The sequence below is a fragment of the Microvirga brassicacearum genome, assembly GCF_008757455.1.
In the GTDB taxonomy this organism is placed as follows: Bacteria; Pseudomonadota; Alphaproteobacteria; order Rhizobiales; family Beijerinckiaceae; genus Microvirga; species Microvirga brassicacearum.
Genome location: NZ_VCMV01000006.1, coordinates 113,748 through 171,418, shown reverse-complemented (window position 1 = coordinate 171,418; position 57,671 = coordinate 113,748). Strand labels below are relative to the sequence as shown.

48 protein-coding genes (1 of these 48 only partly in view) are annotated in these 57,671 nt (G+C 62.9%); 32 read left to right on the top strand and 16 right to left on the bottom strand.

Translation table 11 applies throughout. From position 1 onward, the window contains the following. Nucleotides 1-741, bottom strand: partial view of a Gfo/Idh/MocA family protein gene (locus FEZ63_RS05490; RefSeq protein ID WP_150942629.1) — the 5' portion only. 159 nt of this gene lie to the left of the window's left edge; only the first 741 of its 900 coding nucleotides appear in the window; the start codon lies at nucleotides 739-741; its stop codon lies beyond the left edge, outside the window. Between the two features lie 180 nt (nucleotides 742-921). Between FEZ63_RS05490 and FEZ63_RS05485 the strand changes: the two genes are divergently transcribed. Then, the gene (locus FEZ63_RS05485) at nucleotides 922-2,463 is read left to right on the top strand and encodes a serine hydrolase (protein ID WP_162419671.1); all 1,542 of its coding nucleotides are present in this window, start codon (nucleotides 922-924) and stop codon (nucleotides 2,461-2,463) included. Nucleotides 2,464-2,477: 14 nt separating this feature from the next. Further along, on the top strand, nucleotides 2,478-2,819 hold the full coding sequence (locus tag FEZ63_RS05480) for a hypothetical protein (protein WP_150942627.1): 342 nt from the start codon (nucleotides 2,478-2,480) through the stop codon (nucleotides 2,817-2,819). 3 nt (nucleotides 2,820-2,822) lie between these two features. Here the strand turns inward: FEZ63_RS05480 and FEZ63_RS05475 are convergent, their stop codons facing one another. Beyond that, entirely contained in the window at nucleotides 2,823-3,584 is a 762-nt protein-coding gene (locus FEZ63_RS05475) for a sulfite exporter TauE/SafE family protein (RefSeq protein ID WP_150942626.1), read from the bottom strand. 223 nt (nucleotides 3,585-3,807) lie between these two features. On the opposite strand from FEZ63_RS05475, the gene FEZ63_RS05470 reads away from it, so the two are divergent. From FEZ63_RS05470 to FEZ63_RS05410, 13 genes are all read left to right on the top strand, one after another. Further along, the gene (locus tag FEZ63_RS05470) at nucleotides 3,808-5,007 is read left to right on the top strand and encodes a fumarylacetoacetate hydrolase family protein (protein WP_150942625.1); all 1,200 of its coding nucleotides are present in this window, start codon (nucleotides 3,808-3,810) and stop codon (nucleotides 5,005-5,007) included. Nucleotides 5,008-5,009: 2 nt separating this feature from the next. Continuing rightward, a complete protein-coding gene (locus FEZ63_RS05465) occupies nucleotides 5,010-6,461 on the top strand; it encodes an aldehyde dehydrogenase family protein (RefSeq protein WP_150942624.1) in 1,452 nt (483 codons plus the stop codon). Between the two features lie 537 nt (nucleotides 6,462-6,998). Then, the gene (locus tag FEZ63_RS05460; RefSeq protein ID WP_150942623.1) at nucleotides 6,999-8,576 is read left to right on the top strand and encodes an ABC transporter substrate-binding protein; all 1,578 of its coding nucleotides are present in this window, start codon (nucleotides 6,999-7,001) and stop codon (nucleotides 8,574-8,576) included. Nucleotides 8,577-8,644: 68 nt separating this feature from the next. After that, nucleotides 8,645-9,622, top strand: a complete 978-nt coding sequence (locus tag FEZ63_RS05455; protein ID WP_150942622.1) for an ABC transporter permease — start codon at nucleotides 8,645-8,647, stop codon at nucleotides 9,620-9,622. An 8-nt stretch (nucleotides 9,623-9,630) separates the two neighbouring features. Next, the gene (locus FEZ63_RS05450) at nucleotides 9,631-10,470 is read left to right on the top strand and encodes an ABC transporter permease (protein WP_150942680.1); all 840 of its coding nucleotides are present in this window, start codon (nucleotides 9,631-9,633) and stop codon (nucleotides 10,468-10,470) included. A 1-nt stretch (nucleotide 10,471) separates the two neighbouring features. After that, the gene (locus tag FEZ63_RS05445) at nucleotides 10,472-12,103 is read left to right on the top strand and encodes an ABC transporter ATP-binding protein (RefSeq protein ID WP_150942621.1); all 1,632 of its coding nucleotides are present in this window, start codon (nucleotides 10,472-10,474) and stop codon (nucleotides 12,101-12,103) included. A 22-nt stretch (nucleotides 12,104-12,125) separates the two neighbouring features. Next, a complete protein-coding gene (locus FEZ63_RS05440) occupies nucleotides 12,126-13,823 on the top strand; it encodes a thiamine pyrophosphate-binding protein (protein ID WP_150942620.1) in 1,698 nt (565 codons plus the stop codon). A gap of 30 nt (nucleotides 13,824-13,853) precedes the next feature. After that, the gene (locus FEZ63_RS05435) at nucleotides 13,854-14,918 is read left to right on the top strand and encodes a histone deacetylase family protein (protein ID WP_150942619.1); all 1,065 of its coding nucleotides are present in this window, start codon (nucleotides 13,854-13,856) and stop codon (nucleotides 14,916-14,918) included. A 33-nt stretch (nucleotides 14,919-14,951) separates the two neighbouring features. Further along, a complete protein-coding gene (locus FEZ63_RS05430) occupies nucleotides 14,952-16,382 on the top strand; it encodes an aldehyde dehydrogenase family protein (protein WP_150942618.1) in 1,431 nt (476 codons plus the stop codon). A 100-nt stretch (nucleotides 16,383-16,482) separates the two neighbouring features. Continuing rightward, the gene (locus tag FEZ63_RS05425) at nucleotides 16,483-17,154 is read left to right on the top strand and encodes a GntR family transcriptional regulator (RefSeq protein ID WP_150942617.1); all 672 of its coding nucleotides are present in this window, start codon (nucleotides 16,483-16,485) and stop codon (nucleotides 17,152-17,154) included. A 41-nt stretch (nucleotides 17,155-17,195) separates the two neighbouring features. Next, complete coding sequence (locus tag FEZ63_RS05420) at nucleotides 17,196-18,440, top strand: Zn-dependent hydrolase (protein ID WP_150942616.1); 1,245 nt, start codon at nucleotides 17,196-17,198, stop codon at nucleotides 18,438-18,440. 210 nt (nucleotides 18,441-18,650) lie between these two features. Beyond that, entirely contained in the window at nucleotides 18,651-19,706 is a 1,056-nt protein-coding gene (locus tag FEZ63_RS05415) for a phosphotransferase (RefSeq protein ID WP_162419670.1), read from the top strand. Nucleotides 19,707-19,711: 5 nt separating this feature from the next. Continuing rightward, nucleotides 19,712-21,037 carry an aspartate aminotransferase family protein gene (locus FEZ63_RS05410; protein ID WP_150942614.1) on the top strand — a complete coding sequence of 442 codons (1,326 nt, stop codon included), beginning with the start codon at nucleotides 19,712-19,714 and terminating at the stop codon, nucleotides 21,035-21,037. A 30-nt stretch (nucleotides 21,038-21,067) separates the two neighbouring features. Here FEZ63_RS05410 and FEZ63_RS05405 read toward each other — a convergent pair whose 3' ends face one another. The 4 genes from FEZ63_RS05405 to FEZ63_RS05390 all read right to left on the bottom strand — a co-directional run bounded on the left by FEZ63_RS05405 (nucleotide 21,068) and on the right by FEZ63_RS05390 (nucleotide 23,718). Beyond that, nucleotides 21,068-21,391 (bottom strand): cupin domain-containing protein, encoded by a 324-nt coding sequence (locus tag FEZ63_RS05405; RefSeq protein WP_150942613.1) that lies wholly within the window; start codon nucleotides 21,389-21,391, stop codon nucleotides 21,068-21,070. 82 nt (nucleotides 21,392-21,473) lie between these two features. After that, nucleotides 21,474-22,391 carry a DMT family transporter gene (locus FEZ63_RS05400; RefSeq protein WP_201274094.1) on the bottom strand — a complete coding sequence of 306 codons (918 nt, stop codon included), beginning with the start codon at nucleotides 22,389-22,391 and terminating at the stop codon, nucleotides 21,474-21,476. Then, entirely contained in the window at nucleotides 22,388-22,897 is a 510-nt protein-coding gene (locus FEZ63_RS05395; RefSeq protein ID WP_201274093.1) for a GNAT family N-acetyltransferase, read from the bottom strand. Before FEZ63_RS05395 ends, FEZ63_RS05400 begins: the two co-directional genes overlap by 4 nt. Continuing rightward, nucleotides 22,897-23,718, bottom strand: a complete 822-nt coding sequence (locus tag FEZ63_RS05390; protein WP_201274092.1) for an IclR family transcriptional regulator — start codon at nucleotides 23,716-23,718, stop codon at nucleotides 22,897-22,899. The genes FEZ63_RS05395 and FEZ63_RS05390 overlap by 1 nt, the downstream gene beginning before the upstream one ends. A 140-nt stretch (nucleotides 23,719-23,858) precedes the next feature. Here FEZ63_RS05390 and FEZ63_RS05385 point away from each other — a divergent pair, with 140 nt between their 5' ends. From FEZ63_RS05385 to FEZ63_RS05340, 10 genes are all read left to right on the top strand, one after another. Beyond that, nucleotides 23,859-25,142, top strand: a complete 1,284-nt coding sequence (locus tag FEZ63_RS05385; RefSeq protein ID WP_150942610.1) for an ArgE/DapE family deacylase — start codon at nucleotides 23,859-23,861, stop codon at nucleotides 25,140-25,142. Between the two features lie 41 nt (nucleotides 25,143-25,183). Continuing rightward, nucleotides 25,184-26,089: a LysR substrate-binding domain-containing protein gene (locus FEZ63_RS05380; RefSeq protein ID WP_150942609.1), complete on the top strand. Its 906-nt coding sequence runs from the start codon at nucleotides 25,184-25,186 to the stop codon at nucleotides 26,087-26,089. Nucleotides 26,090-26,189: 100 nt separating this feature from the next. Next, nucleotides 26,190-27,467, top strand: a complete 1,278-nt coding sequence (gene gabT / locus FEZ63_RS05375; RefSeq protein ID WP_150942608.1) for a 4-aminobutyrate--2-oxoglutarate transaminase — start codon at nucleotides 26,190-26,192, stop codon at nucleotides 27,465-27,467. A 263-nt stretch (nucleotides 27,468-27,730) separates the two neighbouring features. Further along, nucleotides 27,731-28,978, top strand: coding sequence for an ABC transporter substrate-binding protein (locus tag FEZ63_RS05370; RefSeq protein WP_162419669.1), 1,248 nt, complete (start codon nucleotides 27,731-27,733; stop codon nucleotides 28,976-28,978). A 91-nt stretch (nucleotides 28,979-29,069) separates the two neighbouring features. Next, nucleotides 29,070-29,810, top strand: coding sequence for an ABC transporter ATP-binding protein (locus FEZ63_RS05365; protein ID WP_150942606.1), 741 nt, complete (start codon nucleotides 29,070-29,072; stop codon nucleotides 29,808-29,810). Continuing rightward, a complete protein-coding gene (locus FEZ63_RS05360; protein ID WP_150942605.1) occupies nucleotides 29,797-30,507 on the top strand; it encodes an ABC transporter ATP-binding protein in 711 nt (236 codons plus the stop codon). Before FEZ63_RS05365 ends, FEZ63_RS05360 begins: the two co-directional genes overlap by 14 nt. Before the next feature lie 29 nt (nucleotides 30,508-30,536). Next, nucleotides 30,537-31,421 (top strand): branched-chain amino acid ABC transporter permease, encoded by an 885-nt coding sequence (locus FEZ63_RS05355; RefSeq protein ID WP_150942604.1) that lies wholly within the window; start codon nucleotides 30,537-30,539, stop codon nucleotides 31,419-31,421. Between the two features lie 4 nt (nucleotides 31,422-31,425). Then, nucleotides 31,426-32,427, top strand: a complete 1,002-nt coding sequence (locus FEZ63_RS05350; RefSeq protein ID WP_150942603.1) for a branched-chain amino acid ABC transporter permease — start codon at nucleotides 31,426-31,428, stop codon at nucleotides 32,425-32,427. Nucleotides 32,428-32,508: 81 nt separating this feature from the next. Next, nucleotides 32,509-33,789 carry an ArgE/DapE family deacylase gene (locus tag FEZ63_RS05345; RefSeq protein WP_150942602.1) on the top strand — a complete coding sequence of 427 codons (1,281 nt, stop codon included), beginning with the start codon at nucleotides 32,509-32,511 and terminating at the stop codon, nucleotides 33,787-33,789. Continuing rightward, nucleotides 33,786-35,180 carry an amidase gene (locus FEZ63_RS05340; RefSeq protein WP_150942601.1) on the top strand — a complete coding sequence of 465 codons (1,395 nt, stop codon included), beginning with the start codon at nucleotides 33,786-33,788 and terminating at the stop codon, nucleotides 35,178-35,180. Before FEZ63_RS05345 ends, FEZ63_RS05340 begins: the two co-directional genes overlap by 4 nt. A 30-nt stretch (nucleotides 35,181-35,210) precedes the next feature. Here the strand turns inward: FEZ63_RS05340 and FEZ63_RS05335 are convergent, their stop codons facing one another. From FEZ63_RS05335 to FEZ63_RS05325, 3 genes are all read right to left on the bottom strand, one after another. Continuing rightward, complete coding sequence (locus tag FEZ63_RS05335) at nucleotides 35,211-36,014, bottom strand: sensor histidine kinase (protein WP_150942600.1); 804 nt, start codon at nucleotides 36,012-36,014, stop codon at nucleotides 35,211-35,213. A gap of 234 nt (nucleotides 36,015-36,248) precedes the next feature. Next, complete coding sequence (locus FEZ63_RS05330) at nucleotides 36,249-37,346, bottom strand: helix-turn-helix transcriptional regulator (RefSeq protein ID WP_150942599.1); 1,098 nt, start codon at nucleotides 37,344-37,346, stop codon at nucleotides 36,249-36,251. Nucleotides 37,347-37,480: 134 nt separating this feature from the next. Next, nucleotides 37,481-38,557 (bottom strand): response regulator, encoded by a 1,077-nt coding sequence (locus FEZ63_RS05325; protein ID WP_162419668.1) that lies wholly within the window; start codon nucleotides 38,555-38,557, stop codon nucleotides 37,481-37,483. Nucleotides 38,558-38,987: 430 nt separating this feature from the next. On the opposite strand from FEZ63_RS05325, the gene FEZ63_RS05320 reads away from it, so the two are divergent. From FEZ63_RS05320 to FEZ63_RS05305, 4 genes are all read left to right on the top strand, one after another. Then, nucleotides 38,988-39,206, top strand: coding sequence for a hypothetical protein (locus FEZ63_RS05320; protein ID WP_150942597.1), 219 nt, complete (start codon nucleotides 38,988-38,990; stop codon nucleotides 39,204-39,206). A gap of 81 nt (nucleotides 39,207-39,287) precedes the next feature. After that, nucleotides 39,288-39,797: a putative pterin-binding protein gene (locus tag FEZ63_RS05315; RefSeq protein WP_201274091.1), complete on the top strand. Its 510-nt coding sequence runs from the start codon at nucleotides 39,288-39,290 to the stop codon at nucleotides 39,795-39,797. Beyond that, complete coding sequence (locus FEZ63_RS05310; RefSeq protein ID WP_150942596.1) at nucleotides 39,794-41,137, top strand: sensor histidine kinase; 1,344 nt, start codon at nucleotides 39,794-39,796, stop codon at nucleotides 41,135-41,137. The genes FEZ63_RS05315 and FEZ63_RS05310 overlap by 4 nt, the downstream gene beginning before the upstream one ends. A 155-nt stretch (nucleotides 41,138-41,292) precedes the next feature. Continuing rightward, nucleotides 41,293-43,602 (top strand): calcium-binding protein, encoded by a 2,310-nt coding sequence (locus FEZ63_RS05305; protein ID WP_162419667.1) that lies wholly within the window; start codon nucleotides 41,293-41,295, stop codon nucleotides 43,600-43,602. 51 nt (nucleotides 43,603-43,653) lie between these two features. Here the strand turns inward: FEZ63_RS05305 and FEZ63_RS05300 are convergent, their stop codons facing one another. After that, the gene (locus FEZ63_RS05300) at nucleotides 43,654-44,238 is read right to left on the bottom strand and encodes a carboxymuconolactone decarboxylase family protein (RefSeq protein WP_150942594.1); all 585 of its coding nucleotides are present in this window, start codon (nucleotides 44,236-44,238) and stop codon (nucleotides 43,654-43,656) included. 299 nt (nucleotides 44,239-44,537) lie between these two features. On the opposite strand from FEZ63_RS05300, the gene FEZ63_RS05295 reads away from it, so the two are divergent. Then, nucleotides 44,538-45,704, top strand: coding sequence for an efflux RND transporter periplasmic adaptor subunit (locus FEZ63_RS05295; protein ID WP_244622650.1), 1,167 nt, complete (start codon nucleotides 44,538-44,540; stop codon nucleotides 45,702-45,704). Next, nucleotides 45,701-48,853, top strand: coding sequence for an efflux RND transporter permease subunit (locus tag FEZ63_RS05290; RefSeq protein WP_150942593.1), 3,153 nt, complete (start codon nucleotides 45,701-45,703; stop codon nucleotides 48,851-48,853). The genes FEZ63_RS05295 and FEZ63_RS05290 overlap by 4 nt, the downstream gene beginning before the upstream one ends. A 92-nt stretch (nucleotides 48,854-48,945) precedes the next feature. Here FEZ63_RS05290 and gyrB read toward each other — a convergent pair whose 3' ends face one another. Together gyrB and FEZ63_RS05280 are read right to left on the bottom strand one after the other, a co-directional pair. Continuing rightward, nucleotides 48,946-51,372, bottom strand: coding sequence for a DNA topoisomerase (ATP-hydrolyzing) subunit B (gyrB, locus tag FEZ63_RS05285; RefSeq protein WP_150942592.1), 2,427 nt, complete (start codon nucleotides 51,370-51,372; stop codon nucleotides 48,946-48,948). Nucleotides 51,373-51,531: 159 nt separating this feature from the next. Continuing rightward, entirely contained in the window at nucleotides 51,532-52,146 is a 615-nt protein-coding gene (locus FEZ63_RS05280) for a LysE family translocator (RefSeq protein ID WP_150942591.1), read from the bottom strand. Between the two features lie 181 nt (nucleotides 52,147-52,327). On the opposite strand from FEZ63_RS05280, the gene FEZ63_RS05275 reads away from it, so the two are divergent. Beyond that, entirely contained in the window at nucleotides 52,328-52,801 is a 474-nt protein-coding gene (locus FEZ63_RS05275) for a VOC family protein (protein ID WP_150942590.1), read from the top strand. Nucleotides 52,802-52,876: 75 nt separating this feature from the next. On the opposite strand, the gene FEZ63_RS05270 is transcribed toward FEZ63_RS05275, so the two are convergent. The 4 genes from FEZ63_RS05270 to dnaA form a co-directional block, all read right to left on the bottom strand. Further along, a complete protein-coding gene (locus tag FEZ63_RS05270) occupies nucleotides 52,877-53,206 on the bottom strand; it encodes a DHCW motif cupin fold protein (protein ID WP_150942589.1) in 330 nt (109 codons plus the stop codon). 55 nt (nucleotides 53,207-53,261) lie between these two features. After that, nucleotides 53,262-54,419, bottom strand: a complete 1,158-nt coding sequence (gene recF / locus FEZ63_RS05265; RefSeq protein WP_150942588.1) for a DNA replication/repair protein RecF — start codon at nucleotides 54,417-54,419, stop codon at nucleotides 53,262-53,264. A gap of 192 nt (nucleotides 54,420-54,611) precedes the next feature. Then, entirely contained in the window at nucleotides 54,612-55,730 is a 1,119-nt protein-coding gene (gene dnaN, locus FEZ63_RS05260) for a DNA polymerase III subunit beta (RefSeq protein ID WP_150942587.1), read from the bottom strand. Between the two features lie 163 nt (nucleotides 55,731-55,893). Beyond that, complete coding sequence (dnaA, locus tag FEZ63_RS05255; protein ID WP_150942586.1) at nucleotides 55,894-57,393, bottom strand: chromosomal replication initiator protein DnaA; 1,500 nt, start codon at nucleotides 57,391-57,393, stop codon at nucleotides 55,894-55,896. Between the last annotated feature and the right edge of the window lie 278 nt (nucleotides 57,394-57,671).

The window sequence follows — 57,671 nt, the reverse complement described above, 5'->3', positions numbered from 1 at the left end:
AAACCATTCGCTCATGACCGCCGAGCCTTTCGACCCTTTCACCTCGAAACGATTGAGGTCCTCGATCTCGCCTTCGACGGCGCCGTCGATGGTCATCCGGCACGCCGAAAATTGCAGCACGGCCTTCACCCGCGTCTCGGTGCCTTGAGCGCCGCGCTCGACCGTGGCTTCGTGCAACCGTCCCGGCCCAAAGAGGCGAAGCGCGAGGAATACCATGTGGGACATCACCTCCCGGGTGAAGCCGCCCTGTTCGGGTCCCGCGAGCCAACCGCCGGCGCCCTGTTGCCAGCCTCTCGGCCAGGTCCGGAACCGCACCCGCAGATGTGCCGACAATCCCTCCCCGAGCGCGCCCGTCTCGACGAGTTCGCGCAGGCGGATTGCGGCAGGCGCGGTCGCGAACGGAAAATTGACGGCGGCCGGCACACCGGTCCGCGTCACGGCATCAAGGCACGCCTGGGCAGAGAGGAGCGAGGGCGCCAGCGGCTTTTCGCAGAACACGGCCTTGTTGGCGCGCGTGACCGCGTCCACGAGCTGTTCATGGGTCGAGGGCGGCGTGGCGATATAGACGCAATCGACAGCAGGGTTGTCGATCAGTTCCTGGGCGCTTCCCGCGCGTGCCACGTCGACATCGATCTCGCCCGGATCATAGCCGGCGATCACCTGGAAATCCGGACTGGCGCGGAACCCCTCGATGTATCGACGGCCGATGACACCAAGACCAAGGACGCCGATGCCCAACATAGCTGCTCACTTCCTGACACTAGGGAAGGGTCGCTATAGCCGGTTCATCGGACGACTTCCAGAGATGGGGGTCGACGATGACGGACGTTGTTCCTAGGGCCGAGTTCTGTCACCATGCCGTTGCGGAATCGAAAGGTCGGGGCAGACAGCGCCGGCCGGATTTTCGCCGGGAGGTCGTCGATGGCAGGCTTGCGCGCATGGGTCTCGGCGGGTTGCGTGGCCACCTTGATCGGGTTCGGCATCGGGCAGGCCGCCGCGCAACAAGCGGGCGCGATGCAGGATCGGATCGACGAACTGGCCCCGGCTTTCGAGACCTATTTGCAGGCCGGAATGAAGGCCGCGAATGTTCCCGGCGTCGCGGTCGGCATCGTGCACGGCGACAAGCTGGTCTACACGAAAGCCTTCGGGGTCAAGGAGCGGACAAAACCCGACCCGGTGACGCCGGACACGATTTTCCAGATCGGCTCCACCACCAAGGCTTTCCTAAGCGCGACGCTGGCGCAGGCGGTGGATGCGGGCAAGCTCAAATGGGACGATCGGGTGGTCGACCGGATGCCCGAATTCCAGCTTGGCGATCCATGGGTCGGGCGCGATTTCCGCATGCTCGATCTGCCGGCGCAGCGCAGCGGGCTCGGCCCCTATGTGTATGACGGACTTGGCCTGCTCGGCTTCGACCAGCAAACCATGATCCGCGCGCTGGAGGATGCGCCGGCGGTCGGCATCTTCCGCTCGGATTTCGCCTATCTCAACATCCCGCACATGATCGCCGGACGGATTCTGGCCGAGACCTACGGCGTGGCTGCCTGGTCCGACGTGGTGAAAAAGGGCATCCTCGATCCGCTCGGCATGGCCGCCACCTCATGGACGCCGGAGGTGATCGAGACGGCGCCCGACCATGCTGTCGGTCACCGCGCGACCGACACCGATCCGGTGGCGATTCCCTTCCATGCCTCCTTTCCGTACGGCTTCGGGCCGGCCGGCAACCTGAACTCCAATGTGCCGGATGTGTCGCGATGGCTGCGGATGCAGCTCGCACGCGGGATATTCGGCGAGAACGTCATCGTGTCGGAGGCCAATCTCGACGTCACGTGGACGCCACGGGTGGCGATGACCGAGCGCGTGTCCTACGCGGTCGGGTGGGTGGTGACGGCGACGCCGAACGGGCGGATCATCTGGCATAACGGCGGCACTACGGGTTTTGGCGCCCATGTGGGCTTCGTGCCCGATCGCGACATCGGTCTCATCGTGCTGTCGAACCTCGAAAATAACGGATTTCCCGATGCGGTCGCGCAATGGTTCTACGATCGCCTCATGGGCAACCCGCAAGTCGACAATGTGGCGCTGATGCTCACTGCGCTCCACGCCAAGCAGGATCAGGCAAAGCGGGTCGCGAATCAAAAGCCTCTCGGGACGATCCCGCCTTTCGGCCCTTATGCCGGCACCTATGCGTCCCGCGTGTTGGGCGACGCCACGGTGCGAGAGGTGGACGGGAAATTGCAGATGGTTCTCGAGACGTCGGAGGCTGTGCTCGATCTCAAGCCCATCGCGCTCGATACCTTCGAGGCACGCCTGCAGCCTTCCGGCGCCTTCGCGGTCGTGGCGGCGATGACGGGCGATGATGTGCTGACGCCGGTCCGGTTCGAGCGCGACGGGAATGGCGTCATCACGGGACTTCGCTGGACGGCGCCAGCCATGCCGCAACTGTTCGAGCGCCAACGCTGATCCGGAGATTCATCATGACGACACCCCGAGGATTCGCGTTCGCCGCAGTCACGCTGCTTGCTCTTGTGAGTCTTGCCGATGGAAGCGCGTTTGCATCCGGACGATCGGTCCCGGCGACCGGAAGAATACCTCTTGTCCACAAGGTGCAGATGCAAGGCCTGCTTGAGCTGTTCGCCGATGACCAGGACGATTACAGCCACGACCGGCACTACGATTTCGACCGCTACCGCAACTCCACCAGCCGCAAGGAACGCATCCGCGATTATTACCAGATGCAGAAGGATGCGCAGAAAGATTACTGGAAGGCCCAGAAGGAAATGCAGAAGAACGCCATCAAGCGCCAGCGCGGGTGGTGAGGCTCACTTCAGCAGATTCACGATCGAAGGCGCCCCGAGCGAGACGCCGGAGAGAAACAGCAGAACGAACACGATCCGTCGCATCGTGGCGGGCGAGACCGGAGGCGGCCAGCGGCGCGCGGTGTGAGTCGCCGCCATCACGACCGGGATCGCCAGAAGGCCGGTCCAGGCTGACCCGGTCGGCAGATTGCCGGAGAAGCCCACCAGCGAGATGCGGAAGACCGCGTTGAGGGCAAAGATCGTCACAAGGGTCTCGCGGATCATCACGAGCGACATCGGCTGACGGTAGAAATGATAGACGAGCGGCGGCCCGGCGGTGGAAAACATCCCGCCCATCAGGCCCGCGATGCTGCCGAAGAACAGGAACGAGGCCGGGCCCGATTTTTGACGCAACGGCTCCGGCCGCAGCGCCAGTTGCAGGCTCGACACGACAATGATGATGCCGAGAATGAGACGCAGGATGTCGGCACGCGTATCCGCCAGCCATTCGAGCATCGCATAACCGGCAAACAGCATCGGAACGCTTGTGGCCATGACGAGCCGGAAATCGCGCCATGAGACGTCGCGCCAGCCCTTCAGCAGCATCTGAATCGCGTTGACGAAAGTGAGCGCGCTGACGAGCACCGCGGCATCCGGAAGCGAGAGCAGCCCGGTGAGCGCGATTCCGCCCATGGTGATGAGCCCGAAGGCAAATCCCGTCAGGGTCTGGGCATAGGCGGCAACTCCTGCGAGCAAGAGAAAACCCAACAACTCGGCAGGAGACATACGCCAGAAATTCCTCAGGTCGATGACAGCTCGGCGAAGGGCCGAATCGGCGCGGGCGGAACCGGCGGCTCGCCTAAGGGTGGGGCAATCGCCGCCATATGGCCACCCAAAATATCGCCCGCGGTCGGGGAGCCGCATCGGACAACGATCAGGAGAAAGAAGCGGCGGCGCCGTCTTCGAACTGATAAGGATGGCGTCATCGAGGGACCAGTCAGGCCATAAAATGGAAGCACTTTTTGCAAACGAGAGGCTGTCGACGATTCTCCCGGAGGATGGCGTTCGAGGAGCGCTTGCCGGGCGAGTGTGGCGGCCCGGCATCGGGCCCTCCGTGGTGTCGATCCGGGACGAGGGTGTCATGGACATATCGGCGTCGTATTCGACCATGAGTGCGCTGGCCGCGCTCGACGACCCAGCGCGCAGGTTGAAGACCGCGCCCGGCGACAAGATCGGAACGGTCGAGGCGATTCTGGCGAATACGGTGCCGGACCGACGAGACACCGCGAAGCCCTGGTTCCTCGCGCCGGTCGACCTTCAGGTCATCAAGGCGGCGGGCGTCACCTTCGCGGTCTCGATGCTGGAGCGTGTCATCGAGGAGCGGGCGCGGGGCGATGCGGGCGCGGCGGCGGCAATCCGCGCCGAGGTCAACCGTCTCGTCGGCGATGATCTCAGTCGGCTCAAGCCAGGTTCGCGCGAGGCCATGGATCTGAAGGCTGTGCTGGTCGCGCAAGGGGCCTGGAGCCAATATCTTGAGGTCGGCATCGGTCCGGACGCGGAGGTCTTTACCAAGGCTCCGACCCTGTCGGCGATCGGCCCCTGCATGGAGGCCGGCTACCATCCCAAATCCACATGGAACAATCCGGAGCCCGAGGTCGTCATCGTGGTGTCGCCGGAGGGAAAGATCGTGGGCGCGACGCTTGGCAATGACGTCAACCTGCGCGACTTCGAGGGCCGGTCCGCATTGCTTCTCTCCAAGGCCAAGGACAACAATGCGTCCTGCGCCATCGGACCCTTCATCCGGTTCTTCGATGACAGTTTCTCCCTCGACGATGTGCGACAGACTCACGTGACGCTGACGGTGGAAGGCGAGGATGGCTTCCGGCTTGAAGGGTCCTCGTCCATTGCAAAGATCAGTCGCGACCCCGAGGATCTCGTCGCGCAGACCATCGGCCCGAACCATCAATATCCCGATGGGTTCGTGCTTTTCCTTGGCACGATGTTTGCGCCGACGCAGGATCGGGATGAACCTGGCCTGGGATTTACGCATAAACCGGGCGATATCGTCACCATCGCGGCGCCCAAGCTCGGCGCGCTGGTGAATCGCATGAAACAAAGTTCAGACTGCGAGCCCTGGACGTTCGGTCTTGTCGCGTTCATGACCAATCTGGCGCAACGCGGTCTCATCAAAGTCAACTCGGAACAATGATCATGACTCTTCAGGAAAAAAACTTCATCGCCGGCGAATGGATCGCGGCGGCCAACGCTGCACCCGACGTCAATCCTTCGAACACCAACGACGTGGTGGGCGAGTTTGCCCGCGCGGATGCCGCCGATGCGGAGCGCGCTATCGAGGCCGCGCATGCGGCCTTTCCCGCCTGGGCACGCTCCTCGATCCAGCTGCGGCACGACATCCTGAAAAAGGTCGGCGACGAGATCGTCGCGCGCAAGGACGAACTCGGCCGCCTGCTGTCGCGTGAAGAGGGCAAAACCCTGCCCGAGGGCATCGGCGAAGTGATGCGCGCGGGACAGATCTTCCAGTTCTTCGCCGGCGAATGTCTCAGGCTCGCCGGCGACAAGCTCGCATCCGTCCGACCCGGCGTCGATATCGAGATCACGCGCGAGCCCATCGGTGTCGTCGGTCTGATCACGCCGTGGAATTTCCCGATCGCCATTCCGGCCTGGAAGATCGCCCCGGCCTTGGCCTACGGCAATTGCGTGGTGTTCAAGCCGGCCGAGCTCGTGCCGGGATCGGCGCATGCGCTCTCCGACATCATCGCCCGCGCCGGCGTGCCGGCGGGCGTGTTCAACCTCGTCATGGGACGTGGGTCCGTCGTCGGCGAGGTGATGCTCAACAGCCCGCGCATCGCCGCCATCTCATTCACCGGCTCGGTCTCGACCGGACGCAAGGTGGCGCAGGCCTGCATCGCGTCCGATCCGATGAAGAAGATGCAGCTCGAGATGGGCGGCAAGAACCCGCTCGTCGTGCTTGACGATACGGATCTCAAGGTCGCGGTGGAATGCGCCGTCAATGGCGCGTTCTTCTCCACCGGCCAGCGCTGCACGGCCTCGTCGCGGTTCATCGTGACGGAGGGCGTCCACGATCGCTTCGTCGATGCGGTGACGGAACGCATGAAGGGACTGGTTGTGGACGACGCGTTGAAAGCGGGCACGCAGATCGGGCCGGTCGTCGATCAGAACCAGCTCGAGCAGGATCTGCGCTATATCCGCGTGGGTCAGGATGAAGGCGCGAAACTGGCCCACGGTGGCGAACTCCTCAATCGGGAGACGCCGGGTTTCTATCTCGCTCCCGCGTTGTTCGTGGATGTGGACAACCGGATGCAGATTGCGCGCGAGGAGATTTTCGGACCCGTGGCGACCGTCACGCGCGTGCGCAACTACGAAGAGGCGCTGGAGATCGCCAACGACACGCCATTCGGATTGTCCTCCGGCATCTGCACGACCAGCCTGAAATATGCGGGCCATTTCAAGCGCAATAGCGAGGCCGGGATGGTGATGGTGAACCTGCCGACCGCGGGGGTCGATTATCATGTGCCGTTCGGCGGGCGCAAAGGATCATCCTACGGACCGCGCGAACAGGGCCGTTACGCGCAGGAATTCTACACCACCGTCAAGACGGCCTATCTGGCCGACGGCAACTAGTCGCTGCCGCGATCACTGGCGGAGGGTTGATCCTCCGTCAGTGGCCGACGGCCATCGGGTGCATCCACCCCGGCGTCGCCTACGAGGGCGGACCAGATATCCCAGAGCTGAGGCCCGCGAGCGGCGTGACTGTCAGCTCGGAAAGATCTGTCTGCTTTCGGGGGCGCGGATCGATGCCCGCTTGACTCGCAAATTTGATGCATCATAATCCTTTCCAAAGGGAAATTGGGCGCCCTAATAATATTGAGGCGCAAACCCGAACCATCGGCTTGAGAGGAACGTCGTCATGAGCAAGACGCTCATTGAATATCCTGAACAATCCCGAGTTTTGCTAAGTTATATAGTTAGCTAACATTCTAGGATTATTTGGCTTCACGCATTTTTACTGCCAGTCCCCGCTGTCCGATAAGCACGAGCCTGGGGTTGCGGTGAATTTTTACGCCATGAATGCCCGCTCTCCAGGGGCGGACTCTTGTCTGTGACACGACGTTTGAAATCAAGAACAGCAGCAACCAGAGGCTACAGAGGGAAATGATGATGAAAACGAGGCTTAGCTTGTTGGCCGCCGCAGCGGGATTGTTTTGCGCCGGCGCGGTAGGAGCGATCGCGCAGGAGGCGCCGCCCGTCAAAGGCGGCGCGCTCAACATGATCGCCCAGCCCGAGCCGCCGATGCTCATGGTCGGGCTCAACACGCAAGGTCCGACGCTCTATGTGGGCGGCCAGATCTATCAGAGCCTTCTGACCTACGGCACCGACCTGAAGCCGCTTCCGTCGCTCGCCAAGTCCTGGGTCGTGTCCGACGATGGGCTGACCTACACGTTCACGCTGCAGGACAACGTCAAATGGCATGACGGCAAGCCGTTCAGCGCCGACGATGTGGTGTTTACAGCCGACAAGTTCCTGCGCGAGGCGCATCCGCGCTGGCGCCTGATCGCCACCACCTACGTGGACAGCATCACGTCGCCCGCACCCAATCAGGTCGTGTTCAAGCTTAAGAAGCCTTTCTCGGCCTTCCTGCATGCCTTCGAGCTGAGCTCGTTCCCGATCATTCCGAAGCATCTCTACGACGGCACGGATTATCGCACCAATCCGGCCAACCAGACGCCGATCGGCACCGGGCCGTTCAAGCTGAAGGAATGGAAACGCGGCTCCTACATCCATCTCGTCCGCAACGAAGATTACTGGAAGCCCGGCAAGCCTTATCTCGACGAACTCTATTTCCGCATCATCCCCGATTCCGCCTCGCGTGCGGTCGCCTTCGAGAAGGGCACCGTCGACGTGCTGCGCGGCGGTGACGTCGAAGGGTTCGAGGTTCGCCGGCTGATCAAGCTGCCAGAGGTGGAAAACACCACCAGCGGCTGGGAAAACTACGCGCCGCTCGTCTTCATGCAGATGAACCAGCGCAGCATGCCGTTCTCGGACAAGCGCGTGCGGCAAGCGATCATGCATGCGATCGACCGCGAATTCATCGTCAAGAACGTGTTCTTCGGTCTCGGCAAGGTCGCCACCGGCCCGTTCGCGTCAACCACCTTGTACTACACGCCTGACGTTCCGGCCTATCCGTTCGATCTGCCGAAGGCGAAGAAGATCCTGGCGGATGCCGGCATCAAGCCAGCCGACTACACCATCCGCCTGATGCCGCTGCCTTACGGCGCCGCCTGGGACCGCATGTCCGAATACGTGAAGCAGCAGATCGAGCAGCTTGGGTTCAAGGTCGTGATCCAGGGCGTCGATGCCGGCGGCTGGTCGCAGAAACTCGCCGATTTCGATTTCGACCTGACGTTCAACTTCACCTATCAGTATGGCGATCCGGCGCTGGGCGTCGCACGCCACTACCTGTCCAACAACATCATCAAGGGCACGCCCTACGGCAACAACCAGAACTACGTGAATCCGAAGGTCGACGAACTCTTCGGGCTTGCCGCCGGTGCGGTCAGCAAGGATGTCGCCGCCAAGGCCTACACGGAAGCGCAGAAGATCATCGTCGACGAAGTGGCGCTCGGCTGGCTGTATGAGATGCAGAACGTCACGATCAACCGCAAGAAAGTGAAGAACCTCGTGAGAACCGGCATTGGCCTCAACGAGTCCATGGACGAGGTCTGGATCTCCAAGTAAGCGCTGCATGCGACCGGGCCGGCATTTTCGTGCCGGCCCTTCTCACGCTATGCCGCCAGGGGAAAATTTTGAAAACACTGGATTTCCTGTTTCAGCGCTTCGTCAAGGCGATTCTGGTCGTGCTCGGGGTGGTGATTCTCAACTTCGTGCTGATCCATATGGCGCCCGGCGATCCGGCCTCCGTCCTTGCGGGTGAGGCCGGCGCGGGAGACGCAAAGTTCATCGCCCAGCTGCGCGCCCAGTTCGGCCTCGACCAGCCGCTCTACTGGCAGCTCTGGACCTATCTCAAGGGTGTCCTCACGGGTGACCTCGGTTATTCGTATCGCAATCAGGTTCCGGTCATGACCCTGATCCTCGATCGCTTGCCCGCCACCCTTCTGCTGACGGGCTGCGCCTTTGTGTTCTCGCTCGTGCTCGGAATTCTGCTCGGCGTCATTGCGGCCTATCGCCGTGGAAGCATCGCCGACAGCGTGGTGATGACGAGCGCGCTCGTGTTCTACGCCACCCCCCTGTTCTGGATCGCCCTGATGTCGGTCCTGGTTTTCTCGCTGCATCTCGATTGGCTGCCGCCCTTCGACATGGAGAGCATCGGCGCCAACTACACCGGATGGGCGCGGGTTGCGGACATCGCGCACCATCTCGTGCTGCCGACGGTGACGCTCGGGCTCTTCTTCACGGCGGTCTATACCCGTCTGACGCGCGCCTCGATGCTCGAGGTGATGGCGCTCGATTTCGTGAAGACCGCCCGCGCCAAGGGCGTGCCGAAGGCACAGATCATTCGGCGTCATGTGCTCCGCAACGCCATCCTGCCGGTCTTCACCTTCGCCAGCATGCAGGCGGGTCAGCTCGTTGGCGGCGCGGTGCTGACCGAGACGGTCTTTGCCTGGCCGGGCATCGGCCGCCTGATGTTCGACGCCCTGCTGCAGCGCGATTATCCGGTTCTGCTGGGCGTCTTCCTGGTGACGGCAGCGGTCGTGGTCCTCGTCAATCTCATTACGGATCTTCTCTACCGGTTCGTCGACCCACGCATCGAAGCGGCAAGCTGAGGAGCGGCATCATGAATTTTTTCAAGCGATATGCCCGCAATTACGGCGCCCTCATCGGTCTTGCGATCCTGTTTGTCGTGGTGGTGCTGGCCTTCGCCGCGCCGCTTATCTTCCCCGTCAGCCCATGGCAGAGCGTGGGCGACCCCTTGCTGCCGCCATCCGAAGACCCGGCATTTCCTTTTGGGACCGACATGCTTGGGCGGGATATTGCGGCGGGGCTCGCTTATGGAGCGCGGGTATCGCTGCTGATCGGGGTGATCTCGACAGCCGTCGCGGTCGTGATCGGCGTCTCCATCGGCGCGCTCGCCGGCTTCTACGGCGGCCGGGTCGATGACCTTCTGATGCGCTTCACGGAGTTCTTCCAGACGATCCCGGCTTTTGCCATGGCGGTCGTTCTGGTGGCGATCTTCAATCCCACCATCGTGTCGATCACCTTGGCGATCGCGGTCGTATCATGGCCGCCGGTGGCGAGATTGGTCCGTGGTGAGTTCCTGAGCCTGCGTTCGCGCGAATTCGTGCAGGCCGCGGTCGTGATCGGCCAGAGCGGGCCGCGCATCATGTTCACCCAGATCCTTCCCAACGCGATCTCGCCCATCATCGTGACCGCGTCGCTCATGGTGGCGACCGCCATCCTGACGGAGAGCTCGCTCTCGTTCCTCGGCCTTGGCGACCGCAACATGATGAGCTGGGGCTTCATGATCGGCGCGGCGCGCACGATGCTGCGCGAGGCGTGGTGGATGAGCGTGTTTCCGGGTGTCGCCATTCTGCTGACGGTGCTGGCCATCAACCTCATCGGCGAGGGCCTCAATGACGCGATGAACCCGCATCTGCGCGGACGGAAGGGCTGAGATGAACGCGCCACGCACGCCCCTTCTCCGCGTCGAGAATCTGTCGATTCCCCTGCCAACCGGCCTTGACCGCGAATTCGCCGTCGAGAATATCTCCTACGATCTTCATGCCGGTGAGATCCTGTGCATCGTGGGTGAATCCGGATCCGGCAAATCCATGACCGCCAATGCCATCATGGGGCTGCTGCCGGATTACCTGAATCCCTCCGGCGGCAAGATCCTGTTTCGCGGCAAGGACCTGCTCACCATGCGCGAGTCCGATCTTGAGCAGGAGCGCGGCCGCTCCATGGCCATGGTGTTCCAGGAGCCGCTTTCGGCGCTCAACCCCCTGATGAAGGTGCGCGATCAGATCGCCGAGGTGATGGAAGTTCACGGGGAGCGGAACGCCGAGACCCGGGATCGCCGTGTGCTCGATCTGCTCGAATATGTGGGCCTCCCGGACCCGGCGAATTTGCGCGATGCCTATCCGTTCCGTCTGTCCGGCGGGCAGCGGCAAAGGGTCATGATCGCGATGGCGCTGGCGCTCGAACCGGCGCTTCTCATCGCCGACGAACCCACCACCGCGCTCGATGTGACGACGCAGGCCCAGATCCTGGACCTGATCCGCCGCATCCAGAAGGCGAAGGGCATGGGCGTGATGTTCGTGACGCATGATTTCGGCGTCGTCGCCGACATCGCCGATCGCGTCGTCGTCATGGAACGCGGCATCGTCGTCGAGCAGGGGCTTGCCGAGGATGTGCTGAACCGTCCCAAACATCCCTACACCCGGCGCCTGATCGCCGCTGTCCCGCATCGCGAGGCCCATGATGCGAAAGCCGCAGCAGAGGGCGATCTGATTCTTGATGTGCGCAATCTCCGCAAGACTTACCGCAGCGGGGGCGGCTTCTTCTCCAGGCCGCGCGTGGTCAACGCGGTCAATGACATCAGCTTCACGTTGCGGCGCGGCGAGACGCTCGGCGTGGTGGGTGAATCGGGCTCGGGCAAGTCGACTCTCGGGCGCTGTTTGTTGAAACTCACCGAGGTCGACGGCGGACAGGTCCTGTTTCGCGGAAGCGACGTGGTGCCGCTTTCGGCCGGTGCCTTTCGTCCCTTGCGTCGGCACATGCAGATGGTCTTCCAGGATCCTTTTGCGTCCCTCAATCCACGCCAGACGGTCGGCCGCATCCTGACCGACGGCCCGGTTGCAAACGGCGTTTCCTACGCGGATGCGGAGATCAAGGCGCGCGAGTTGCTGGCCCTCGTCGGATTGGAAACATCCGCCTTCGATCGCTACCCGCAGGAATTCTCGGGCGGCCAGCGACAACGGGTCGGCATCGCACGTGCTCTCGCGCTTGATCCTGAATTGCTTGTTGCGGACGAAAGCGTATCGGCGCTCGACGTGTCGGTTCAGGCGCAGGTGCTGGAATTGCTGCAGGACCTGCAGCGCAAGCTGAACATCGCCATCATCTTCATCACGCACGACCTCAGGATCGCGGCGCAGATCTGCGATCGGATCGCCGTCATGTATCGCGGCGAGATCGTGGAATCCGGGCCGCCCGAACAAGTTTTCGACGCGCCGCAGCACGCCTATACGCAACGCCTGATCGCCGCGATCCCGGGTCTCCACTGGAACCCGCGCCTCGCGGTGCTCTGACGACCCCTCGAAGGAGAGTACGATGATTGAATCGCCTATGCGGCCCGGTGGCGAGATCCTTGTCCGCCATCTCATGCTGAACGGCGTGCGGCGGGTCTTCATGGTGGCGGGCGAGAGCTTCCTGCCTTGCATCGACTCGCTCTACGCGCATCGCGACGAGATCGCCACCGTGTCATTCCGGCAGGAGGGCGGCGCCGCCTATGCGGCGGAAGCCCATGGCAAGCTCACCGGAGAAACCGGAATCTGTTTCGTCACGCGCGGGCCGGGCGCGACCAATGCCAGCATCGGTGTTCACACCGCCTATCAGGACGGCACGCCGATGATCCTGTTCGTCGGACAGATCGGCTCGGACACGGTCGAGCGCGACTGTTTCCAGGAGGTCGATTACCGGCAGATGTTCGGTCCAATGGCAAAGTGGGTCGCCAGCATCGACCGCACCGACCGAATTCCCGAATTCGTCGCGCGGGCCTTCCAGGTCGCGCGCAGCGGGCGTCCGGGTCCGGTGGTGCTGGCGCTTCCGGAAGACACGCTCTGGGGCAAGGCCGATGTGTCTGATGTACCGCCAGGCCCGCGGGCTCACCCGCATCCTGCGCCAGCGGAGATCGAGAAACTCGCGTCGCTCCTCGAGGAAGCCGAGCGCCCGTTCATGATCGTCGGTGGATCCGGCTGGAACGACGACGCGCTGGCAAAGGTACGCGGCTTTGCCGAGCGCTACGATCTGCCGGTCGGCGTCGCTTGGCGCCGTCTGGAATGCTTCGACAATCGCCACCCGAATTTTGCCGGCCATATCGGCTACGGCATGGACCCCAAGCTTGCGCGCCGCATGGAGGATGCGGATCTTCTCCTCGCCGTGTGCACGCGTCTCGACGAGCCGACGACCGAAGGCTATGTCCATGTCACCAGCCCGTTGCCGCGGCAGCGGCTGGTGCATGTCCATGCGGATCCGAACGAACTCGGGCGGGTCTACCGATCGGAGCTCGCGATGGTGGCGGATCCGACGGGTTTCGCCGCGGCGGTCGCGACGCTGTCGCCGACGGCGAGACCACGCTGGGCCGGTGCCGCGAAGGCCGCCAACGGAGAATACCAGGCAACGCTGAAACCAGGACCCATGCCCGGCGAGACAAACCTCGCGGAGATCTCGGCCTCCTTGCGTCAGACGCTGCCGCAGGATGCTTGCATCACGCTCGGTGCCGGCAACTTCGCGCTGTTTCCACACCGTTTTCTCCAGTTCTCGGGGCCCGGCACGCAGGCTTCCCCGGTATGCGGCGCGATGGGCTATGGTCTGCCGGCGGCCATCGCGGCGAAGCTCGCTTTCCCCGAGCGCACGGTGATCTGCTATGCGGGCGACGGATGCTTCCAGATGACCATGCAGGAACTCGGAACGGCAGCCCAGAACAAGCTCGGCATCGTCATTCTGGTGTTCAATAACGGCATGTGGGGCACGATCCGGCAGCACCAGGAGCGTGAATATCCTGCCCGCGTCTTCGGCCTGTCGCTGACCAATCCGGATTTCGCGGCGCTCGTGCGCGCCTATGGCGGACACGGCGAGACGGTGGTGCGCACCGAAGACTTCACACCCGCATATGAGCGGGCGCTTGCCTTCGCGCAGCGCGAATCGATGCCGGCTTTGATCGAAGTGCAGTACGATCCAAACGGAATCACGCCCGACACGACGCTCACGGCGGTGCGCGATGCCGCGCTCGCGAGAGCGGTCGCGTAAATCAAGAACCCGAAAGAGGAGCAAGGCTCGATGCGAGCGTTCTTTCACCCCGACCAAAGCCTGCACGACCCCCAGCAATTCATGCAGGTGGGCCGCATCCGCGACCCGAAAGACTTGCCGAGCCGCACCGAAGCGCTGCTGGGTGCGCTCGCCAAGCGCGGGATCGCGCCGGAAAAGCCCGCCGATTATGGCGTCGAGCCGGCGCTGACCATCCACACGCAGCCTTATCTGGATTTTCTCGAAAGCGCGTATGAGCGCTGGCGGGCTGTTCCCGAGGCCGGGCCGGAAGTCCTGCCCAATGTCTCGCCCTATTGGAACGGGCGCCCGGAATGGCAGAGCCGGCCGGCATGTCGCTCGACCTCGATCGTCGCCCAGGCGGGCTATTATCTCGGCGACATGGCGGTGCCGATCGGACCGAAGACGTGGACCTCCGCCCTGAGATCCAGTCACTCGGCGGTTGCCGCCGCCGATGCGGTGATCGGGGGTGCAGGCGCCGCTTATGCGCTGTGCCGCCCGTCAGGCCACCACGCCCGAACCGACCGCGCCACGGGCTTCTGCTATCTCAACAATTCGGCCATCGCCGCCCAGCGGTTGCGCGGCCGCTATCGCAAGGTCGCGGTGCTCGACGTGGACGCGCATCACGGCGACGGGACGCAGGAAATCTTCTACCGCCGCGCCGACGTGCTCACCGTCTCGGTCCATGTCGATCCCAATTCCTACTATCCTTATTACATCGGCTATGCCGACGAGCACGGCCATGGTGAGGGAGAGGGTTACAACACCAACATCCCGCTCGCGCCCAAGGCGAACGATGCCGCGTTCCACGCGGCGGTCGACAGGGCCCTGGAGAAAGTCCGCGCTTTCGGCGCGGAGGCGCTCGTCGTCGCCCTCGGCTATGACAGCCATCGCGAGGACCCGATTGGCTTGCTCGACGTCTCGACCGAGGGCTTTCGCGGCATCGGTGAAAGAATCCGCGCGATCGGCCTGCCGACGGTCGTCGTGCAGGAAGGCGGCTATCAGATCTCGGTGATCGGCGATTGTCTCGCACAGTTCCTTGACGGGCTTCGCGAAACCGAAGCACCTTATGGCAAGTAGACGACGTATTTTCAGTTCGGAAGGGATCAGGCAATGAAACAGGCTCTCCAGTTCTACATCGACGGATCGTGGGTTTCTCCGGTGGGAAGCGCGACGCTCGAGGTGATCAACCCGGCGACCGAGGAAGCCTATGCGCGCATCGCCATGGGCGAGAAGGCGGATGTGGACAAGGCGGTGGCCGCCGCCAAGCGTGCGTTCGGTTCCTTCTCCCGCACCAGCCGCAAGGAACGGGTGCAGCTTCTGGAAAGCGTCATCGCGACCTACAAGAAATACGCCGACGAGATGGCGGCGGCGATCTCCGACGAGATGGGCGCGCCGCTGGAATTTGCCAAGCAAGCTCAGGTGGGAGCGGGGCTCGGGCACCTGTCCCAGGTTCTCGAGGTGCTCAAGACCTACGAGTTCGACGAGGTGGTCAACAACACGCTGATCACACGTGAGCCGATCGGTGTGTGCGGCTTCATCACGCCGTGGAACTGGCCGATGAACCAGATCACCTGCAAGGTCGGCCCGGCGCTGGCCACCGGCTGCACCATGGTGCTGAAGCCGAGCGAAGTGGCGCCGATGTCGGGATTGCTGTTCACCCAGATCATCCACGAAGCCGGCGTTCCGGCAGGCGTCTACAACATGGTCAATGGCGATGGCCCCTCGGTCGGCCAGGCATTGTCCACGCATCCCGATATCGACATGGTGTCGTTCACCGGCTCGACCCGCGCCGGCATCGCGGTGGCACGCGCCGCAGCCGATACGGTCAAGCGCGTGTCGCAGGAACTCGGCGGAAAATCACCCAACATCATTCTTGCCGATGCGGATTTCCTTCGCGCCATCACCCACGGCACGCGCCAGTGCTTCAGCAATAGCGGCCAGTCCTGCAATGCACCGACGCGCATGCTGGTCCCGGCCGACCGGCAGGAAGAGGTGATCGAGATTGCCCGGAAAGTGGCCGAGCAGACCGTGGTCGGCGATCCTCGCGCGGCGACCACCACCATCGGCCCGGTGGTGAGCAAGGTTCAGTTCGACAAGATCCAGGCGCTGATCGAGGCGGGCGTTGCCGAAGGCGCGCGTCTCGTCGCCGGCGGCCCGGGTCGTCCGGAGAACCTCAATCGCGGCTACTACATCCGCCCGACCATCTTCGCCGATGTGCGCAACGACATGACGATCGCGCGCGAGGAAGTTTTCGGACCTGTCCTCGCGATCCTGCCTTACAGCAGCGAGGAGGAAGCGATCGCCATCGCCAACGACACGATCTATGGCCTCTCGAGCTATGTCACCGCGGGTAATCTCGATCATGCGCGCTCGGTTGCGCGCCAGATCCGTGCCGGCATGGTGCATATCAACGGCGCGTCGGGTGATCTCGCCGGCGCCTTCGGCGGCTACAAGCAATCCGGCAACGGGCGCGAATGGGGCAAGTTCGGCTTCGAGGACTTCCTCGAGGTCAAATCGATGTTCGGCTATCAGGCCGCGTAAAGCCAGGAAGGGTCGGGAACCGGTCGACGGATCCCGACCCTTCGGGCGGCCGCGGTCTTTCGAAAGGTAGGAGCGATGTCAACGTTTGCGGGATGGTGTCGTGGATTTTGAGTTCAAAACCATCGACCACAACAACCTCGGCGAGGTTGTCTATCAGCACATCGCCGAGGCCCTGATCAAAGGGGCGCTGAAACCGGGCGAGCGTCTCAAGATCCGCGATCTCGCGCAGGAGATGGGCACCAGCGTCACGCCCGTGCGCGACGCCATTCTCCGTCTCGTGCACGAGGGTGCGCTGTTGTTGAAGAGCCCGCGCGACATTCGCGTGCCGGTTCTGCATCAGGATCGCTATCTCGAAATCCGCATGATCCGCCTGAAACTCGAAGGGTTGGCAGCCGAGCGTGCCGCCGCCAACGCGAAGCCTTCGGATATCGAGCGGCTGGAGAGGCTGATCGAAGATAACGAGCAGGCACTCGCCCGAAACGAGTTCGCGCGCGCCACGGAAATCAACCAGATCTTCCACTTCGAACTCGCCAATATCGCGGCAATGCCCATTTTGCGCGGCATATTGCAAAACCTCTGGCTTCAGATGGGCCCCGTGATTGCGGCGGCCTACGAGGTTGGCGGCAGGACCATGATCGAGCACCATTACGATGTGATGGACGCGATCCGGCGACACGATCCCGTCGCGGCCAAAAACACCATTCGCGAGGACATTCTCAGCGGTGGCGGCGTCATTCTCAACAGCAAGATTCTGCTCAGCGATACGCCTTGAGCGAACGACCGCTCCAGGTCCATAAAGGATTTCTCCACGTCATGGCTTTCTCCTCCTCCAACCAGGTCAACATCGAACGGTTCTGGACGACGATCGAGAAATCGGCCGAGATCGGCCGGGGTCGCGAGGGTGGGCTGTCACGGCTTGCCTTAAGCGATGCCGACAAGACGATTCGCGATGTGTTCGTGCAATGGTGCCGCGAAGCCGGGCTGACGGTCACGGTCGATCAGGCCGGCAACATTTTCGCGCGCCGTGCAGGGCTGGACGACACGTTGCCTCCGGTGTTGATGGGAAGCCATCTCGACACGCAGGCGAATGGCGGGCGGTTCGATGGAATCCTTGGCGTCATGGGCGCGCTCGAAGTGGTGCGGACCTTGAACGATCTCGGGCACCAGACGCGCCGGCCGATTGAAATCGTCAACTGGACGAATGAGGAAGGTGCGCGCTTTTCTCCGCCCATGACGGCCTCCGGCTGTTTTGCCGGCGCGTATGATCTCGATTGGGTGCATCAGCGCCCGAGCGACGACGGCGCGACCTTTGGCGACGAACTTCGCCGCATCGGCTATCTCGGGGATGCTCCGGTTGGCGGCCGCGATCTCGATGCCTATTTCGAGCTGCATATCGAACAGGGTCCGATCCTCGATGCCGAGAAGGTGCAGGTTGGCGTCGTGACGCATGCCTACAGCTCGCACGGCTTCATCGTCGAATTCAAGGGCGAGACGGCGCATGCGGGGCCATGGCCCATGGAGCGCCGCCGCAATGCATTGGTGGCTGCAGCGCGACTGCTCGTTGCTGTCGACGACCTCGGCTGGGAACACGCCGCAGCGGGCGGCAAGGCGACTGCGGCGCGCATCGTTGCGTGGCCAAACAAGGCCGGCATCCTGTCCGATTGGGCGCAAACGGTCTGCGACGTGCGCCACGACGATCCCGCGGCCGCTGCCGTGATGGCCGAGCGCGTCGAACGCGCGGTCGGCGAAGCGGCCGCACGCGCCGGATGCACCGGCAAGGTACTGGAGCGCTGGGAGTGGGGCGGTCGCATCTTCGACGACGCAATGATCGCCGGTGTTCGTCGTCACGCGGACGCGCTCGAATACAGCACCCGTGACCTGCCGAGCCAAGCCGGGCACGACGCCTATTTCCTGGCGCGCGTTTGTCCGACGGCCATGATCTTCACTCCGTGCAGGGGCGGCGTCACGCACAACAACAACGAGCTCGCAACCCGGGAGGATCTGCTGCCCGGATTGAATGTTCTGCTGCACAGCGCGACCGAGCGGGCCAATCGCTAGCCATGATGCACGGAACGGGTTGGGTGCAGGATCGTGCGCGGGAGACGGCTCATCCACGCCCATAGGCGGTCCTCGTCGACGCCACTCCGTCGATAATCTTCCGGTAACTCACGTTGCCGGGAAACACGCTGCAAACAGAAGGCGACTCATCTTGAGAAAAAAAGATGCATCATGCATCATGATCTCTGTGAAACGCCGAGGAACTCCTACATGACGACGACTCAGCTCCCGGACATCGTTTCCCTTCTCGACACCGCATCGCCGGTTCTCTCGATGCCACAAGTCGGAGAAATCGCTCGCGATGTGTTCGGACTCACCGCCGCCGTCAGCGAACTTGCCGGCGAGCGGGATCGCAACTTCCACCTTCGCGTGGGCGAGACGCATTACGTCCTGAAAGTCAGTAACCCGGCCGAAGACCGGCAGGTGATCGACTTCCAGACCGGCGCCTTGCTGCACATTGCCTCCGTCGATCCCGGCCTGCCGGTGCCGCGCGTGATTCCGACGCGCTCGGGAGCGGCCGAATGGCTGCTCACCTGTGCTGGCCAGGAACCGCGCGTAATCAGGGTTCTGTCGTTCCTGCAAGGCGAACCGCTATACCGGGTCCCGACCAGCGCCATGTTGAGACGCAATCTGGGACGTGATGCAGCGCGGCTCGACCTCGCATTGCGCGGCTTCTTTCATCCGGCGGCCGGCCACGAGCTGATGTGGGATTTGAAACATGCAATCCGCGTGCGCGATTTGCTCGTGCATATACAAGACAGGGAGCAACGGGCACTGGCCGAGCGCTTTCTCGACAACTTCGAAACCAACGCGCTGCCCGTGCTGCCGCGCCTGCGGGCTCAGGTGATCCATAACGATCTCAACCCGCACAACGTGCTGGTCTCGACCAGCGAGCACAGCCGCATCGCCGGCATCATCGATTTCGGCGATATGGTTCATGCTCCGCTCGTCAACAATCTCGCCGTCGCCGCCGCCTACCAATTGGCGTCGACAGGACATCCGCTCGAGGCGATGGCCGATCTGATCGCCGCCTACCACAGCGTCCTGCCGCTAGAACCGATCGAGCTCGAAATCCTGTTCGACCTGATCGCCACCCGAATGGTCCTGACGGTGGCAATCACCGGGTGGCGTGCCGCGCGCCATCCCGAGAACGAGGCTTACATCCTGCGCAACAACCCACAGGCCTGGGCCGGACTTGAGCGGTTTGATTCCCTGACTCGGACCGACGCGCAGGCCTATCTGCGCCAAGCCTGCCACGCGGAGTGACGAACATGACGATGATCAATGCCTATGACCCTGCCAACGCGGCCAATGTCCCGGCCCACGAGCAGGAGATGATTGCGCGGCGCAGGCGGCTTCTCGGTCCGGCCTATCGGTTGTTCTACGCCGATCCCGTCCACGTCACGCGCGGCGAAGGCGTGTGGCTCTACGATCCGGAGGGCCGCGCCTATCTGGACGTTTACAACAACGTCGCGTCAGTCGGGCATTGCCATCCGCATGTGGTCGCAGCCTTGTCGCGACAGGCGGCGGTGCTGAACACCCACACGCGCTATCTGCACGAGGCGGTTCTTGATTATGCCGAGAGGCTGCTTGGATATTTTCCGCCGGAGCTCGAACACGTCATGTTCACCTGCACCGGCAGCGAGGCGAACGATCTCGCGTTTCGTGTGGCGAAAGCTCATACGGGCGGCACTGGTTTCATCGTCACGCAATTCGCCTATCACGGCGTCACGAACGCCATCGCGGAGATGTCGCCCTCCCTCGGCAGTTCCATGATCCTCGGCAATCACGTCCGCACGGTGCCGGCGCCTGATGCGTATCGGAGCGAAGGACAGGATGTCGGCGCTGCATTCGCCGGTCATGTGCGGCGGGCCATCGACGACATGCTGGCGAACGGCATCAAGCCCGCGGCTCTGCTGGTCGACACGATCTTCTCCAGCGACGGCGTCTTCACGGATCCGCCGGGTTTCCTCGCCGAGGCCATCGATGTGATGCGCAAGGCGGGCGGGCTCTTCATCGCCGATGAGGTGCAGCCTGGATTTGGTCGCACCGGCGCGCACAGGTGGGGCTTCCAGCGTCACGGTGTCGTTCCCGACATGGTCACGCTCGGCAAGCCGATGGGCAACGGCCACCCCATGGCGGGCATGGTTGCGCGCCCGGAAGTCCTCGCGGCGTTCGGCGAGCGCCTGCGATACTTCAACACCTTCGGCGGCAATCCCGTGTCGGCGGCCGTGGGCATGGCGGTGCTCGATGTCATCGAGAGCGAAGGGTTGATCGAAAACGCCGCGAAGGTCGGTGCGCACCTGCGCGGCGGGCTTGAAAGCCTGGCGAACACATATCCCATTATCGGAGATATACGCGCCGCCGGCCTGTTCGTCGGCGCCGAATTGGTGCGGGATCGCCGCACACGGGAGCCGGCCACGGAGGAAACCGCGCGCATCGTCAACGGACTTCGCGCCCGGCATGTCCTCATCAGCGCGGCGGGTCCGGCAGCCAATGTTCTCAAGATCCGGCCGCCGCTCGTCTTCTCGAAGGACAACGCCGATCTGTTTCTCACCGCCCTCGACGATGTCCTGGCGGAGGTCGTGGGCCGGTAGACCCGACCCACGCGCGCTGGTCGAGAGCGATCAGGCCAAGGCTTGCTGGAAAGCGTCCGGCCGTTTGACTTCGATTTCCACGAAGGCGATCGGATGCTCCGAGCCGTTCATGACATCGTGCTCGATTCCGGCCGTGCGCATGTACGATTGGCCGGCGACGAGCGGGACGTCCCGCGCGGAGGTGCCGTCATGGAGTCGCAGGATTCCATCCGTCAGCATGATGACGAAGTAGGGCCATTCGTGCCTATGCCAGCCGGTCACCGCACCCGTTGCAAAATCCCAACGCGTGATGCGGATATCCGCGTCATCCTGCTGGACCGTCGGGACGGCGGGGATGGTGCATTTGAAAGCCATGTTTTCCTCTGAGGCTGCGAGCGGACGATGCGGCTCGGGGTTACGGATCATTGTGCGGCGAGCCTGACGAGTGGAGCGCCGATCATCCTGTCGCCGAACGGCGAGATGGAAGCAACACCGATGCGGCGGCGCCGATCACCAGGACGAGACCGATGAAATCGGCGATTGTCGGCTGCTCGCCGAGGATCAGCATGGCGCCATATACGCCGACAGGGGGAACCATCAGGGTGCCGAGGCTCGCCGTCCCGGCGGGAACATGCGCCAGGATCGCATACCACAGGACATAGGCGAGCGCCTGCGAGAGAAGAACGTGATAGAGAAACGCCAGGATCGTCGCATTCTGCAACGAATGCGGCAGAGAGAGATCTTCGAAAGCCAGCATTCCGACGGTGGCGCAGGCAGCGCCGATGAGCAGTTGCCACACCGCGATCGTCAGCGGCGGCGCATCGACGGGGAATCGCTTGCTGACGATCGTACCCAGCGCCCAGCAGATGCCGGCCGTCAGCGAAAGAAAGACCCCCGCGGTGAGTTGCCCGGCCCTCAAGAGCGGCCAGCCGAGAGCGATCAATCCTGCGACGCCGAGGCTCAGCCCGAGGCACCGTCGGCGATCCAGTGGTTCGGACAGAAAAAACCGCGCGAACACCACGGTCCAGATCGGCATCGTGAACGTGACGATTGCGGCGCGCGAGGTCGGCCCGGACAGCTGCGCGAACGCCAGGAGAATGTTGAACGCGGCGATCGACAGCAATCCCGCGACGGCAAGCCGGACCCAATGTCCGCGCTTCACCGCCAGGGAGTTGCGCCGCATCACCGCCACACCTGCCAGAATGACACCGCTGAGGGCCATGGCGCCGGCGCGAAAGGTCCAAGGATTGATCTCGACCAGCGCGATCTTCACCGCCGGCCAATTGAAACCCCAGAGCAGCGCCAGGAGGGGAATCGCCGCCTTGTAGTAGCCAGCCGAAACGGGTCGGGACGATTCCCTTGCGCCGAGCTTCACGACGTCTTGATCTCGTAGGTGACCCATTTTGTACGGTCTGCGATGCGATCATAGGCGGAGCGTGCACGATAATTGTCATCGGCGGTGATCCAGCGGATCACCGTCCAGCCGCGAGCGCGGCCGGTTTCGACGATGGCGTCGATCAACGCCTGCGCGGCGCCGGAGCCGCGCGCTTCCGGGGCGACGAACAGATCGTCGAGAAAGCCGCCGGTCGATGCCGCCAGCGGCCGGGCGAACGGGCGAAAATGAGCAAGGCCGATCGGCTGCCCCGCCTCGTCCAGTGCGACAAGGCCCTGCATCTCGTGGGCCGGATCATGGAGCCAGCTCCAGACGGTCGCCCGCATGTCCGGCGTCTGCGCGACGCGATAGAACGCCGCATAACCAGCATAGAGCTTCTCCCATTCCGCACGATGTTTTTCATCGGGCTCGACAATGCGAAGCGGGCGCGCCGGCTTGCCGTGCGCCATGCCGGACGATGCGAGGTCGCCGTTCGTGGTATTTTTCATCATTTCTTTCCTTGCTGTCGATCCGCGCTTGCACCGGGAGCTTGAAGGCGCTCGCCAATTCGGTCGGCGGCGTGTTTCAGGATGTCGAGATGCCGGGGCAAACCGTCCGTGACAATGTCCGCCGTGAGACTCGTGATGCTCACGGCTCCGGCGAAACCTCCGCCTCGATCGAAGATGGGAACGCCCAGCGCCGCAAGTCCGATATAAAAGTCGTCCTGCGCCAGTTCCCATCCTTTCTCGCGAATGGACCCGGCGGCCTTGCGCAGCTTTGCGGGTGCGGTCTCGCTCAACGGCGTCCGCCGGGGCATCTCTCCCGCAAGGCTCCGTTCGCGCTCCTCGTCCGAAATGTAGGCCAGAATGATACGTGGACCGGCGCCGCAATTGAGAGCCGTGCGCGCACCCACCGCGAACCATGTCGCGTCGATGTGGAACAAGGGAGCGCGCACGCGATCGACACACAGGGCGGCGTCGTCGTGATGGACCCACAGAAATGCAGATGCGGACGTCAGTTCCGTCACCTCGGCGAGAATCGGCGACGCGATTTCGCGCAGATCCAGCCCGACCTGAACGGCCGATGCGATTTCGCAGATTCCGGCATCGAGCATGTAGCGTTGGGCGCGCGGGTCGAAACTGACGAGGCCGGTCATCGAAAGCGTGTGCAGAATGCGCCGGGCGGTTCCTTTGTCGAGTTCCGCGATCTGCGCGAGTTCCGTCAAGCTCAGGCGCGGACGATCCGGCGTGAAGGCCCGCAATAGCGCGACGGCCCGTTCCACCGACCGCACAGGCGGCACTCCGGGCTTCTCCCGAATCCGTTGCAGCATCCCACCAACGTTCGTCAACGCTCTTGCCCTTGAGGGTGCCATCCGGTGACACCGTGCGTCATAGATTGACACAAGCGTTCGCCCTTGCAAATACTTCCGCGTCCTCAGAAATCGTATTCACAGCTGTTGCGAGCAGTCCCATGACTCTAGATGCCGAACTCCGTAACAAGATCATCGCCTCGGTCGAAGAGGGTTTCGCCGATCAGCTGACCTTCACGCAGGAGATGATCCGCTTTCCGTCGGTTCGCGGCGCAGAGCACACCGTGCAGGATTTCGTGTTCCGGCAGCTGGCGGACCGTGGCTACGTGATGGACCGGTTCGAAATGGACCGCGCCGCGATCGAAAGCCATCCGGGTGGTTCTCCTTGGTCGGACGAGCATTCGGAAGCGCCGATCGTCGTCGGCATCCACCGGCCACGCGCGGAAACCGGTCGCTCGCTCATTCTCCAGGCTCACGTGGACGTGGTGCCGACGGGGCCTGCGGAAATGTGGACGCATGCGCCATTCGATCCGGTGATCGAGGGCGACTGGATTTACGGTCGCGGCGGCGCCGACATGAAGGTCGGTCATGCGGCCAATATCTTTGCCATGGACGCCCTGCGCCGGATCAGCCTTCAACCGGCCGCCACGGTCTATGTGCAATCGGTCGTCGAGGAAGAATCCACCGGCAACGGTGCGCTGATGACGCATTTGCGCGGCTACAAGGCCGACGCGGTGCTGATCCCCGAACCCGAGGAAGAGAAGCTCGTGCGCGCCAATGTCGGCGTGGTCTGGTTCCAGATCGAGGTGCGCGGCCATCCCGTGCACGTGCGCGAGATGGGAGCAGGCGCCAACGCCATCGACGCGGCCTATCGGGTGATCGCCGAATTGCGCCGGATGGAGGAAGAGTGGAACACCCGGAAGGTTGGGCGGCCGAATTTCGAGAACGAGGCGCATCCGATCAACCTCAATGTCGGCAAGATCGAAGGCGGCGATTGGGCCTCCTCGGTTCCGTGCTGGTGTCGCCTCGACTGCCGGATCGCGATCTATCCGGGAACTTCGGCCGAAGACGCGGCGCGTGAGATCCGCGAGCGCCTGGGGGCCTTTGCTCGAACCGACGCCTATTTCGCCAACAATCCGCCGCTCGTGACGTTCAATGGCTTCCATGCCGAAGGCTACGAACTGGCGCCTGGCTCGGAGGCAGAGGCCGTGCTCGCCGGCGCCCATCAGGACGCCACCGGAAAACCGCTTGAAAGCTTCATGACGGCAGGCTATCTCGACGCCCGCGTCTATGCGCTCTACGACAAGATTCCGGCTTTGTGCTACGGTCCGAGTTCCCAGAATATCCACGGGTTCGACGAGCGTGCCAGTATCGCGTCGATCAAGCGCGTCACGACCGCGATGGCGCTCTTCATAGCGGAATGGTGTGGAGTGGAAGCAGCATGAAACCTTGTGGCGCGGCGTCTGGTTGCAGATCCGTTTGAGGCGTGAAAAACGCGCGCCTTCCCCCCCTCGTCGCTCTCCGCGCTTTCGACGCAGTCGGCCGAAGGCAAAGCATCCGCGCCGCCGGCGATGAACTCGCGGTCAGCCACACGGTGGTCTCACGACACCTGCGCAATCTTGAAGACTGGCTCGGCGTGAAGCTCGTCGAGGCGCGCGGCCGCGGCCTCGTTCTCACCGCCGAGGGCGCGCGCTACCACGCCCAGATCGGCCGCGCGTTGGAAGCCATTGCGCGGGCGACCGCCGACCTGCGTCCGACCGCGCGGCGGACACTCGCCATCTGGTGCTTTCCGGGCCTGGCAAACCGGCGCCTGCTTGCTCACCTGCCGGGGCTGGAGGCGCGGCTGCCGGACTGGGAGATCGTGCTCCATCCGACGCTCGCGCGCTGCGACCTCGCGCGTGGGGAAGCCGATGCCGAAATCGTCTACCTCGACAACGTGGAGAGCACCGATCGGCTGCGGGCGGAGCTGCTCGCCCGGCCCCGGGTGTTTCCGGTCGCAAGCCCCACATTCATGGCACGCTACGCTGGCGTGGAGACGATCCGCGACCTTCTCCGCCTTCCGCTCATTCACGAGGATTCGACGGACCAGTGGGACCGTTGGCTCAGCCTTGCAGGCGTCGATACGCCACCGACGCTCAGCGGGCCTCGGCTCTGGCACGCGCATCTGGCGATCGAAGCGGCGCGCCTGGGCCAGGGCGTCGCATTGGCCAACGAGATGCTGGTGGAGGAGGATCTCAAAACCGGGGCGCTGATCGAGGTCGTGCCCTCGGATTTGCGCCTTTGCGGCTACTACCTGGTCGCTGCGGCGAGCCGGTGGGAGGAGCCCACCATGGTGGTCCTGCGCGAGTGGCTTCGCGGTCTTGCTCCGCAGGCACTCCCTTCGCGGAAATAGGTGCATAAAAGGCACCGAACCTGCGCAAACTAAGCAGTTGTTGCCGGGATCGCTTGTCGCGAAGCTGTCGCGAAATCGCCGCTAACGCCTGGAGCACAATATGCCGACCAACTCAGATCTTTTCGCCCGTCGACAGGCCGCTATCGTTCGCGGCGTCGGGAATGCTTCGCCGATCTCCGCGGCGCGGGCGCTCAACTCCGAGATCTGGGATGTGGAAGGCAAGCGCTATGTGGATTTTGCCGGCGGCATCGCAGTTCTCAATACGGGCCATTGCCATCCGCGGATCATGGATGCGGTCCGCAAGCAGATGGATTGCTTCACCCATACGTGTTTTCAGGTGCTGATGTACGAGCCCTATATCGAGCTCGCGGAACGCCTCAATGCGTTGGCGCCGATTTCCGGGCCGGCGAAATCCATCCTGTTCACGACCGGCGCGGAGGCGACGGAAAACGCCGTCAAGATCGCCCGCGCCGCAACCGGCCGCTCCGGCGTGATCGCCTTTACGGGCGGTTTCCACGGCCGCACCATCATGGCCATGAGCATGACCGGCAAGGTAGTTCCTTACAAGAAAGGTCTCGGTCCGTCGGTTCCGGAAGTCTGGCATGTTCCGTTCCCGGTTCCGCAGCACGACGTGACCGTTGAGGATGCGCTCAAATATCTGTCGTTCCTCTTCAAGGCCGACGTCGATCCGTCGCGCGTCGCGGCGATCATCATCGAGCCGGTCCAGGGCGAAGGCGGTTTCCACGCTGCACCCGCCGAATTGATGCGCGCCTTGCGCCGGATCTGCGACGAACACGGAATCATTCTCATCGCGGACGAGGTGCAGACCGGTTTCGGCCGCACCGGCAAGATGTTCGCGATGGAGAATTACGACGTGTCGGCCGACATGATCTGCGTCGCCAAAAGCCTCGCCGGCGGATTCCCGCTCTCGGGCATCATCGGCCGCGCGCCGATCATGGATGCGGCCGAACCCGGCGGCCTTGGCGGCACTTATGCGGGCAATCCGCTTTCCTGCGTGGCGGCGCTTGCCGTCCTCGATATCTTCGAAGAGGAAAAGCTCCTTGACCGCTCGAATGCCATCGGCCAGCGCCTGAAAGCGGGTCTCGAGGCTCTCCAGCGGCGCAATGATCTCTTGCCGATCGCGGCCATTCGCGGCCCCGGCGCCATGGTGGCTTTCGACATCGTGAAGGAGCGCGGCAGCGACGCGCCGGACGCGGCCGCGACCAGCCGAGTGACCAAACGGGCCTTCGAGAACGGCCTTGTTCTGCTGTCATGTGGCACGAACGCCAACACGATCCGCATCCTGGTTCCGCTGACCGCGTCCGACGACATCGTCGACGAGGGACTGGGGCTGCTGGAGAAAGCTCTGGCGGCCTGATCCCTAGGCTTCACGGCGAAGACTTTTTGAGTCGCCGAAGCGTCGGAGCGCGCTATGGTTGGCATTGAGACCAATCTTCTTGCGACCAAATTGCGTTGCTGAAAAGCGATGCGATTTGCGCACCGGCGTCAACGCGTTCACGGAGCCTGACACACATGGTCCGGGCCGATTGGACCGCAGAGTCCACGGTCCCGATCCAGGACGCCGAGAAGCGGCAGTGGTGCTGCCGCTTTCAATCATTCTCAAGGAGGGAAGTTATGCGAGTGACGACATTACACAGACGGGCAGTGATGTTCGCGGCGGGGATGAGTGCGCTGTGCTGGGCGGCCGGTCCGAGCTATGCGGCCGAGCCGGTGAAGATCGGCGTTGTCGCGCCGCTCACGGGCCCGGCGGCCAATTCGGGCATCTCCCTGCGCCAGGGCATGGAACTCGCCGCGGAAGAGTGGAACGCCAAGGGCGGCGTGACCATCGACGGCCAGAAGACCCCCGTCACGGTGATCTTCGAGGACTCCCAGTCCCGCCCCGAGGTTGGCGTCAGCGCCGCGCAGAAGATGATCAATCGAGACAAGATCGATCTCCTTATCGGCGAGGCATTTCACAGCTCGGTCACCATCGCGCTGATGGAACTCGCATCGCAGTTCAAGCTCCCGATTCTCAGCGGCGAGCCGGTCAGCACCGAAATTTCCAAGAAGGTCGAAGCCGATCCCGAAAAGTACAAGCTCTTCTGGAAGGGTGATTTCAACAGCGAGGCTTATGGCGAAGCGCTGCGCGACGTCTACAAGAGCATCGCCGCCACCGGCACCTTCAAGCCGAAGAAAAACACCATCGCGTTCGTGGTGGAAGATACCGATTATGGGCGTTCCAACGCGGAGATCACCGCCGACCTGTTCAAGAAAGAGGGCTGGAATGTCGTCGCGCTTGAAACCGTGCCGCTGGGCCATGCTGACTTCTACCCGCAGCTGACCAAGATGCGCTCGCTCCAGCCCGACGTGCTGGTTTCGATCTTCACCTCGGTGAATTCGGGCGCAGGTCTCGTGAAGCAGTTCCAGGAACTTGGCGTCAGCGCCCTGCACCTGGGCGTCTATTACCCGCTTCGCTCGGAATTCTTCGACCAGGCCGGCGCTGCCGCCGAGGGTCTGGTGTGGGTGCCGATGCAGTTCGACGCGGAATCGAACAAGGAGCACGCGAGCTTCGACAAGCTGATCAAGCAGAAGTTCAAAACCGCGGCTTCGTCCGATCATGCCTTCGGCCACGGCATCCTCAATGTCGCTCTTGGCGCCATCGATTCCGCGGGTGCGCGGGACGCCACCAAGATTTCGGAGGCTATCGGCAAGACGAACTACAAGGGCGTTCACGGCACCTGGGCGTTTGATCAGAAGAACCACACGGCGAAATCGGGCGCGGACTTCATCCCGGTGCCGGCCGCGCAGGTGCAAGGCGGCAAGAACGTGGTGATCTGGCCGGAGCAACGTGCTGCCGGCAAGTATCAGCCTCAGCCGAACATTCGCTAAGGCGAAGAACAAAAGTGGGAGAGGAGCCGCGCGCCCTCTCCCACTTTCCCATGATACCTGCGTCCGCCCGACGGAACGAACCAGGATGAGCATGACGAACAATCCACTTCTTGAGACAAAGAGCATCCGCAAGAGCTTCGGCGGCGTTGTGGCGGTCCGGGACGTGTCGTTTCGCGTGTCGCACGGAGAAATCCTCGGGCTGATCGGCCCCAACGGCGCCGGCAAGACAACCCTCTTTCACGTGATCGCCGGCAAGGAACAACCGACGAACGGCACCATTCATTTCAAATCCCAGGACGTCACGGGCTTGCGTCCCGACCAGCGCTGCCATCTTGGCATCGCCCGCACGTTCCAAATCCCGCAGCCGTTCTCGCAGATGACCGTGTTCGAGAACGTCATGGTGGCGCTGCATTTCGGTGCCGGTCAGCATACCGGCTCTCTTGAGGACGAAGCGTCTCGCATCCTTGCTCGGGTCGGACTCGATCGGTGGGCTTCCGAGGAATCCTCGTCGCTTCCATTGGGAGCGCGCAAAAAGCTCGAACTCGCGCGCGCTCTGGCCACCAAGCCGACGCTCCTGCTGCTTGATGAGGTGATGGGTGGCCTGCGGCCGAATGAGATCACCGAGGTCATGGCAACGATCAGGGAGGTGCGCGAATCCGGCGTGACCATCATCATGATCGAGCATGTGATGCGGGCCGTGATGGGTCTCGCCGATCGCATCATCGTGCTGCATCACGGCGAACTGATCGCCGAGGGATCTCCGGCCGAGATCACGCGCAACGAAGCCGTCATCGAAGCATATCTTGGGGGCTCGGCACATGTCTCGTCTTGAACTCAGCCGCGTTTCGGCATTCTACGGCGACGCCCAGGCCCTGTTCGATATCGACCTCGTGGTGGAGCCTGGCGAGATCGTCGCGATCATCGGCTCGAACGGCGCCGGCAAGACCACGGTCCTGCGCACCATTTCGGGTCTGGTGAGGCCGCGCGAAGGTTCTCTGCAATACGACGGCCGGGACCTCGCATCGACGCACCCATGGTCAGTGGTGTCGCACGGCATCGCCCATGTGCCCGAAGGCCGCCGCCTGTTCCGGGACATGAGCGTGCAGGAAAACCTCATGATGGGCGCCTACCACCGCAATAATGCGGCGGACGGCAAGGTCGATCTCGATCGCGTCTACACCCTGTTCCCGCGTCTCGCGGAGAGGCGTGATCAACTGGCCGGCACCATGTCGGGCGGCGAACAGCAGATGGCGGCGATCGGGCGTGCGCTCATGGCAAGACCGCGGCTCCTCCTGCTTGATGAACCCTCCCTCGGCCTCGCACCCAAGATCATCGAAACCGTGTTCAAGACCATCCGCGAGATCAACAGCGAGGGCGTGGGCATCGTCCTGGTCGAACAGAGCGCGCAGCTGGCGCTTGAAACGGCACAACGCGCTTATCTCATGGAAAACGGCCGCATCGTTAAGACCGGCAGTGCCTCTGACCTGATGAACGACGACGCAGTTCGCGAAGCCTATCTAGGCCTCTGACAGAGACCCCGGAGAGAGAAACACAAACCATGTTTTCAATGCCGCTGCCGCTCTTCGCCGAGCAAATTATCAACGGTATCGTTCTCGGGTCGATGTACGCGCTCGTTGCGAGCGGCCTGACGCTGATCTGGGGTACGATGCGGATGCTGAACTTCGCCCATGGCGAGTTCTACATGCTGGGCGGGTACTTTTTCTTCCTGCTCATATCGTCCCTCGGCTTGCCGCCGGCCCTGGCGGTACCGCTCGCCATTTCGCTTGTCTTCCTCATCGGCCTCGCCGTGCAGCGGCTCGCGGTGCATCCGCTTCTGGGGCGTCCGCAATGGGAATTCAGCACGCTGGTTGCGACCCTCGGCGTCTCGATCTTCCTGCAGAATGCAGCCCTTCATATCTGGGGCGAGCGGTTCAAGACGGTGCCGTATTTCATCAACGGCACGATCGACATCGTGGGGATGCGCCTGTCGTACCAGCGATTGCTGATCCTCGCCGTCGCCGTCGTGGCGATGCTGGCAATGTGGTATCTCCTGCGCCGGACCCGGTTCGGAATGGCGCTGCGGGCGACCGCGATGGATCGCGACGCGGCGATGCTTTACGGCGTCAACGTCTATCGCGTGTTCACGATCACCTTCGGAATCGCGGCTGCGCTCGCGGGCCTCGCCGCCACCATGCTGGCCAGCATCAACTCCATCAGTCCCTGGATGGGCGCTCCCCTGATGCTGAAGGGCTTCGTGGTCGTCGTCCTCGGGGGGCTCGGCAGTTTTCCGGGCGCCATTGTCGGCGGCATCATCATCGGCATCGTCGAGACGCTCGGCGTCATCACGTGGTCTTCGCAATGGCGCGAGGTCATCTCGTTCACTGTGCTGATCCTGATTCTCTGGTTCCGGCCCTGGGGCCTGTTCGGCGTGAAGGAATCCTAAAGATATGACCGCGCCCGAGAACAAAAAACCTCTGAACAATCTCCTCATCCTGATCGGCATCGCGGCCGTTCTGGGCGTCGTGCCGCTGGTGACGCAGGAGGCGTATTTCCTCCACATCTGCATTCTCGCTCTGCTGTTCGGCGCTCTCGCGTCGAGCTGGAACCTGATCAACGGCTATGCGGGCATCTTCACCTTCGGCCATCAGGCGTTCTTCGGCCTTGGCGCCTACGGGTCGGCGCTCATGAGCATGAAGCTGGGCTTGAGCCCATGGGTGACGATGTGGATTGCCGGCGTCATGTCGGCCGCATTGGGATGTCTCATCTCGCTGCCGGTGCTGCGCATCCGTTCGATTCCCCACATCGCCATCGTGACCCTCGCCTTCGCCGAGATCGTGCGCATCGTCTGCTCCAACCTGACCGAGTTTACGCGCGGTGAGCTGGGGCTCTGGGGCATTCCTCCCTTCACATCGTTTTCGCTGCCGCTTATCGGCCCGGTGACGTTCGATGCGGCGCACAAGGTGGCGTATTTCTACGTCGTCGTCCTCCTGTGGCTTTTGATCGTCGGCATCACCTACTGGATCCTGCGCAATCGCTTTGGCTTCGGACTTCGGGCGATCCGCGATTCGCAAATCGCGGCAGAGAGCCTTGGGCTCAATCTCACCCGCTACAAGACCATGGTGTTCGCCCTGAGTTCCATGCTCGCTGGTGTCCTGGGCGCGTTCTACGCTCACTACGTGCTCATCCTGACGCCGAGTTCGGCGCTGGGTATCGACATCATGATCCAGATCGTCGCCATGACGTTGATCGGCGGTATCGGGCGCCTGCTCGGCCCCACCATCGGCGCGTTCATTCTCACCTTCGGGTTGGAATGGCTGCGCGGGTTCGGCGAATACCGCATGCTCATCTACGGCGTGCTTCTCGTCGCCATCGTGATGTTCCTGCCGAAGGGGCTGGCCAGCATGCGGTTTGGCGCATTGCGTCGCCGCAAGAGCACGCCGTCGCCGTAAGCCGGCGAAACAAGCTCACGACCAACGAGGGTGCCGACGCGCTGGTGCGTTCGGGCACACAGAAAAGGAGCCGGACTTATCATGGTTGATTCCGATACCTCTCGCCGAATCTGCGACGCGGTCGATGCGCATTTCGATGCCCAGATTTCCACCACCAAGGATTTCGTCGCAATCCCCAGCACGCGCGGCGCCGAAGGCCCATGCCAGGATATGATGGCCGATCTCCTGCACCAGCGCGGCTATGAGGTCGACGATTGGAAGATCGAGATCGACGACGTGAAAGACCTTCCCGGGTATGGCCCGATCGAGCACGACTTCTCCCGCGCCCGCTCCATCGTGGGGACCTATCGGCCGGAGCGGACGGCGGGCAAGTCGCTGATCCTTCAAGGCCACTGCGATGTGGTGCCGGCGGGGCCGCTCGACATGTGGGACACGCCGCCCTTCCAACCGACTGTAAAGGACGGCTGGCTGCATGGCCGCGGCGCGGGCGACATGAAGTCCGGCACCATCGCGGCGCTTTATGCCCTCGATGCGCTGCGCGCGGCCGGGCTGAAGCCCACCGCCCGTATCCACCTGCAATCGGTCATCGAGGAGGAGAGCACCGGTGTCGGCGCCCTCTCGACCCTTCAGCGCGGCTATCGGGCCGATTGCTGCCTGATCCCAGAACCGACCGACGGCAGGCTGATCCGCTCGCAGGTGGGCGTCATCTGGTTCCGCCTCAAGGTGCGCGGCCGCCCGGCGCACGTCGCCCAGGCCGGGTCGGGCTCCAACGCCATCAAGGCGGCCTATCATCTCGTCCAGGCTCTCGAAGGGCTCGAGGAGGAGTGGAACCGGCGTGCTGCGACTGATCGCAACTTCAAGGCGCTGACGCACCCGATCAACTTCAATCCGGGCATGATCAAGGGCGGCGAATGGGCTTCCAGCGTCCCGGCCTGGTGCGATGTCGATTGCCGCATCGCAATCCTTCCTGGTTGGAGGGTGTCCGACTGCCAGACGGAAATCCTCGCCTGCATCGCCGAGGCGTCGCGCCAGCATCCGTTTCTGGCAGGCAGCCCGCCGGAAGTGGTCTGGTCGGGGTTCCTGTCGGACGGTTTCGAGCTCACGGGCGCCGAGGAGCCGGAAGCGGTGCTGCGGCAGGTTTACGGATCGGTTTTCGGGGGCGAGCTTGCGGATGCCGCGTTCACCGGCCTCACCGATACGCGCTTCTATGGTCTCAACCACGGCATCCCGAGCCTTTGCTTCGGCGCCAAGGCCGATCAGATGCACGGTTTCAACGAACGGGTGGAGCTCGATTCGCTGCGCAAGGTGACGCAAACCATGGCGTTGTTCGTGGCCGATTGGTGCGGGGTGGAAAGGGCATGACGATGGAAATCCTGACGCTGCCGGTCGCAGAACTCACCGCGCGGTACCGCAGCAAGGCGCTCTCGCCGGTTGAAGTGACCGAGGCGCATCTCGAACGCGCCGAGCTGGTGGACGCACAGCTCGCAGCCTTTCAACTCCTCACTCCGGATTTGGCGCGGGAGCAGGCGCGGGCGTCCGAAGCACGATGGCGTGCGGGCACGCCGATCGGGGAGCTCGACGGCGTTCCCGTGACGATCAAGGACAATTTCGACATTGCGGGCCTGCCGACACGGTCCGGATCTCTCACCACATCCGACAAACCTGCGACCGACGACATGCCGAGCGTGGCGCGCCTGCGCGAAGCGGGCGCCGTCTTCATCGGCAAGACGACGACGCCGGAATTCGCCTGGAAGGGCATCACGGACAGCGCCTTGCGCGGCATCACGCGCAATCCCTGGAATCCCGCGCACTCACCGGGCGGCTCCAGCGGCGGCGGCGCGGCGGCGCTGGCCGCAGGCGTCGGAGCGCTCGCGCTCGGCAATGACGGCGGCGGTTCCATTCGCATTCCCGCCAGCCTGAGCGGGTTGTTCGGCATCAAGCCGACCTTCGGCCGGGTTCCCCATGCGCAGACCGGCCTGTTCTGCACCCTTGCGTCCGGCGGGCCGATCGCACGCTCGGTTGCGGATGCGGCCGCCATGCTGCAGGTCCTCGTGCAGCCCGACGATCGGGACTATTACGCCGTTCCTGCACCCGCGCCGGATTGGCTGGGCAATCTTCGGGCCGGAATCAAAGGCATGCGGATCGGCTACTCGCCGGCGCTGCAGGGCATCGAGCCATCAACCGAGGTTTCACGGGCGATCGCCAAGGCAATCGAGCTTGCGCGAGAACTTGGCGCCGAGATCGAGGATGTCGGCCCGGTTCTCGAGCCGCTGCGGCCGATTTTCGAGGAGCATTGGCGCGCGGGATTTGGTGCGCGGCTGCGGGATGTTCCCCGTGACCAGTGGGATTTGCTCGATCCCGGTTTCCGGGAGCTCGCCGAATCTGGGTTGAATGTCAGCGGTGAGGCGTTGAACCGGGCGGAAATCGCGCGGGCGAAGCTGGCCGAGAAAATGGCCGTGTTTCACCGCCGCTACCCGATCCTGCTGACCGCGACCACACCTGTTACGGCGCCGCGCGCCGACATTCTTTACAATGGGCCGGATTATGACCGCTGGCAGGTCGCAGTTCCCTACACCGTGCCGTTCAATCTTACGGGCCAACCGGCGGCCTCGTTGCCTTGCGGCCTCTCAGCCTCCGGACTTCCAATCGGCCTGCAGGTCATCGGTCCGCGCTTTGCCGAGGGTCTTGTCATGCGCGTGAGCCAAGCGCTCGAATCCGCGATCGGCTTCGACACGCGTCCGCCGCAAAGGTGATGCGGCAGGCGACCCGGAGGACGACTTTGATCACGCAAAACTTGCCGCCCATTGAGCTTTCGGTATCGTCACCGTGAAGGTGGAGCCGCGACCCTCCACGCTCTCCGCGCGGATGCCGCCTCCATGGCTCCGCGCGATGCGCCGAGCGAGGTTCAAGCCCAGTCCGGTTCCCCTGTGGCGGGCGGCATTTCGTGCACGGAAGAACGGTTGAAAGAGCTTTTGCAGATCGGCCGCAGGAATGCCGATGCCAGAATCCTGCACCGATATCACGAGGTTTTCCCGGATGATCGAGCCTTCAATCCGGATGATCGTGCGTTGGGGTGAATATTTCGCCGCGTTGCAGACAAGAATGTTCATCATCTGCTGCAGCAGAATGAGGTCGCCGAACAGGTTTTCGGCAGACGGCGAGATGTCGATGTCGAACCGGCGCCTGGGTTGGGCAAACCGGACCTGGTTGCAGGCGCGCGAGACGATATCGGGCAGGGAGCATATCTCCTGCTCCAGAGCCACATGCCCGGTCTCCGGGCTGATCCGGTCCAGCAGGCCTTGGACCAGTAGCAGGAGTTCGCCCGCCGCGTCGCGAATCCTTCGGCTGCGCTCGACGACCTCGCAGGCTTTCTGGGCTTTCGAATGGCGAATGAGACGCTGTGCAGCCCCGTCGATGACCGCAAGCGGCGTGAGAAGCTGGTGGGCCAGGAGCGTCAGGACATCGGCATCGATCAACGCAAGACTTCCCGAGCCCGGGACGAGAGGCCGTGTGGAAAGAAGGTATTCGGGGAGATCGGCTCGTTTGGGCAGATTGAGCCAAACACTCGGACTTGGTATTTCGGTCATGTGGCAGCCAAAGCTTCTTCGCGTTGCACATTGATGGCGAAGGGAAGCGCGGATTGGCTTCGCCTTACGTCACCTGCACATCGATAAGTCGGCACCCTCCCATTTACATCACCCCTATGGGTGACGGCGTCTCACCTCGATCCGGATCCGGCGGCTTCGGGCGATCCGGATCTATCTCTTTGTTTTGCCGGGAGAATTCTTGGCAAAATGGGATTCGCTTCGAGGGACCAGGATCTAGCGCTGTGGGGGGATCTGCGTGAAGACGAGCCGCACGAGCTCCTTTTGCTGCGATGTCCCGGTCTTTGAGAAGAGGCTGCTCAACTGGGTCTTAACCGTGTTCCGGCTGACCCCGGCCCGCTCGCAGAACTGATTGACCGTCTCGCCGCCGGCCAGACCCGCCATCAATCGTGTCTCGGCATGGGTCAGGCCATAGGCGTTGCGAATTTGGTCAAGGGCTGACGCGAGGACGGCCCGGGGTGCCCTGACCATCATCAATACGGTCGGCTCAGGCGCCCAGATGCGGGCCTGAACCGGAGGCAGGAGCATCACCTGCAGCGGCTCGCCACCGCGAGCGGATGGAAGCGAGAAGGTCTTGGCCTGCCGGGTGTCGATGACGTGCTGGATATGATGCGCCAACGGAATATGGTTCTCGATCACGCATCGGAGACGGCCGGCAACGATGCGAAGCTCGCTGCCATCGTCGAGCAGAGATTGCGCCGCCTCATTGAGCTCCGTCACGATGCCGCGGCGGGTGACGGTAAATGCCGCCGTTCCGAGCTTGTGAAGAGCCACATACCCGATCGCCGCCGACGCGCTCAATTCTTCCAGGCGCTTGCCCATCGTGACCGACTGACGGAAATGGGGCGCGAGTGTTTCCAGAATGCGATGAGCCGAATCGCTATACTCGCCGTCGCGCTTCGGCCGAAAAAACGTGAGAAAAACCGATGAGTTGTCGTCGACCCGCATGGAAATGCCGGTCGAGTGGTGGAAACCGTTCGGACGGAACCAATCGGCATAGTACTCCGCGCGGTCGAAATCCCGCCGCTCCATCAGCGACTCGATAGGGTTTGCTGTACCGTCCGGACGCTGAAGGGCGCGCGGAATGATCGGGTTCCGGCCGGCATAATGCTGCTGGTAGCTGCGAATGGCGGCCATATCCACGTCCTGGCGAGCCAGCAGCGTGATGGCGGACGAATGCAGGTCATGAATGAAGAAGACCGAGGAGCCCCGCAGGAGGACGTTTATCTTCTCCGAGATCTGCGGCCACACCGCGGGCTCCGCAGATGCTTGGTAGATCAGTTCGATCAGCTCAGACGTCGATTGAAAGCTCATCCCGGCGACACGGCCCCGCAGCCAAAAGCTCCATAGATTTGCGTGAGTTCGCGCGGTTCCGCCAGCATTTATTCAGTGGGGAACAAGAACTGCGCAAGAGCAAGCGGGAATTTTGTCGGTGTTGCGTTACCTTATCACGCGACTTCTGCGGGCTGGAATGCCAGCGCGCCTCGCATGAGAAGGGCAACCAGGTCAGTTTGCCGGCTGGTATGGGTTTTGCGAAAAAGATTCTGCAGGTGGAACGAGACCGTGGTGGGTGAGACCCCGAACTCCGTTGCAATCTCATCGAGGCGCTTGCCATCCGTGAGGGCAACAGCGAGCCGCGCTTCTGCGCGAGTGAGGTCGTACATCCGCGAGACCATCTCGGCGGAAAGCCGCGGGCGCATCTCCGGATCGACGACGAGCACCGCGACAGCGGGGGAATCGATGGCGTCCCGGACGCCAAGGGGGCAAATTTGCAGGATCAGGGGCCGGTGCATTGCCCGTGAGACCGTCACCATGCTGCCGTTGCTCGGTCCCGCAAGAGCATTCTGGATGGCCTGTTTCAGGTTGCGCGTGCTCGTTGCCGAGGTCGTTCGCAGGCCGCGAGCGGAGAGAACGAGACCGTCCTCGCCCCGCGTCATCCGCTGAGCAGTGCGGTTCATGGACTGCACTTGCCCGGTGCCGTCGAGAAAGATGACGCCGCTCGACATGCCATCGAGCGCGTTCGCCACACCCGCGAAGGCATCGCGCGTTTCCACGATCGCCGCCTCCAGCATCTCTCTGCGTTCGCGTTCCAATTGAGCGACCGTATTGCGCCGCATCCGCGCGACCTGGCCGAGCCGCGAGCCGATCGTCGCCAGCATCACATCGTAATCGACGGGCTTCAAAAGGTAGTCGTCTGCGCCGACGCTCTTCCCCTGAATGACATCATGCTTGTCGTTCAGCACTGAGAGAAACACAAACGGCACGTCGTCGAGATCAGGACGTTTGCTGCGGATCGCGCGGAGAAGGTCATAGCCGCCCATGATCGCCATGGTGATGTCCGAGAGGATCAGGTCGGGCTTGCAGGTCTCCAGCCTCTTCAGTGCCTCTTCGCCGTTGGTTGCCTCCTCGACACGATATCCCGCTGCTTCAAGTTCCTCGACAATGTCGGAGCGCAGGCGAAAATCGTCCTCGACGCACAGAATTAGCCGGCCCTTCGTTCCTATATCAAAGTCGTTCTTCAACATTGAACTATCCATTGGCTATCAGCAGATGATGATTGTCTTTCGGGATTGTGTTTCGTTTCGGTGACATTGCTGGGTCACGGGAGGCGGATGGGAATAAAACGATCACTCTCCCAGCTTCATACTCTAGGCACCTTCCAACATCGATCAAAATACCTGTGCGCGTGCTGCGGAAGAAAGCCTACCGGTTAGGAGAAGTCCCCCTGTGAACGCATAGGAAAAAACGATAGACGGCAGAGCAAAAAGTTCAATCAGATCAGTATTTTGGAACGTTATACAAACGCATTCGTCGCGAACGCGCCTGGTGGAGAAAACCGATGTCGGGAAAACCGCCCAAACCTATACGAACGCATGGTTGCGGATTGGCGGCAGCATTTAATCAGGGTCCCGTGCATCGAAGCCATGACCGACTTCACCTTGAGAATAACCGCACATGATGTTGCTGCCACGAACCAGGCGCCTGATCAGGTACTCGGTGGACCCCTACCAGCACGGCCTGAAGCTTCAGCTTGAAGACTATACCGGCAAAGTGACGCCCATCGCCTTGTCGATGGATCAAGCCTACGACCTGGCCGACGACCTCGACAAGTTCATCGCCGACGCTCAACGCGAGGCGCGAAGAGCGTCGAAACGAACTGGTGTCACGGGATGATGTCCGCGCCGGGAGCTCACGCAATCGGCGTGCCTCCGCCGCCAGCCGAATGACCGCTGCCGAATTGCAAGGACAACGCGCATGCCGACGAAGCTGATGTTGGCCGCTGTCCTGTTCGTGCTGGGGCCGATTTGCAGCCTTGCCCGAGGCGCCGATCTGCCCAAGCCGAGCGGCAGCGTTATCCTGACGATCACCGGAAGCATTCAATCCACGAACAGCAGCGAAGGCGCTGTGTTCGATCGCGAGATGATCGAGAGCGTCGGCATCAAAACGCTGCGAACCTCGACCAACTGGACCGACGGCGTGAAGGTATTTGAGGGGGTCCTCATGCGCGATCTCATGGCGTCTGTCGGGGCACAAGGCTCGATCATCACGGCCTTGGCTCTCAACGATTATATGGTCGAGATCCCCATGACGGACATGGCACGATACGACATGCTCCTGGCCTTCCGCATGGATGGCAAAGATCTCGTCACGCGCGACAAGGGACCTCTGTGGGTTGTCTATCCGCGGGACCAGGAGTCGACGCTGCGCAACGCGCAACATGATTCCCGCTGGATCTGGCAATTAACAGCATTGACGGTCCGGTGACATCGCGATTCCGAATTTCAGGGGCGGTCTTTCTGTCGACTGCGGCGATCGTCGCGCTCTTCATTTCACTGATCGTGGCGACCCACGGCCTAGTGCAAATCGAGCGCGACCTCGACAAGGGTGTGGGCGAGGACATGGCCTGGACTATCATGCAGGCTCAGCTTGAAAGCATCCGCTTTACCGAAGCGCTGACGCGGTTTGTCAATGGTTACGAAACCACCACGAGCGCCCACCTGGAATTGCGCCATGATATTCTTGCCAGTCGCCTGGCGCTTTTCAACGAAGGCGAACCTAAACGCTATCTGGAGCAGGTTGGCGTGCTCGCGAGCCTGCAGGGTCACTTATTGGCTTTCGACGATGTTGCCCGGGAGGTTGCAATGATCACCCGCGGCGACCGCGCTCGTGAGGCTGCGATGCTGCAGAAAATGCAGCCATTGACAATCGCCGTGCGGGAAACCGCCAACAGAAGTATGCTCGCAAAACGCGGATTGGAAACCGAACTGCGCGCGCAGCATCGATGGATAGTGATCGAAATTCTGATCTACATGTTCGGCATCATGATCAGCGGCCTCATCCTTGCCATTCTGATCATCCGCTCCCGCCAGGAGATTGCGGCGGCCAACGAGACTTTGCGTCAGGAGCGCGACCTCAGCCGCATGTATCGGACGCTCGTGTCGATCGTTTCTCACCAGTTCCGCACGCCGCTCGCCATCATCGACTCCAGCGCTCAGCGCATCAGACGGCGCGGAACGTCAATGGACGCGACGGAAATTGGCGCACGCACGGATTATATTCGGCAAGCTATCTCAAGTCTTTCCCGCCTGATGGACAGCACGCTCGATGCGGCACGGCTCGATCGAGGAGAGATCAACTTCAAACCCAGAAAAATTGATCTCGGCCGCTTGATCAGCTCCCTCCGGGAACGTTATCAGGGAGAGGAAACGGAACGGATTCTGACGACCGATGTGTCGGGCCTGCCGCCCACCGTCACATGCGACCCGACCCTGATCGAGCAGGCCCTCTCGAATATTCTCTCGAACGCGCTGAAGTACTCTGAAAACAGCACGCCGGTTCACATTCGTGCCTGGGCGGAGCGCGACCAGGTTCTGGTTGCGATCGACGATTCGGGCATCGGCATTCCGCCCGATGAGGTCGACAGGGTTTTCGAGCAATTTTTCCGTGCGCGGACGGCAGAGGCAATCGCCGGGACCGGCATCGGCCTGTCATTCGCCCGCGAGATCGCGCGGCTGCATGGAGGCGACATCGGTGTCACCAGTGAGGAAGGTCGCGGATCCACATTCACGTTGCGCCTTCCCGTTTGCGGCGAGATCAAACACTAGAGCGCCGCGCGCGCCGCAGTGAGTCCCGCTTTCGTCTATGTGCGCTGCCGCACCCAAGAATATACTCTCATGGATACCTCGGCGTTCATACGGGGCTTATCGGAGTCACTTGAGATTCAAAAGGGCATCGATCATTCGCTAAGGGATAGATGCCAATGACATTTCGAATCTGGGGTACCGAGGACGTCGTGCGCCAAGGCGCCGGGAGCAGCGTGGACCGGGACGTCGTCGCGCATTTGCCAAATGGCGGGTACGTGGTCGGGTGGCGTAGCGCCAACGAGAACAAAATCTTCTTTCAGCTTTACGACGGTGCCGGCGCCAAGGTCGGCGGCATGCAAGCCGTCGTCAGCGACAGCGCCACGGCTCTGCAGACCATGGCGGAAATCAAGGCGGTCGGGACAGGCGGGCAATTCGCCATCAGTTGGAACGAATCCGCGGGCACGCCCGGCAGTTCCGCCATCAAGACACGTGTTTTCGACGTCGACGGAACCCCGCTCACGCAACAGCCCGTCACCCTGGCGAGCAATCTCGCGCTTGAAGGATCGTCGGCGCCATCGATCGCTCGCGCGGGGAATAACGGCTTCGTCACCGTTTACGACGACGGCAACTCGATCCAGATGGCCGTTCAGGACCTCGACGGCAACGTAACCAACACCATTCTGATCGCGACCGGGGTCGGCTTGCAGTCCCCCGACGTCATGGTCATGGCCGACGGACGCTATGTCGTCACCTACGCGACTGGAAACGGCGGTACCCAGTTCAAGATCGTCGACGGGTTTGCGTCTCCGGCGACCGACGTTGGTGGAAACGGTCAATATTCTGACGTGGTAGCAGCCGGGAATAACGGCTTCGCGGTGATCTACAGCACCGGCGCCAATGTCATGGCGCGTTTCTACAACATGGCCGGAACCCCCGGCGCCCTTGCGACACTCACCACCAACGGGCTGGCCGACGGGGATTTCGTCAGCGCGACCGCGCTTCGCGACGGGCGAGTTGCCGTCGTGTACATCGCAAACAATGCGGGCGATAACGGCGATGTCTTCCTAAGGGTCGTGAATCCCGACGGAACGATGACAGAGCCACTCCTGCTCAATGAGGGCGCCGCAAGGGACGGCACGGGGCAGCAATACAGGCCGTCAGTGACCGAGATGTGGGACGGCCGCGTCTCCGTCACCTGGCACGATCCGACGGTCGGCAATGGGAAGATCTCGACCCAGATCGTCGATGTTCGTACCGCCGCTGTGGTTGTCAACGGAACGGCACGCAATGACGTGTATGCCGGGTCCGACTACGACGGCAACGTCCTGAATGGCGGGGCAGGGAACGACAAGCTGATCGCCGGAAGCGGCTCGGACATCTTCGATGGTGGCGACGGCATCGACGTCGTGTCCTACGAGCGAGCGGCGGCCGGTGTTGTCGCCGATCTCGCCGCAGGTGGCGCCGTCGGCGATGCTCGCGGCGACACATATGCCAAGGTCGAGAACCTGCGGGGCTCGTCGTTCAACGACACGCTCTATGGAAATGCGGGCAACAACCATGTGGCGGGTGCGGGCGGCAACGACGTCATCACGGGCGGCGGTGGGTCGGACACGCTTGATGGCGGCGCCGGCGACGACACTTACTTTCTCGACGGCGGCGATACGGTCATTGAGGCTGCCGGCGGCGGCCACGACACCATCATGACGAGCGCCAACTTCAACCTCAATGATGCGCCGGCGGTCGAGAATGTCGTCGCGACAGGCGGCGCAGCCTTGACGTTTATCGGCAACGACTTGTCCAACACCTTGACCGGCAACACCGGCGCGGACCGCCTGGAAGGCGGGGGCGGCGACGATGTCTTGAATGGATCGGTTGGCGCCGACGCCATGCTCGGCGGCCTCGGCAACGACACCTACTATGTGGACAACGTGGGCGACCAGGTCGTTGAGACCTCCGCGGGGGCCGGTCGCGACCGCATCGTCACCGAAGTCTCCTATTCGCTCGGCAGTTTCGTGGACGATCTCTTCGGCGTGGGCAGTGGCAGCCTGGTGCTCAAGGGCAACACATCGGCCAACACGATTGCGGGCAGCGCAGGATGGGACAAGCTCTATGGAAACCTGGGCATCGACGTACTGAGCGGCGGCGCAGGCAAAGACACGTTCGTGTTCAACACGAAGGTGGACAAGAAGAAGCTCAACGTCGACAAAATCACGGATTACAACGTGAGGGACGACACGCTTTGGCTCGACAACAAATACTTCAAGAAATTGGGCAAGAAGGGCACCGAGACCAAGCCGGCCGCTCTCAAGAAAGACTTCTTCACCATCGGCACGAAGGCCAAGGATGCCAATGATTATGTCGTGTACGACAACAAGAAGGGCGTCCTGTATTATGATGCAGACGGCTCTGGAAACGGCGCCGCGATCCAGATTGCAACCCTGAACAAGAAGCTCAAGATGACGTACAAGGACTTCTTCGTCGTCTAAGAGTCAAAGAAACCGCAAGGCCCGGCGGCGTCCGTCGGGCCTTGCGCCTCATCAAGACCCTTTGCCCACCGTCATTGCTGATCGAAACTCCGCGTCTTCGTCGACGAAGGCCGCGTCGGGACCGGCGCCCACCGCGTCGAAAAACCGGCTGACAAAGCACCGAAATGCGGCGCACAGCGCGATATCGCAGATCTGACGATCGGTGAATCCCACGGATCGCAATCGTTCGATGTCGAGCGGCGAGATCCGGGACGCATCTCTGGTGACCTTCTCGGCATAAGCCAGCATCTCGACATCGCGGTCCGACAAGCCGGCGCTCCGGAAATCTCGCTGTACGGCGAGGACTGCCTCTTTTGATCCCAGATCGCCAATCAGTTGCTTGCCATAGACATACGAGCAATAGGTCGATGGGATGTGCTTTGCCGCAATGAGCGTGATCAACCGCCATTCCCGCAAGCCGAGCGAGAACCCCGAGCGGATTTTGTCGGAGAAATCGGTGTAGATCGGCAGAAGATCCGGTCGTGCGGTGAAGCATTTCGTGGCCGCCATGACGAATCCCATTTGCGACTCCTGTCTCGCGTAGATCTCCGCGACCCTGTCGGTTGCGTCCTCGTCGGCGATCGTTTGCAAGAACATCTGCACCCTCCGAGTGAAGCTGTCACCGAGGTCAGTCTAGCAGAAAATGCCCATGACACTCGATCGTAATGCGTCCGTTATGTTCCAAAGGTACTCTCCGTCGAAGAGAACGGCATCATGATCGAAGCGTGGTCCTGGATTCAGGGACCGTTAACCAGCGGCGTTCGAGTGTGCCCGCAGGCAAGCAGGCCGTTCGTGGATTTAAAGCCCAGCCGAGATCTGTGCGGGCTTGCGGCGCTGCCCGGATGATCGTTTGATGCCGCGACCGGCACGTCGCCACGAACGGGAGACCCAGACAGATGCCAATGCGTTTTCTCTTGCCTCGCACTCGCATCCTCCGGGCGGCTTTGGCATGCCTTCTGCTCTCGATCGCCGACGGCGCGGTTGCTCAGGGCGGCCCCAAAGCCATGCCACCGCCCGAGGTTTCGGTCGTCGAAATCAAAGCAGGCCCCGTCCCCCTGACGTTCGAATTCGCCGCGCGCGTGGCGGCGTCTCGCGAGGTGCAGGTCCGCGCACAGGTCGGCGGCATCCTGCTGAAGCGCAACTTTGTCGAGGGCGCGGATGTCGAGGCGGGCGAGGTACTCTTCGAGATCGATCCCGACGTCTACAAGGCCGAACTTGCCAAGGCCGAGGCGCAATTGCAGCAAGCGGAAGCACAGCTTTCCCAAGCCTCCCGCGACGCTGACCGCACGACGCGCCTGCTTGCAACCGGGTCTGGCACCGAGAGGGCTCGTGACGACGCGTTGTCGGCGCAGGAACTCGCGCGCGCCTCCGTGGCCGGCGCGAGAGCCCAAGTCAAAGCGGCTGAACTGCAACTCAGTTATACCAGAGTGACGGCGCCCATCAGCGGCACGACAAGTCTCGAGCGGGTCCCCGAAGGCAGTCTCATCAGCACCTCGGGGGATGCCGGCTTGCTGACCCGCATCACGCAGGATGACCCGGCTTTCATCAATTTTGCCGTCACCGAGAGCCAGTTCTCATGGGTGCGCGCCCTTCTGGAGGCCCAGGGGCAATGGGATCGCGCTGCCGATTTCGTCAAGCTCAAGATCGTGTTCGGTGATGGACGGGTTTACGACAAGCTCGGCACCATCGATTTTCTCTCCAGCGGGCTCGATCCGGAAACCGGGACGTTGCGCCTTCGCGCCGTGGTTCCCAATCCCGAACGGCGGCTCCTTCCGGGGCAGTTCGTTCGCGCCGTCGTGACGGGGATCACGCTCAACGACGCCATCGTGGTTCCGTCTGTGGCCGTCTCGCAGGGTCCGCAGGGGACTTTCGTCTACGTCGTCAATGGCGAGGGCAAGGCCGAGCTCAGGCCGATCACGCTGGGACGTGAGGTCGAGGCCGGCTGGGTGGTCGATCAAGGCCTGCGAGCCGGTGACCGCGTCGTCACCGAGGGGCTCGTCAAAGTTCGTCCCGGCGCCCCCGTAAAGGTCACCGCCGCCGTGGCGCAAGGCATCAGGCCATGAACCGCTTCTTCGTCGACCGTCCGGTTTTCGCAGCCGTCATTTCCATCGTCATTGTGCTCGCGGGCATCGTGGCGATGCGCATACTCCCGATTGCGCAATATCCGGAATTGACACCGCCGCAGGTTGTCGTGAGCGCGAACTATCCGGGCGCGAGCGCGGAGACCATCGCCCAGACGGTCGCAGCCCCGCTCGAGCAGCAGATCAACGGCGTCGAGGGCATGATCTACATGCAATCCTCGAATTCCAGCAGCGGCGAGATGCAACTCACCGTCACCTTCGCGCTCGGGACCAACCCGGATCAGGCGACCATCAACGTCAATAATCGCGTGCAGCGCGCAACGCCCACCCTGCCGCAGGAAGTCACCCGCCTCGGCGTGACGGTGGACCAACGCTCCACCTCGATCCTCGGCATGGTGGCGATGTTCGCCAAAGACGGACGCTACGACACGACTTATGTGGGCAATTACGCGCTGCTCAACGTGGTCGACGAACTGAAGCGCATCCGCGGCGTCGGCGACGCGACGATTATCGGGCAGCTCGATTATTCCATGCGGATCTGGTTGCGGCCGGACAAGCTCGCGCAATACTCACTCACCCCAACCGACGTTGCGGCGGCGATCCGGGAGCAGAATGCGCAATTTGCCGCTGGCCGTTTCGGCGACACACCGAACGATGCCGCGACCCCATTCACCTATTCGGCGACCACCCAAGGTCGCTTGCCCGACGCGGATGCGTTCGGCAATGTCATTCTCCGTTCGGATGAGAATGCGGCGACACTCCGGCTCCGCGATGTGGCGCGGGTCGAGCTCGGGGCGGCCAGCTACTCGACCGACAGCAAGCTCAACGGCACTCCTGCGGTGCCGATCGCCATCTATCTCCAGGCCGGCGCCAACGCTCTGAACACCATGGAGGCCGTCAAGAGCCGCCTGGACGAACTCCAGTCCAGTTTCCCGGCGGGGCTGACCTACGACATTCCCTACGACACGACCAAATTCATCAAGGTGTCGATCGAAGAGGTCATTCACACCTTCGTTGAGGCGATCATTCTCGTCATTCTGGTGGTATTTCTGTTCCTGCAGAATTGGCGCGCGACGCTCATTCCGGTCATTGCCGTGCCGATCTCGATCGTCGGCACCTTCGCCGGCATGTATCTTCTCGGCTTCTCGATCAACCTTCTGACGCTGTTCGGACTGGTGCTTGCCATCGGCATCGTGGTGGACGACGCCATCGTGGTTCTGGAGAACGTCGAGCGCATTATGCAGACCGAACGCCTCTCGCCGCGCGAAGCCGCTATCAAGGCCATGGGCGAGGTGACGGGGCCGGTGATCGCCATCGTTCTGGTGCTCTGCGCCGTCTTCATTCCCGTCTCATTCATGGGTGGGCTTGCGGGCAACATGTACCAGCAATTCGCCGTCACCATTGCGATGTCGGTCATCATTTCGGGCGTTGTGGCGCTCACGCTCACACCCGCCCTTTGTGCGCTGATCCTCAAGCCCGGGCACCAGGAGCCGGCGCTCCCATTCCGCGTGTTCAATCGCTTTTTCGAGCGGCTGACGACGGGTTACACAAGCGGCGTCGGTTTCTTCGCCAGGCGGTTCGCCATCGGACTTCTGATCTTCGTGGGCATTCTCGCCGCCACAGGTTTCCTGTTCCAGACTGTGCCCGGCTCGCTCGTTCCCGATGAGGACCAGGGCTATCTGATCGGCGCCACCATCCTGCCGCCCGCCGCCTCGCTCCATCGCACAACGGTCGCCATGGATCAGGCATCGGTCAATCTCCGGCAGCACCCTGCCGTCGAGAACGTGTTTGCGATTGCGGGCTTCGATCTTCTGTCCGGTGGTCTCAGGCCAAGCGCCGGCACAACCTTCGTGACCCTCACGGATTGGGGTGAGCGCACAACCCCGGAACTCGATGCCCGCAATCTTTCGGGGCCGTTCGTGGCCATGAATGCCGGCATCAAGGACGCGCTGACGTTGTTCTTCAATCCGCCGCCGATCATGGGCTTGAGCACCACCGGCGGGTTCGAGCTTTATGTGCAGGACCGGACGGGCGGCGGCGTGCAATCGCTGGCGACCGCGACCGCGCAGCTCGTCGACGCGGCCTCGAAACGTCCTGAACTCGCCGCTGTTCGCACGACCTTCGATACCAACGTTCCCCAATACAAGCTCGATTTGAACCGCGATATGGCGAAGGCCCTGGGCGTACCCATCAACTCGGTGTTCGAGGCGATGCAGAGCACGTTCGGCAGTCTCTACGTCAACGACTTCACCCTGTTCGGGCGCAATTACCGCGTGACCCTGCAATCGGAAGCCGCCTTCCGGCAAGCACCGAAAGATCTGCAACAGGTCTTCGTGCGTGCGCTCAGCGGCAGCATGGTGCCGTTGAGCGCACTCGTGACGACCGAACGGGTGGTCGGTCCCGATCAACTCGAGCGCTTCAACGCTTTCGCGGCCGCCAAGATCACGGGCAATCCCGGAGCGGGATACACCTCTGGTGAGGCCATCGCGGCGATGCAGGAGGTGGCGCGGCAGACGCTTCCGGAGGGTTTCCAGATTGCCTGGACCGGCTCGGCCTATCAGGAACTGGAAGCCAGCGGGTCGGGCACCCAGGCGATGGTGTTCGGCATCATCATGGTGTTTCTCATTCTCGCCGCTCAATACGAAAAGTGGACGCTTCCGCTCGCGGTCGTTCTTGCCGTGCCGTTCGCGCTGTTCGGGGCGCTGCTCGCGATCTCGCTCCGCGGCCTGACGAACGACGTCTATTTCCAAATCGGGTTGGTGACCCTCGTTGGTCTTGCGGCGAAGAACGCCATTCTGATCGTGGAATTCGCGGTTCTCAAGCGCCAGGAGGGTGTCGGTGCACTGGAGGCTGCGGTCGAGGCGGCGCGCCTGCGCTTCCGGCCGATCGTCATGACGTCGCTCGCCTTCATTCTCGGTGTCGTTCCCTTGGCAATCAGCAGCGGTGCAGGTTCGGCGAGCCGGCATTCGATCGGAACCGGCGTGATCGGCGGCATGCTGCTGGCGACCTTCGTCGCCACCTTCTTCATCCCGATGTTCTATCGCCTGGTCGCCTGGCGCGAGCCAAAAGCGAGGGACGCCGTTCCGGCGCCCACGTCGGCTGCCGAGGAGGTCCCCCCGCATCTGAGATAACGAGATCTCGGGAGCAGACGCACACAACCCGCCGGAATGGCCGGCGGGTTGTGTGTGAAAGTCGATGCGCGTTCTAGACGTCGGAACAGAAATCAGACGTCGAGGTTCGCCACGCTCAGCGCGTTGTCCTGAATGAATTCGCGACGGGGCTCGACCACGTCGCCCATCAGTTTCACGAACAGGTCGTCGGCGTCCGTCACGTCCTTGACACGCACCTGCAGCAGCGAGCGCACATCGCGATCGAGCGTGGTTTCCCACAGCTGCTGTGCGGTCATTTCGCCAAGACCCTTGTACCGCTGGAGCTGCAGGCCCTTGCGGCCAGCGGCGAGCACGGAGGTGAAGAGGGTCAGCGGACCATCGATCTGCATCTCGTCGCCCTTGCGGACCAAAGCGGCCGGCTTGGCATAGACGTCCTGCAGCGACTTCGAGCGCTCGTCGAGCTTCTTGGCTTCCTGGCTGGCAATCAGCGCCTGATCCAGCACCGAGACCTGCTTCACGCCGCGCACCGTGCGCCAGAAGACGTAGCCGCCATCGCGCACTTCGCCGACCCAGCCGCGCTCGAGTTCTTCCGAAATCAGGTCGAGGCGCTGGGCGATATAGGTGGCGGCAGCCGGGCCGCGTTCGGGATCTTCCACCACGTCCGGGCGCAACGCGCCGGCGATCGCCGCCTGCTCGACGGCACGACGGTCGTAGCGCGAATGCAGGCTCTGCAGGACCTGTCGAATGAGACGGGCCTCTTCGATCAGTCCCTTGAGTTGCTCGCCCTGAAAGGTAAGGCCGGATTCGAGGCGCAGGAATGCGTTGTCGATGCCAGAATCGATCAGGAAGTCCTCCAGCGCGCGCTCATCCTTGAGGTACAGCGCCTGCTTGCCGCGCGTGGCTTTGTAGAGCGGCGGCTGCGCGATGTAGAGATGTCCGCGCTCGATCAGTTCCGGCATCTGCCGGAAGAAGAACGTCAGCAGCAGCGTGCGAATATGCGAGCCGTCCACATCCGCGTCGGTCATGATGATGATGCGGTGGTAGCGCAGCTTGTCGGGGTTGAACTCCTCGCGGCCGATGCCGGTGCCGAGCGCCGTGATCAGCGTGCCGATCTCCTGACTTCCCAGCATCTTGTCGAAGCGCGCACGCTCCACGTTGAGGATCTTGCCGCGCAACGGCAGCACGGCCTGGAAGGCGCGATCGCGGCCCTGCTTGGCGGAGCCGCCGGCCGAATCGCCCTCGACGAGGAGGATCTCGCATTTCGACGGATCGCGCTCCTGGCAATCGGCGAGTTTTCCCGGCAGCGACGCGATGTCGAGCGCGCCCTTGCGGCGCGTCAGTTCGCGCGCCTTGCGGGCCGCCTCGCGGGCGGCGGCGGCTTCGACCACCTTGCCGACCACATTGCGCGCTTCGGCCGGGTGTTCTTCGAACCAGTTGCTGAGCGCCTCGTTGACGACGTTCTCGACCGCCGGGCGAACTTCGGACGAGACGAGCTTGTCCTTCGTCTGCGAGGAGAATTTCGGATCAGGCACCTTCACCGAGACGACGGCGGTCAAACCCTCGCGGCAATCGTCGCCCGTGAGCGAGACCTTCTCGCGCTTGGTTAGGCCCGAGGATTCGGCGTAGCCGTTGACTTGGCGCGTCAGCGAAGCGCGAAAGCCCGCCAGGTGCGCGCCACCGTCGCGCTGAGGGATGTTGTTGGTGAAGCAAAGCACGCTCTCGTGGTAGGAATTGTTCCACCACAGCGCGACCTCCACCCCGATGCCGTCGCGTTCGGAGCGAATGACGATCGGTTCGTGGATGAGCGGGGTCTTGGCGCGGTCGATATAGCGCACGAAGGCTTCGATGCCGCCTTCATACATAAGATCCTCGCGCTTGCGCTCCGCATGGCGATTGTCGGTCAGGATGATGTGCACGCCGGAATTCAGGAAGGCCAGCTCGCGCAACCGGTGTTCGAGCGTGTCGTAATCGTACTCGACCATCGTGAAGGTGTCGGTCGAGGCGAGGAAGGTGACTTCGGTGCCCTGCCGCCCTTGCGCATCCCCGACAACCGCGAGCGGCGCCACCGATTCGCCGTGGCGAAATTCCATCGCGTGCTCTTTGCCGTTGCGGAAGATACGCAGCTTCAGATAGCTCGACAGGGCGTTGACCACGGAGACGCCGACCCCGTGCAAACCGCCCGACACCTTGTAGGAGTTCTGGTCGAATTTACCGCCCGCATGGAGCTGGGTCATGATGACCTCGGCGGCCGAAATGCCCTCGCCGGTGTGGATGTCGACCGGGATGCCGCGGCCGTTATCGGTGACTGTGACCGAACCGTCGGCGTTCAGCGTCACGGTGACCTCGGTGGCGTGACCGGCCAGGGCCTCGTCGATGGCGTTGTCGACCACCTCATAAACCATGTGGTGCAGGCCCGAACCGTCATCCGTGTCGCCGATATACATGCCTGGCCGCTTGCGGACTGCATCGAGGCCTTTGAGCACCTTGATGGAATCGGCCCCATAGGCATCGACATTCATGTTCACAGCGGGTTCGGCCATTTGGAGTCCTTAAAAGCGCACGGCGGGAGAACCGAGCACGCGGTCTTTGATTCGTAAGATCAACTATTTAGTCATGAAACGTTGAAATTTCACCCCCGCGCGTGTACGCGCGCGGGGAATGCACCGGAAAAACCGTAGCAAAAGGGCTTTTTGATGGATTCAACGCGCCGCGATCGCCGCTGCCGCGCCGGCCATCGCCGTGCCGGTCATGCGGTTGAGGGCCTTGATGGCTTTCGGGGTGGTAAAGAGCCTGCGGGCCCGCAGCGCCAGGACGATATAGGCGCCAAAAACCGCGGCCAGCACCGCCAGGGTCGCGCCGACGAGCTCCGCGTAGCCCAGCACCGTCACCCGGGAGAGGTCGAGGAGGGTCGGCAGCAAAGCGAGGTAGAACACCATGACCTTCGGGTTGCCCATGGTGATCGCGAGCCCGCCGAGGAAGAGCTTTGCCGGGTGCTCGAAGACCGTGTTGGCTTCGATCTCCCGGACGACCACGGGAGCGGTCCAGAGCTTCCAGGCGATCATGAGCAGGTAGGCGATGCCCACCCATTTGATGACCACGAAAACCTCATGGAACGTGTGTGCGAGGGCGGCGAGGCCGACGACCGCAAAGGTCAGCCAGACCACATCGCCGACCGCGACCCCGGCCGTAAACGCCACCGCGCCCGCCGTGCCCCGACCGAGCACCCGCGCCACGATGGCGGCAACGCCAGGCCCCGGGGAGGCGGCGCCGATGAAAAGCGCAGTCGAAAACACGAGCAGTCCGGCGAAGTCCATCGTGAGAAATCCATAGGCCGGGGAGCGGCCGATGGATATTCTACCGCAGGAGCGGTGGCCTGTACCAGCACGCGCATTCGAGGGATCTGTGTCGCTGATGGCAGGTAACCAACAGGGGGAGAGTATTCCCTCCTGATGGGATATAAGGCTGGTGCTGGGCCTCAAAGCGAAAGGACGCGCAATGGCAAAGAACACGATTTGCCTCTGGTACGATAAGGACGCCGAGGCGGCTGCCCGCTTCTACGCCGAGACCTTTCCCGATAGCGCCGTGAGTGCCGTCCATCGTGCACCCAGTGACTACCCATCCGGCAAGAAGGGCGACGTGTTGACGGTCGACTTCACAGTCGCGGGCATTCCTTGTCTCGGCCTCAATGGCGGTCCGGCGTTCAAACATAGCGAAGCCTTCTCGTTCCAGATCGCCACCGACGATCAGGAGGAAACCGACCGCTACTGGAACGCCATCGTGGGCAATGGCGGCCAGGAAAGTGCGTGCGGCTGGTGCAAGGACAAGTGGGGCATCTCCTGGCAAATCACGCCGCGCGTGCTGACCGAGGCGATGGCGGCCGGCGGTGATGAAGCAAAGCGCGCGTTCGAGGCAATGATGGGCATGAAGAAGATCGACGTCGCCGCGATCACGGCAGCGCGACGCGGCTGACGTTCCTCTGTCGACCCATCAAGATGTGGCGGATCCTCAGGCGCCAGTCCCGACGATTTTTCCGTGTTTCAGGGACTAATCGACGATGAAGAGTTTGGCGCCCGTTGCGGTGCGCGAGCGGTGGGGCTCCGCCTCATCCGCCACCTGATAGCTCTGCCCTTCGGTGAGGGTGAACGAGCGGCCGTCGTCGAGTTCGGTAACCAGCTCGCCCGCGAGAACGAACAGGATGTGACCCTTGCTGCACCAGTGATCGGCGAGATAACCGGGGCTGTACTCGACGATCCGCACCCGAATTGCGCCGAATTGCCGGGTGCGCCAGAGCGCATGCCCCTCCTCGCCTTTGTGAATTGTGGGTTCGACGAGCGACCAATCAGTGGTGCCAAAAGGAATATCCGACATCTTCATGGCACCGTCATAGGGAGGTTGGCCCCCCTCACGCAAGGGGTCAGCGGCGCGATCCTCAAGGGAGGAGCGGCCGCACCATTCCGGGCGTCACCTGAAGAACCTCCGCGCGGCCTTCGAGCCCGGCAAAGAGGTCAGGATCGGCCCCGGTCATCCAGACCTGACCGCCCAAGGTTTCCAGGGTGGCGAACAGGCCCGCCCGGCGGCGGGGGTCGAGATGGGCCGCAACTTCATCAAGGAGGATGAACGGCGCAATGCCCGTCATGCTGCCGACGAGTTGCGCATGGGCCAGCACGAGGCCGATGAGCAGGGCTTTCTGCTCGCCGGTCGAGGCGAGGCTGGCGGGAATATCCTTCGGGCCGTGGCGCACCAGCATGTCGGTCGCCTGCGGGCCGACGAGTGTGCGTCCCGCGGCCCGGTCGCGCGAACGGTTTTCGTGCAGGATTCGCCGGTAGCAATCCTCGGCATCGACGGCGGGACGCGTCGCCACGAGGGTGTCGATCTCCCCGTCGAGGCTCAAGGTGGCGAAGGGAAACGGCGAATCGTCGTCGCGCGTCGAAAGAATGAGCGCCGCGAGGCGCTGCACGGTCTCCCGGCGGGCCGACGCGACCGCGATCGCAAGTTCCGCCACTTCGCGCTCAATGGCGTCGAGCCAGAGCCGGTTGTGGGGGCTGTCTTCGAGGATGCGATTGCGCGACCGCAAGGCGCGCTCGAGCGCATTGACCCTGGCCCCGTGCTCCGAATCGACGGCCAAGACGAACCGATCGAGGAAGCGTCTCCGGTCGCCGGCGGGCCCGCGAAACAGAGCATCGAGATCGGGCGTCAGCCAGACGATGCGCAGATATTCGGCGAAAGCGGAGGGCGACGACACATTGGCGCCGTCGACCCGGCAGATGCGGGCGGCACGCGCCTCCGTGGTGACGCGCTCGAGCCCGGTTCCGAGGCGGTGGTCCCCGAAGGCCGTGTCGAGGGTCACGGAGATCGCAAAACCGCCGGGACCCGGCTGGCGCGCCATCTCGGCAAGGTCGGCCCGGCGCAAGCCGCGGCCGGGCATGAAAAGCGACAGGGCTTCGAGGAGGTTGGTCTTGCCCGCGCCGTTGTCGCCGACCAGCGCCACGAGGGGGTGCGACACCGCAAGATCGAGGCTCGCATAGGTGCGAAAATCCTGCAGGATCAGGCGCGTGATGAGTGGGGGACGGGTGGGGTGTGCTGCCATGACAGGTCCCCTGTTTCGGTGAGCGGACCCGAAAGATCAAGCGGGAGATCCCCTCACCCTCGCTTCGCTCGACCTCTCCCCACCGGGGAGAGGTTAAGTGCAGATGCGGCCTCCTCATCACCTCTCCCTTGGGGAGAGGTCGGACCGCAGGTCCGGGTGAGGGGGATGCGCGGCGTGAAGGGGCGGTTGCGTCTACACCCGCATCGGCATCAGCACGTAGAGGGCCGATGCCCCTTCGCGATCCTGCACGATGGTGGGCGAACCGGGATCAGCGAGCTTGAACAGGGCCGTGTCGCCGTCGAGCTGCGCCGTGATGTCGAGCAGATAGCGGGCGTTGAAGCCGATATCGATGGGCGCCGCGTCGTAATCGACCTCGATCTCTTCCATCGCGCTGCCGGAATCCGGGTTGGTGACGGTGAGCGTCAGGCGACCGTCCGCCAAGGCAAGCTTCACCGCCCGGCCGCGTTCGGACGAGATCGTCGAGACGCGATCGACCGCCTTGGCGAAATCGCTCCGCTCGACCGTCAGCATCTTGTCGTTCCCGACCGGGATGACTCGCTGGTAGTCGGGGAAGGTCCCGTCGATCAGCTTGGAGGTCAGAACGACGCCCTCGAAGGTGAGACGCACCTTGGCGGATGACAGCTCGATCACGACGGATTCGCTGCCGTCCTCCACGAGCTTGACGATTTCCGCCACCGCCTTGCGGGGAATGATGACGCCCGGCATGCCGTCCGAACCGGAAGGGGCGGGCAGTTCGACACGCGCCAGCCGATGGCCGTCGGTCGCCACCGCGCGCAGCATGGTGGTGCCCGATACATCGATCGTGTGAAGATAAATGCCGTTGAGGTAATAGCGCGTCTCCTCGGTGGAGATCGCGAATTGGGTCTTCTCGATCAGGCGCTTCAGATCGGCCGCCGACAGGGTGAACCGATGCGGCAGGTCACCGGCTGCAAGATCCGGGAAGTCGCTCTCCGGCAGGGCCTGCAGCATAAAGCGCGACCGGCCCGAACGGATCTGCATCTGACTGGCATCGCCGGCCATCTCGAGCGAGACCTGGGCGCCATCCGGCAATTTGCGGACGATGTCGTAGATCATGTAGGCCGGAACCGTTGTCGAGCCGGCCTCGCTGATATCGGCCGGAATGGTCTCCGTCACCTCGATATCGAGATCGGTCGCCTTCAGCCGCAAGGAGCCGTCTTCCCCGCGCAGGAGAACGTTCGACAGGATCGGAATGGTATTGCGGCGCTCGACGACCCGGTGCACATGCCCAAGCGCCTTCAGCAGAGCGGCTCGCTCAACAGTAACTCTCATAGTCCAACACCCGTTTTCGTTGGAATTATTGGCTCAGACCGGCACGTCCCGCGATGCGTGGCGACCGCCGGTCAAGCGGGGTGCAAGAGTGGCGAAGGTTGGCCGTAAAAGCAAGGCCATGACCGGGCGTCCTGAACAAGGCATCGCGGGCCCGCGCCTTTGCCTATTCCTGCAGCATGCGCTTGAGCAGCTCGACCTCGTCGCTCAGGGTATTGTCCTCGCCCAGCGCCTTCTCGATCTTGCGCACCGCATGCAGAACCGTGGTGTGATCGCGACCGCCGAAGCGTCGGCCGATTTCCGGCAGTGACCGCAAGGTCAGCACCTTCGACAGATACATGGCGATCTGCCGCGGACGCACCACCGCGGCGGTGCGCCGCTCCGACAGGATGTCTGAGCGGGAGACGTTGTAGCGCGAGGCCACCAGCTTCTGGATGTCCTCGATCTTGACCCGCTTCGGCTCGCGATTGCGGACGAGATCGCGGATCGCCGTCTCGGCGGTCTCGAGCGTGATGGCCGATCCGGTCAGAGTCGCGTGGGCCAGCAGCCGGTTGACCGCGCCTTCGAGATCGCGGCCATTCGCCGTGATGGCGCGGGCCACATAGGCGACCACGCTCGGGCTCACGTCGAAGGTTGGGTGAACGATCTTCAGGGCCTCGATCCGGGTGGTGAGGATAGAGGCGCGCAAGGCCTCGTCCAGCCCTCCGACCTCCACTACCAGGCCGCCGGCAAGGCGGGAGCGGACGCGCTCGTCGAGGGCCTCGAGGTCGGCGGGCGGACGGTCGGCCGCCACCACGATCTGCCGGCCGGCATCGATCAGCGCGTTCAGCGTGTGGCCGAATTCCTGCTGGATCTGCTTGCCCTGGATGAACTGAACGTCGTCCAGAATCAGGAGGTCGATGCCGCGCAGGCGCTCCTTGAAGGCGAGCGATGTCTGGGCCTTGAGGGAGGCGACGAAGCCGTACATGAACCGGTCGGCGGTGAGATAAATCACCCGCCGCCCTTGCGAGCGCACTTCATGTCCGATGGCGTGGAGGAGGTGGGTCTTGCCGAGGCCGACGCCCGCATGAAGGAAGAGCGGGTTGTAGATGGCCTGACCGTTCTGATGATGGGCGACCCGATCGGCGGCGGCGTGCGCAAGCGCGTTGGAGCGCCCAACGATGAAGCTGTCGAAGGTCAGGCGCGTGTCGAGCGGCGCGCCGCCGAGCTCGTTGGCATCACTGCGTTCGTCGGGCATGGAGGCGGACAGGGGTTTGGGGTCGCCGGCGGCGGGCACGCCTGCAAGGATGGGTCCCGTGCCGAGACGGGGAACCTCGGTGGGGCGACGCAGCGCGGATTGATCCCGGCCGACGCCGCTGCGGACCGCGATGACGACGCGATCGAGATGGGCTGCCTCGGTGCGATAGAGAGCCAGAACGCGATCGGTATAGTGCGACTCGATCCAGCTTTTCAGGAACCGGGTCGGGACCGTCAGATAGGCGCAGCCATCGACCACGGTCTCCAGTTCCAAGCGTCCGAACCAGCTCGAGAAAATATCCTCGCCCAACTCCGCCCGGAGCCGGCGCTTGACGCGCGCCCAGGTCTCCGCCGCTCCCTGGTCTGCCGCACCCGCAACGCCGCTCTCGGTCGCCGCCGCATAGGCGCGGTGATCCTCGCTCCGAAACATCAAAATTCCTCCCCTAAGGGCCATGGCGAAAAAGCAATGGTCCTTACGCCCCGATTTGTTGCCGACCGACAAAAAAACTGCACCGCGCGGCTGTCCAAACACCCGGCGACATAACTCTACCAAAGATTATCGTTTACTATTCTGCCCGGACAATCTGGAACGAACGCCCAGTTTTACAACCGTTCAAGTTTCATCAAGAGAAGCCGTTGCGCAATGCTGAGCCAGTTCTTGCTTCGTCGTCGCATGAAACAAAACACTATCCCCGCAACCGGGCTTTA

Coding starts and splice junctions, on each gene's coding strand:
- FEZ63_RS05485 (WP_162419671.1), top strand. CDS start 922: ATGGCAGGCTTGCGCGCATGGGTCTCGGCGGGTTGCGTGGCCACCTTG.
- FEZ63_RS05480 (WP_150942627.1), top strand. CDS start 2,478: ATGACGACACCCCGAGGATTCGCGTTCGCCGCAGTCACGCTGCTTGCT.
- FEZ63_RS05475 (WP_150942626.1), bottom strand. CDS start 3,584: ATGTCTCCTGCCGAGTTGTTGGGTTTTCTCTTGCTCGCAGGAGTTGCC.
- FEZ63_RS05470 (WP_150942625.1), top strand. CDS start 3,808: ATGGAAGCACTTTTTGCAAACGAGAGGCTGTCGACGATTCTCCCGGAG.
- FEZ63_RS05465 (WP_150942624.1), top strand. CDS start 5,010: ATGACTCTTCAGGAAAAAAACTTCATCGCCGGCGAATGGATCGCGGCG.
- FEZ63_RS05460 (WP_150942623.1), top strand. CDS start 6,999: ATGAAAACGAGGCTTAGCTTGTTGGCCGCCGCAGCGGGATTGTTTTGC.
- FEZ63_RS05445 (WP_150942621.1), top strand. CDS start 10,472: ATGAACGCGCCACGCACGCCCCTTCTCCGCGTCGAGAATCTGTCGATT.
- FEZ63_RS05440 (WP_150942620.1), top strand. CDS start 12,126: ATGATTGAATCGCCTATGCGGCCCGGTGGCGAGATCCTTGTCCGCCAT.
- FEZ63_RS05435 (WP_150942619.1), top strand. CDS start 13,854: ATGCGAGCGTTCTTTCACCCCGACCAAAGCCTGCACGACCCCCAGCAA.
- FEZ63_RS05430 (WP_150942618.1), top strand. CDS start 14,952: ATGAAACAGGCTCTCCAGTTCTACATCGACGGATCGTGGGTTTCTCCG.
- FEZ63_RS05420 (WP_150942616.1), top strand. CDS start 17,196: ATGGCTTTCTCCTCCTCCAACCAGGTCAACATCGAACGGTTCTGGACG.
- FEZ63_RS05415 (WP_162419670.1), top strand. CDS start 18,651: ATGACGACGACTCAGCTCCCGGACATCGTTTCCCTTCTCGACACCGCA.
- FEZ63_RS05410 (WP_150942614.1), top strand. CDS start 19,712: ATGACGATGATCAATGCCTATGACCCTGCCAACGCGGCCAATGTCCCG.
- FEZ63_RS05405 (WP_150942613.1), bottom strand. CDS start 21,391: ATGGCTTTCAAATGCACCATCCCCGCCGTCCCGACGGTCCAGCAGGAT.
- FEZ63_RS05395 (WP_201274093.1), bottom strand. CDS start 22,897: ATGAAAAATACCACGAACGGCGACCTCGCATCGTCCGGCATGGCGCAC.
- FEZ63_RS05390 (WP_201274092.1), bottom strand. CDS start 23,718: ATGCTGCAACGGATTCGGGAGAAGCCCGGAGTGCCGCCTGTGCGGTCG.
- FEZ63_RS05385 (WP_150942610.1), top strand. CDS start 23,859: ATGACTCTAGATGCCGAACTCCGTAACAAGATCATCGCCTCGGTCGAA.
- gabT (WP_150942608.1), top strand. CDS start 26,190: ATGCCGACCAACTCAGATCTTTTCGCCCGTCGACAGGCCGCTATCGTT.
- FEZ63_RS05365 (WP_150942606.1), top strand. CDS start 29,070: ATGACGAACAATCCACTTCTTGAGACAAAGAGCATCCGCAAGAGCTTC.
- FEZ63_RS05360 (WP_150942605.1), top strand. CDS start 29,797: ATGTCTCGTCTTGAACTCAGCCGCGTTTCGGCATTCTACGGCGACGCC.
- FEZ63_RS05355 (WP_150942604.1), top strand. CDS start 30,537: ATGTTTTCAATGCCGCTGCCGCTCTTCGCCGAGCAAATTATCAACGGT.
- FEZ63_RS05350 (WP_150942603.1), top strand. CDS start 31,426: ATGACCGCGCCCGAGAACAAAAAACCTCTGAACAATCTCCTCATCCTG.
- FEZ63_RS05345 (WP_150942602.1), top strand. CDS start 32,509: ATGGTTGATTCCGATACCTCTCGCCGAATCTGCGACGCGGTCGATGCG.
- FEZ63_RS05340 (WP_150942601.1), top strand. CDS start 33,786: ATGACGATGGAAATCCTGACGCTGCCGGTCGCAGAACTCACCGCGCGG.
- FEZ63_RS05335 (WP_150942600.1), bottom strand. CDS start 36,014: ATGACCGAAATACCAAGTCCGAGTGTTTGGCTCAATCTGCCCAAACGA.
- FEZ63_RS05330 (WP_150942599.1), bottom strand. CDS start 37,346: ATGAGCTTTCAATCGACGTCTGAGCTGATCGAACTGATCTACCAAGCA.
- FEZ63_RS05325 (WP_162419668.1), bottom strand. CDS start 38,557: ATGTTGAAGAACGACTTTGATATAGGAACGAAGGGCCGGCTAATTCTG.
- FEZ63_RS05320 (WP_150942597.1), top strand. CDS start 38,988: ATGATGTTGCTGCCACGAACCAGGCGCCTGATCAGGTACTCGGTGGAC.
- FEZ63_RS05315 (WP_201274091.1), top strand. CDS start 39,288: ATGCCGACGAAGCTGATGTTGGCCGCTGTCCTGTTCGTGCTGGGGCCG.
- FEZ63_RS05305 (WP_162419667.1), top strand. CDS start 41,293: ATGACATTTCGAATCTGGGGTACCGAGGACGTCGTGCGCCAAGGCGCC.
- FEZ63_RS05300 (WP_150942594.1), bottom strand. CDS start 44,238: ATGTTCTTGCAAACGATCGCCGACGAGGACGCAACCGACAGGGTCGCG.
- FEZ63_RS05295 (WP_244622650.1), top strand. CDS start 44,538: ATGCCAATGCGTTTTCTCTTGCCTCGCACTCGCATCCTCCGGGCGGCT.
- FEZ63_RS05290 (WP_150942593.1), top strand. CDS start 45,701: ATGAACCGCTTCTTCGTCGACCGTCCGGTTTTCGCAGCCGTCATTTCC.
- gyrB (WP_150942592.1), bottom strand. CDS start 51,372: ATGGCCGAACCCGCTGTGAACATGAATGTCGATGCCTATGGGGCCGAT.
- FEZ63_RS05280 (WP_150942591.1), bottom strand. CDS start 52,146: ATGGACTTCGCCGGACTGCTCGTGTTTTCGACTGCGCTTTTCATCGGC.
- FEZ63_RS05275 (WP_150942590.1), top strand. CDS start 52,328: ATGGCAAAGAACACGATTTGCCTCTGGTACGATAAGGACGCCGAGGCG.
- FEZ63_RS05270 (WP_150942589.1), bottom strand. CDS start 53,206: ATGAAGATGTCGGATATTCCTTTTGGCACCACTGATTGGTCGCTCGTC.
- recF (WP_150942588.1), bottom strand. CDS start 54,419: ATGGCAGCACACCCCACCCGTCCCCCACTCATCACGCGCCTGATCCTG.
- dnaN (WP_150942587.1), bottom strand. CDS start 55,730: ATGAGAGTTACTGTTGAGCGAGCCGCTCTGCTGAAGGCGCTTGGGCAT.
- dnaA (WP_150942586.1), bottom strand. CDS start 57,393: ATGTTTCGGAGCGAGGATCACCGCGCCTATGCGGCGGCGACCGAGAGC.